The following is a 54,647-nucleotide window of genomic DNA, read 5'->3' as shown; positions in this document are numbered from 1 at the left end:
TACAAAATAATATACTCATATACAACTATTTGTGAACTAAATGGGTAACCCTATACTTTAATATTATCTATTTCTTCATCACTGTTGATACTAACAAAGTCAGTAGCAGGGTTTGGATAGATAGAAACATTGTTTTTAGTCATATCTGAAACAGATATAGAAAAATCAATAGCCACATCATCAACTAGTAAGATACCTTGGTTTGGATCACTATACCCATAGAAAGAGAAGAAATATTCGCCTGTAGTGCTTACATTAAAGCTTACTGTTGCTTTTTCCCAATCTTGGTTATCAAGATTTTCATTTTTGAAAATCTCAGTAGTCATAGCTGTACTATTATTATCATTGCCCATGAATACTTTAAGTTTCTCAATTGGTTCTGGCACCCATGCATCACCCATGGTTCTGAACCAGAATGAAAAGTCATAGTTTGTTCCAGCAGTAAGATATACAGGAGGAGTAAATAGATAATCATCCATTTGATTTAATGAGAATAACATGTGCATCGCATTTGGTGTGGTATGAGCCATACCTGGAGTTGCAACGTCAGAAATAACATCCCAAGGGAAATTGTCATTATTTGCATTCTCATGAGAATAACCTAAAGGATACATTTGCTCAGCAAAGGCGTCTAAGTCATCAAAATTCTCAGAATAAGGAACGGTAACCATCGGATCATTCATGATAGTGAAAGAATAGGTTCCACAACCAGTAGATTCTCCATAGGCATTATAAGCTATCACTTTCCAATAAATCTCTGAACCATAGGCAGGAATGCTAGGTAGTTGATAAGAAATAACATCACCTACATCTTGGGCGTCTAAGATGTTATTAGCCTCTGGATTGGTTCCGTAAGATAAGATATATCCAGTTGGATTTCCACCAGCACTTGACCATGTTAACTCTAAGCCCATCATCACATCGATATCTGATGCATCAGCCAATGGGAATGTTAGGTTAGGGCAATATGGAGGATAGGCACCTTGCTCATCCCAAGATATATCATCCATCCAAATTGCTGCAGCATACTGTCCGTTTAGAAATTTGAAAGCAATATAAGGATCTGTACTTGAGCTAGGAAGATCAAATTCAAAGAATTGATACTCATTTGTTAATTCAATAGTATGAACTGGTGTGAATGCTTCTGCATGTAGGGGATCGTTTGTGGTACCAATTTGGAGTACACAATCATATTCTGGATAGTTTTTCTTGGCATAAAAAGTTAATGAATTAGCACTATATCCTCCAACGCCTTCTGTGACAAGCATTAAAGGAGATTCAATATCATTCATCTTCATCATTCGGAAGGCATTTGGAGCAGAATATGCATCATATCCGGTTTGTTTGATCTCCACATTAGTAAACTCATCATAAGGGTCAGTTGTACGAATTACATTCCAGTTTTCTGGTAAATCAAGGGAAACATCTGCATTTTCGTAGAAGTTATAATCTATTTGATAAACAGAACCATTCACATCAACATTTGAATTTCCTGCGAAATCACCTGTGAATTCAAAACTTAGGAAGAAGTCTCCAACATTAGTGGCTTCCATATTTACATAAACAATATCAGTGGTACCTGGAGCAATGGCATCAGGAGCAGTAATACTAAATGGAGCGCTTGCTGTAGAACCCGTTATTACTAAGTCTTCAACGCCAATATTACTAACTTCTAAAGGAAGGTAGGTTTGTGCGCCTACTGCTAAATTTGGAAAATATAGGTTAGGAACATCAATTTGAATAACAGCTGAAGTTGGAGCATTTTCTATGGCTAAGTCATCCATAATAAAATAATTAGGTATAAAACCTGCATTAGTTTCGTATCTCCATCTTAAATTTACATTATTGCCTTCATATCCAGCAAGGTTTACAATGAGTTGATCAAACTCACTCATTTCTTCAGCAGGTTGGAATTCATTGAGCTGAGTCCATGTAGCACCACCGTCAGTAGTTATATCAAAATACATATTGATATTCGCTGGGTCACCAGTCATTTTCCATCTAAATTTTACTCTTTGGTTAGCTGGAAGATACATACGTGGAGAAACTAGAGAGTATTCATCTGTATAATCTCCCCAAACATTACAGGCAACAGAATAGGTTCCATTGAATGCATCATAATCTAGCATTCTCCAATTTGCAGCACCTGCTATTGGCCAAGACCAATCAATAGTATCTGCATACATTGGGTTAATGGGTTGGTCTTCAAAAGATGTAAAATAAGGGAAATCTTGTATAACACCTTGGGTGTATATGTTCCAAACTTGCGAACTAGCAGTAGCGCCACCATCTTTGGCTACCACTTGCCAATAGTATTTAGTATGAGGCTCTAATAGATTGCCTAATACTTCAGAAGGGTTAATGCTATAAGTTCCAGAACCAGAAACAGCAACATCAGCTTGTAAAATTTCGGTTGGTGGATTATTAGTCCCAAAATAAACATCATAAGAACTTGTATTATCGCCAATAAAGAACTCTAAGTCTGTATCTACTTTAGCTTTATAGCTGTTATTGGCTGGCATGGGGTTTACTGGTGTGGAAGGTCCATCTCCTTCATAAATAAGAGCAATGTTTGGACGTTGATTCATGAAAGTACCAAACTCTGTTGGGAAGTTATCGTCTGCTCCAACAGTTTTAAACAAGTCATCGCTTATAGTTGAAGCATTAAACTTTACATTAACGATAGGAGCAGTAGTACCTCTGTGATTTTCGTAATGTACTATAATTGAGCTAGTACCATCGTATACAAGAGGAGTGCTTAGCGTAATTTCAGACCATCCTAAGTTGAATTGAATGGTTCCATCAAATACTTTTGTGTATCCATTTACACTATTTTCTGGGTCTTCGTATGCTAAAGTCCCAAAGTCTTCATCAGTAGTTAGTTTAACATATACTTTCTGGTTTTCAAGGACTGCATATTCCCAATACCCTTCATAATCTGTGGTTTGATCAAAAGCGATTTTGGTAATAGTCTTTGCATCCCCAGCCTCTTCACTAGTATACATCATAGAAGACCATACGTAGTCAAATACTTGAGTATTGGGTGGGTAATTAGTTTCAATAGCTTCATCACCGATAATGTGCATGTTCTGAGCAGAAACCTGAACAGTTACAAGCATCATTAGCGAGGCTAAAATTTTGATAAAAATGTTTGTTGTTTTATTCATACCTATGTTTTTAAAGGATATTTTTAAATCTCGTTGACAAATGTATGGCATGCAACAAAGGCAAAACATCGTGTTTACAATGAAAGCTATATTTCATGGTATACCATGAGGTTTTTATGAGGAAAAAAAGGAGAGAGGAGGGTTTTTAAGAAACAAATCCTAAGCGCATAGCCCTTCTGATAAGGCCTACAGAGTTTTTTACTTCAAATTTTCTAAAAAGATTTCTTCGGTAGGTTTCCACTGTAGGAACGCTGATAAATAGTGATTCTGATATTTCTTTATTGGTTTGTTCTTCTGCTATTAGGTCCAAAACTTGCTGTTCACGCTTGGAAAGTTTAACCAATATTTCAGTATTTTGATTGTCTCCTGCATATAAATCAGCAAGTACATGCATAATGGTATTGCTATAGCATTTTTGCCCTTTACATACTTTTTCTACGGCATCTATTATTTCGTTGCTGCTACCACCTTTTAATAGAATGCCATCCACATTGTTTTTAAGGAGTTGTTTTAAAACTTGCATATCCGTAAACTGAGTTAACATGATGAGTTTAATGTCGGGATACTCCGTTTTGATGTATTCACTCAAACTAATGCCATCCATTTCGGGCATGGATACATCTGAGATAACCACATGAAAAACATTATTTTTAAGTGCCTTTTGAGCTTCTATTCCATCATGTACAGATACCACAGAATCAACGAAAGAGTGACCACTGAGCACTTGCCTTATTCCAGTAAGAATAAGTTCGTGGTCATCACAGATTAATATTTTTATTGATTTTCTCATGCTGGTTTATGTATATCGGTTGCGGCAAAGATATATGAATTTCGTAGAACTGGATTTCTTCTGACTTGGAATTTCTATTTTTTGAATTGAAGTGGGATTCTAATCATCATAAATACCCCATGTCCTTTTTGACTATTGAACTCGAATTCTCCTGTAAAAAGTTTGACCCTTTTTCGGATGGTGTTAAATTTTAATTGGCCATCTTTGGATTCTACTGAATCCAATCCAATTCCATTGTCTTCATATATCATTATTAAGTGCTGATCCTCGTTTAAAAGTTGTATATCTACTTCTGTAGCTTGGGCATGTTTTAAAGTATTAGTCAGCTGCTCTTGAATAATTCTATATAGATTTCTTTGTAAATCTTGATAACCTAGAATAGTATCCCATTTTGGGCTGAAATCATCAATAAATTGGGTTTGAAAAGGGGCGTGTGCTTTGAGTTCTGACAGGTAATTTCTGATTTTCTCTTGTAATGTAATCTCACTAAAAATAGGTTCGTTTAAGCTGTGCGATAGCCTCCTAACATCCATATAGATATTTTGTAATTGACCTATTTCTTTTTCGTCCAACTTATTGGCCGATTGAAATTGGAGGATCATTCCAATCATCTGACCTCCTATGTCGTCATGTAAATCTCGTGCTATCTTGTCTTTGGCTCGTTCTTCTGCTTCAAATCTATCTTGCAGGAATTGTTTTTCTCTTTGCTCTGTTTCTTTAAAGTGCCTCCTCCTAATATATAATAGGACGTAGATCATGATAATTAAGATGAGGATAGCTATAACTATTAGTAGATAAAGTTGAATGGATTTGCTTTTCAATTGCTCCTGACGAAGGGAATCATTAAATTTTAGTTCGTCAATCTGTTTTTCTTTTTTTTCTGTCTGATAGGCTAATTCTAGGTTCATGATGCTTTTGGAGCTTTCAATATTAAAAATACTATCAGATATTTTCACGGAGTTTTTAAGGTATTTATAGGCTTTGTCATGCTGGTTGAGAATGTCTAAAATAGATGATTTTAATAAATAGATTCTCGAGAGTAAATTGGTATCACCTATTTCTTTTGTTGTATATTCACTATTATTTAAAATATTTAATGCTTCCGTATACTTACCCTGTTTATAATATATTTCAGCTAAGAGGGTAGCTGTTTCGGGAATTAAAGAACTATAATTGTGTAAATATTGTATATAAAGAGCTGCTGAGACAAGCCTTTGAGCACTGATGAATTCATCTGCTTTTAAGTATGTGATCCCTAGTTGTTTTAAAGCTAGCGATTCTAAATGCAGTAGGTTTTGTGCGGTATCAATCACATAGGATCTATTTAAATAATGCTTTGCAACATCCCATTCTTCTTGTTCAATATAAATCTGCCCTAAATTTAGATACACCGCTGCCATATCAGCTTGGTTTTTATGTTTCTGGTATATATTTAATGCAGAGTTATAATAGCCAACTGCTTTATCATATTGCTTTTGTAAGGCCATTACCTCACCCATATTTTGATAGGTCGTGGCTATACTTTCCTCATCTTTCATTTCTTCGCTTATTTGAAGTGCTTTAAGATAATTAGAAGAAGCTTGGTAGTATTGCCCATTTCTTGCATACGTCACTCCCATGTTGGTCATCAATACAGCTACATTTATTTTGTCATCCATCTGTTTGTAAAGCAACATGGCTTTATGATAATTTACTTCAGCTTCCCTGAGGTTTCCGCAAATGGTAAATACAACACCCATGTCGGCATAATAACTTGCACTGTCTTTTGCTGTTCTGGCATAAGTAAATCCGAAAGGATAATAGTCTTTTACTTGGTCACAACCGTTGGTGCCTGAGAAAGATATGATAAGTGATTTATAGGCATTAAGGATAAGCATGGTATCTTTTAGTAAAAGCGAATTATTCAAAGCAGACTCTGCGTACTCAATGGCATCATGTGGCCTGTCTCTCATATAGGACTCTGCTATATGTAGTTGTTTGGTTGTTTTTCTATATAGGTTCTTAGTGGTGTCAATTTCGGATATTATGGAATCAACTTTAGTCTGAGAAAAGCCCAAATTACCTGTCATGATAAAGATCAATGCTAAGATAGGGATAGCTTTTTTAAGAATTACCATGGAGTTTGTTTTAGTTAGTGAGGATGTTCTAGATTTTCTTCTTAACGAAAAACCCTTGCTATGGCTGCAAATATAGGAGATTATTAAATCCACCATGTGGGGCATGGAAAATCTAATGAATTATTTTTTTTAAAAATTGCTTTCCAATTCAAATATTTGTTATAAATTTGCACCGAAACACAAAAATAGTCAAATAGTTTATATTGGCTTTTTTTTGGATCTTAATATGACTATAAAACATAATAGGTCAAAAAGATTATATTAGAAACAATTATAGTACAAAAAATAAAAAGATGAATAATTTAAAAAAACAAGCGCTAGTGATTACATTATCACTAATCGTATCCTTAGGAGCATTTGCACAAAAAGCACATTACGGTGTAAAAGCTGGAGCTAATTTTGCAGTTCAATCAGAGATTGCAGATTATGCTAATAATAATAATATCAGAACAGGTTTAACTGTGGGAGTCTTTGGAAATTATACTTTAAATGATAAGGTTTCCTTTCAAGCAGAATTGAATTATGATCAAAAGGGTGGAAAAACTGATGATGCCACGTTAAAGTATGATTACCTTTCGGTTCCTGTATTATTTAAATATTCCTTAGGTAAAAGTGATAAAACAGCCTTAAAGTTTAATGTGAACTTGGGGCCTTATGCAGCTTTTTTATTGCAGTCGGAAGTGGAGATTAGCGATCAGACCATCGATATGAAAGACCAAACAGAAGATTTTGAATTAGGTGGAATTTTAGGGTTTGGAATGAAATATCCTGTTGGAAAACAAAACTTAGTTCTAGATCTTAGAATGGGATTAGGATTTACTCAATTTGACAAAGTAGATTCAACGCCAAACAACAAATACATTGGCCTTACTTTAGGCTATGAATTTTAAGTAACACTTCTCGCTTAACATATTTTCGATTTTTTGATTTTGGAGAAAATATTAGTTTGAATCGGCCTTTTTCTTTTTGAGAAAGGTCGATTTTTTAATTCTATTTATCTCAAATAAAAATAGAGTCTGCTTCTTTATTTTTTGTGTTCCCAAACTGAAATATGAACTAATTTTGTAGGCTACAATAAAATAAAAAATGCTCATGAATTATAATATAGCCTATCTATCTAGCGATATCACTAATCAGGAATTGAAAAACCGTTCTGTAGTTATCCTCAACGATTTCTTTAAAATTAATAAACATACTTTTAAGGAAGATGAAGGTCAATTACTATTTATTGCTAGTGGAGGTTCTGAGCAAAATGCAGTGAGATTAACCAAAGATTTTCAAAATATAACATTGCTTTGCCACAGGGAGAGTAATTCTTATGCTGCAACCATTGAAATTGCAGCTTACTTAAGAAGCAAAGGCAAAAGAGCCAGTATTATTGATATGTTTGCACCTCATGCTTATCAAGAATTTGAGGAGGTTCAAAAGGTGAATGCAGCTCTCGATTCTTTGGCGAGGCAGAAAGCAGCTTTGATTGGTGAAGTTTCTGATTGGTTAATCATCTCCGATGTAGAGACCAAATTGGTAAAAGAGAAGCTAGGAGTTGAGCTTTTGAGATTGCCATGGGAAGAAATAGGGGACTATAAACAAAAGGAATCTTCTCTGGATTTCTTAAAATATTTTCCCGATTTTAATCCTGAAAAGCTTCAAGAAACAGCCAAAGTTTATACCCTATTGGAAGAAATGGTGAAGCAAAGAGGTATTTCTGCTATCAGTGTGGAGTGCTTTTCCATGGTCATGCGCGATAAGGTGACTGCTTGCTTGCCTTTAGCTGTATTGAATAATAATGATACCATTGCAGCATGTGAAGGTGATATTTGTAGTATGCTAGGAAAAATGCTCATTAAATCCGTTTCGGGAGTCATTCCTTGGCAAGCTAATGTAGCAGAAATTAAGGAAGACCAAATTCTATTGGCTCATTGTACTGCTCCACTTAACCTTCTAAAGTCTTTTGACATTACTACGCATTTTGAAACAGGAGTCGGTACCGCCGTAAGAGGAAAGTTTGAAAAGCAAGGAGTTGGTGTATTTAGAGTAAATAATCAGTTGGACAAATTTATGCTACTCCAAGGCGATATTATTAATACACCAGATCACGATTTTGCTTGTCGTACTCAAATCGAATTTAAAACAACAATGGCTCAATCTAGCCTCCTCAAGAATCAAAGTTTGGGGAATCATCACTTGATCTTTCCTGCTAAACATATTCCTTTGGTAGTGCGCTTGATGATGGTTTTGGGAATTGATAGAGTTTCCTAATTCTTTTGGATGCTAAGCTAAGGTTTAAAGAAGAAACGAGAAGATTAAATAGATAATCTTCTCGTTTTTTTTGGTTAAGCTCGGGTTTCAGTTTATCGGTTTCTAAAACCACTTTTCTTTTTGTCAGACTTAGAAAAGCGAGAATTACCCTGCTTTTTCTTATCCCTATTAGCGAAAAACTCTCTTTTCTTTCTTTGCTTTTCTTTTTCAAGCTCTTTTTTCTCTGCATTATTCATTACCTTATCGGTCTGAGGAAATGGATTATCTTCAATAACAATAAGTTTTTTATTGATGAGCTTTTCTATATCTCTAACAAATGCATTTTCTTCTGGCTCACAAATAGAAATAGCATTGCCATTCTCTCCAGCTCTTCCAGAACGACCAATTCTGTGTACATATGTTTCGGCAATATTGGGAATGTCGTAATTGATAACATATTTCAGTTTATCAATATCGATACCCCTGGCTGCAATATCTGTAGCTACTAGAACTCGAAGTTTACCATTTTTAAAATCAGCTAAAGCTCTTTGCCTTTGGTTTTGTGATTTATCCCCGTGAATAGCTGCAGCATCTACATTTTTCTTTTGTAGGTTCCTAGCAACTCTATCAGAACCATGTTTGGTTCTAGAGAAAAGTAAAACTTGTTTAATCTCTTTGTCTTTGAGAATGTGAAGCAAAAGGTTTGGTTTGCTTGCCTTGTTGGTATAGTATAGGTATTGCTTAATTAGCTTAGCAGTAGAGGAAGTTGGACTCACTTCTACTTTTTTTGGATTATGCAGAATTTTCCTTGATAATTCTACAATATTTTCTGGCATGGTGGCAGAGAAAAACAATGATTGCCTTTCAGCTGGTAGCTTAGCAATGATCTTTCTTATATCATGGATAAATCCCATGTCTAGCATTCTGTCGGCTTCATCCAGTACAAAATACTTAATGTCTTTTAAACTAATATATCCCTGATCCATGAGATCTAACAAGCGACCAGGAGTGGCCACTAATATGTCGATACCATTTCTGAGGGCATTGGTTTGGGGTTTTTGATTTACACCACCAAAAACCACCGTATTCCTTAGTCCAGTATGTTTTCCATAAGCTGTAAAACTTTCGCCAATTTGTATGGCCAGTTCACGAGTTGGGGTAATGATAAGGGCATTTATTTTTCTTGACTTATTATTGTCTCTTCTATCAATAAACAGGTGTTGCAGGATGGGGATGGCAAAAGCCGCTGTTTTCCCTGTTCCTGTTTGGGCACTTCCTAAAACATCATTTTTAGCTAAAATGAGGGGAATTGATTTTTCTTGTATAAGCGTAGGCTCTACATAATTTTCCTCATCAAGAGCCTTAAGTATAGGCGCAATGAGGTCTAGTTCTTTAAATTGCATTTAAAATTATTATTGTTATTCCCAGAAAAAGATTTGAATGATATTTATGGGAGGGTTTGTATTCTGCTGCAAAGATAAGCTTAATAATAATACCGATTACAAAAGTGACCTTCTAGAGATTATACCTGTTTTTTTATATTGAATTCAAAGTTGGAACCTTTGCCTACAACTGATCTTACTGATATTTCTCCTCCCAATCCCTCTACAATAGATTTTACTGTGGCCAAACCTATTCCTGTTCCATAACTGCCAGACTTGTCGGTATTTGAAGTGGTTTGAAAGATATCGAATACTTTTTCTATCTCATCTTCTCGTATACCTTTTCCATTGTCAATCACATTAAAATGAAAAAATCCATTTTCTTCTTTGGCTGAAATGCTTATGATAACCTCCTCATGGTCATTATACTTTATTCCATTGGAAATTAAGTTGATGAGGATCTGTTGAAAGGCTGTTTTATTACTGAAAATGCTTAGACTTTCATCAATATTTAGTTTGAATTGAGTGTATTTTTTAAATTGATGAAAACTGTTGTCAATAAGTTCATTTATGGTTTGATATACTTTCACTTCCGATTTATCAGTGGACAGTAGTTTGGTGTTTCTGCTATATTCCAATATACCATCAATAAGGCCAGTAAGTTTCGATGATGAATTACTTATGACATCCAAAACTTGTATAGCCTTGGGATCTACCGCATCTTTATACATGGCTTTAAATAAAGCCGAAAGCTGGATAATATTATTAAGAGGAGACTTAATATCGTGAGCCGCTATTCTGGCAAAATTGTCTAGGGCTTCGTTTTGAATACCAAGTTCGTAGAGTTTAATATTGAGTTCCATCGTTTTTCTACGAGCTTCAAATAATTCTATCACTTGATTACTAAGTGTGATTAAAGCTTTTTGCTGGGCCTCATCAAGTTCTTTGGGTTCGTGATCAATCACACATAGGGTTCCAACAGGATAACCTTCGGAGCTTACTAATGGAATACCCGCATAAAAGACAACGTTTGGAGCACCAGTTACTAAGGGATTGTCATGAAACCTTTTATCATCTCTTGAATCTGGAACAATCATCAACTGGTCCTTATGATTAATGGCGTGAGCACAAAAGGCAACATTTCTGGGGGTGGATTCTGCATCTAATCCATGCCTCGATTTAAACCATTGTCGGTCGTCATCAATCAAGCTAATAAGGGAAATAGGGGTTCTGCAAATATAAGAAGCAAGAGCTGTAATATCATCATATTCTTTCTCAGGCATGGTGTCCAAGATGGAATATTTCTTTAACTCCTCTAGTCTCTTAATTTCATTTTGTGGTATTTTAGGCTCTATCATGCTCTTTTAATGGTCTTTATAATTCTAAGTTGAGTCTTGGTTTTTTAATAGTATCCCGATATATATTTAATTCAAATATACTTTATTTAAAACAATGAGTCTCTATTTTTTCTTACAATAATATTATAAAGGTTTCTCATAAATTCTATACTTTTTATACACGATAGCATCTAGTCTCTCCATTAAAGCCCGCATTTTCGTATTCTCTTCCATAATTAAATGACTGTCTAAAACCTTCAGTTTTGCCTTCTTAGCAGATTCAAATAAGCTTACCGCCATTAAAGCATCTATTCCAGAATTACGGATATTGTCTTTTACGCAACCTAATAATAGATTCAGTTGATGTGCTTTTTTAAAAGAACGAAGAATATGAATAAATCCAAAAGGAAATAGGTGACCATTGGCTTTTCTGAAACCTTGGCTGATATCGGGCATGGCCACCACAAATGCGACAATCTTATCTTCTTCATCAGCTACGATTTTGATAAAATCGGCATTGAGCATAGGGAGAAAGCGCTCCGAAAACTCCTTAGCTTCTATCTCTTGAAGTGGTGCAAAACCATAGATATCCGTATAGGTTTCGTTGATGAGATCGAAAACAGGTTTTACATAAGGCCTTACATTTTTCGATTTATTGAATTCTAAAATCTTGAAACCGCGCGTTTGAACTCGTTCAGCCGCTTTAGCATAAAATTCAGGAATGACACTTGGAATATCCATACGGTATTCGAAGAGATCTAGCTTTTTGGTATAGCCATTTTTTTTAGTAAAATCTACCATATAGGGGAAACTACAATTGGTCACCATTACCGACATGGGATCTTCAAATCCCTCCACCAAATATCCTTGGGGATCCTTATCTGAAAACCCTAAAGGACCCACCATCTTTTCCATTCCTTTCTCTTTGGCCCACTTCTCTAAGGATTGTAATAATGAGGTATAAACCTCGACATCCTCAAAGGTTTCAGCGAAACAAAATCTTGCGTTTTTTTCGTTGTGCCCAGAATTATAAGAATGATTGATGATTCCCATCACTCTACCCACTGTTTTTCCATCTTTTTCTGCGAGAAGGAGAATAGTATCACATTGTTCGAAAGAATGGTTTTTCTTGGCATCGAAAACTTTCCATTCGTCTTGAATGAGAGGAGGGAGCCACTCCTTATGATTTTTATGAATGAGGAAAGGAAGGTGAATAAAAGTCTTCAAATCCTTTCTAGAAACAACTTCTTTAATTTTAATCATGGTCTAATTTGACTTGTGTATTTGATTTTTGTTGATTCCAAGGTGGGATTTGGTATGAAAAATCGGATAAATATAAGATAATTGGAGCAATCAACAATCCTCCAATAATATCTATGGCATAATGAGCTTTAATATAGACCGTTGAGAAAATAAGGATAATGACAAAAGGCCAAGCCATCTTGAAAAATGGAGGAAACCTTTTTTTAGAAAGTATTAAAATAATGATAGAAATTCCCACATGAGAACTGGGAAAAGCACCAGTGGGCTTTTCGGCCATTTTTTGTATAAAATCCATTATTTCTTTAAAAAGAAATCCATTGGGGAGGATACTCTCAGGAGGAGAAAAGTGAAATTGAGGCCCTGCTGATGGAAATAAACAAAAGATAAAATAGAAAATATAAAGTGAAGCAGTGAGTTTGAAAACAGCCTCCTTAAAATAATCTCTCTTTTTAAAATAAACATAGAGGATAAAAAACACAATTAACAAATAAAATGAGAAGTAGCCCATATACATCAATTCACTAAATAGAAGATTAGAAAAGAAGCCAGAAAATTCAATACTGGGTTGTATTCCAAAAATAGCGGATTCTGTTTTAACCAAATAGGGGTCTAAATTATCGAAGAAAAGTTTATTGTAATTTACAGTCTCAGAGTAGAAATAGCCACTAATAATTAATGGATACGTATTCCTGAGGAGTCTAAGAAATGGATTTGGATTTTTTTTAGAGAAGTAAATAAGAGCAAAAATAGCAGGAACGAGTAAGACTCGAAGGCCTATTAATAATTCTATATTTTGCACATTACCACTAGATATAAGCAGAAACAAGGTGCTTATACTGAGATATGCAAAAAACAAGATATCGATTCTTTTTGTCTTAGCCAATTTGAGATTTTTTCAACAGACAAAGATAGAATAAAGCAAGAAATGAAATACAAAAAAACGGCTTCACATTTAATGCAAAGCCGTTTTTTTTGGTTTTATTAGAAAACTTAAACCCCCAACAGCTCAGCCACAGGCTCAGCGCCATCAAACAACATCTTCTCAGGATTCTCGAGCAACTCTTTTACTTTTACCAAGAAACCAACGCTCTCTCTTCCATCAACTATTCTGTGATCGTAGCTTAAGGCCACATACATAATGGGATGAATTTCGACTTTTCCTTTCACTGCTATGGGGCGTTCCACAATATTATGCATTCCCAAAATGGCAGATTGAGGAGGGTTGATAATAGGAGTAGAAAGCATAGATCCAAAGACTCCTCCGTTGGTAATGGTAAAGGTTCCACCAGTCATTTCGTCGAGGCTGAGTTTGCCGTCACGAGCTTTTATGGCCAATCGCTTGATATCGGCTTCTATTTCGGCCAAGCTCATCATTTCTGCATTGCGAACCACAGGTACCACAAGGCCTTTTGGCGAACTTACCGCTATACTGACATCAGTATATTCAAAACTCACCACTTGGTCGCCGTCAATCATGGAATTGATTTGTGGAAATTGTTTCATGGCAATGGTACAAGCTTTGGTAAAGAAGGACATAAAGCCTAAACCCACACCATGGGTTTCTTTGAATTGCTCCTTGTATTTCTTTCTGATTTCGAAGATAGGCGTCATATTCACCTCATTAAAAGTGGTGAGCATGGCGGTTTCGTTTTTAACACTCACCAACCTTTGGGCCAATTTCTTTCGAAGCATGCTCATTTTTTGAACCTTTTGCTCTCGTCCACCTTCCCAGCTATCCTTACTGGCTTTAGTTGATGCTGCAGGGGCATTAGCTTTAGCATTTTTAAAGAACTCAATATCCTTTACTCCAACACGTAATGATTTATAGAAGGCTTCCAACTCTGATGCGTCAATATTTTCCTCCTCTATTAGTTTTCTTGCCAATGGAGATAATTTGAAATCAAAGCTATCATTAGCAGGCTTGGCTTTCTTTTCGTCTTTTGGAGCCTCCTCTGTTTTTGTTTCTGGAGCTTTTTCTTCTTTCGCTTCTAAAGGAGCAGGCGCCGAAGCTTCAGCAATTTCAACTTTTGCATCGGTGTCAATTCGTGCAATTACAGAACCCACATCTACGGTTTCGCCTTCTTCCACCAGAATTTCAATCTTTCCAGTAGCTTCAGCAGTTATGCTTAATGTTGCTTTGTCGGAGTCAACCTCTAAAATTTCCATGTTTTTGGCCACGCCTGCGCCATTTTCAACTAACCAACTGGCTATTTGAACTTCGCTTATGGATTCTCCCGGTGTAGGGACTATAATATCTATAATCATTAGACTGTTTTTTATGGCCACTGAGCAGAGTCGAAGTGTCCATGCATTATTATAATTCTTTACTCTGTATTTGGTCACTGAGTCTATCTGGCTACTTAGCTAGACTGGCCTGTTGAAGCGCCCAAGTTTTTTTTATCATTTGTAAAATGGTCATTTAGCTTGTGTAAATGGCCAAATTCTATTTTTTAATTGTTGATGACCTCCATAAACTGATTTGCAGTAATTGTCGGTATTCTCGAGTTTTTAAAATCTTTCAAATTTCTTGTTATTATAAAATCTTTTCCATTTTCTAAAGCTGTAAAATATTGAAGTGCATCTTCAAAATCAGTAAACATTTCATCATTTAGAGCCAAGCCAATTATTTTATCATCAAGTGGTAAAACTTTTACAATCAAACGAAGTTTTCGTAAAATCGATTTTGCTTTTTTACCATTCATTTGTTTCAAAAGGATATAGCTCGTATTCGCAATTGTCAGTGACGAAACAGATAATTCTATTATTTTTTTATCTGCTAATGAAAAAAGATCTGCCGCTTCCTGATAAAACGGTTGTCTTTGTGACAACAAATCTATGACGATATTAGTATCTAAAAATAGGTTTTTCATTTATATTTTTCTTCTAAATAATCACCATATTCTTTTTTGTGGTCAAAATCTGCTGGCAGGTCAATTACACCACTTAAGCTTTCAACTAATGGAGTTATAGAACTATCATCCTTTTCCTTTTTTTGAGCAGTTAAACTATCTAAATATGATTCTATCATTTTAGACAGGCTTATCTTGTGATCACGAGCATAAATTTTTGCTCTTGCAATAACATTGTCGTTTAATCTTAATGTCAGTTTTGTTTCCATAATAATTAGAAATTGAATTACGTACAAAAATAATTAAAAATACGTCAAAAAGCAAACGTTTTTATTATGAGTTAGTTGAAATATTATTTAGTATTAACTCTTTCAATTTCTGCTAGAACTTCTTTCCAGTTATTTCCTATACAAGCCATTTTGCAATCGGTTCCAACTCTTGGGCATTCTCCACATTCATCAAAAAGTTTTTCAATGATTTTACGTTGCTGCATATTGTGGAATTTGATACTTCCTGTTGCTGGACTTCCTGTTGCCGGACGTGAAATAATATGAATATCTAGATCATGCAATTCACTTCTGATAAAAGTCCAAGCACCCATATTGAATGGTTCTTCTTGTACCCATAAATAATCTTTGGCATTGCTGTATTTCTTCAGCAGCGCTTTTATCTGAACAATAGGTAAAGGATATAATTGCTCTAATCTGATAATGGCAATATGTTCCTTATTTCCAAGTTTGGTTTTTTCTTCAATGAGGTCGTAATAAATTTTGCCACTACAAAATGCAATTTTAGTCACCTTGCTAGCATCAGCTATTTGGTCATCTATCAATTCTTTAAATCCACCATTAGTGAAATCATCAACAGTAGAAGTCGCCAATGGATGTCTCAATAAGCTTTTGGGTGTAAATACAATTAAAGGCTTACGGAATTCTCGTTTTACTTGTCGGCGCAGCATATGGAACATATTTGCGGGAGTAGTAGGATTGGTCACCTGCATATTATTCTCCGCACAAAGCGTTAAAAACCTTTCAATTCTGGCACTAGAATGTTCTGGACCTTGGCCCTCATAACCATGAGGAAGTAAAACCACCAAGTCGTTCATGACCTTCCACTTGTCTTCAGCACTACTGATAAACTGGTCGAAGATAATTTGAGCACCATTTCCAAAATCACCAAACTGAGCTTCCCAAATGGTTAAATCATTAGGGGAGGCCAGAGCATAACCATATTCGAATCCTAAAACTCCGTATTCCGAGAGGAGGGAGTTAAAGATAGAAAAACGAGCTTGATCTTCGCTGATATTTTGTAATGGGGTATAAGTTTCGGCACTGTCTTCCAAAGTGAAAACAGCATGACGATGAGAGAAAGTTCCTCTTTGTACATCTTGTCCACTTATCCTTACCGGATAGCCTTCTTTTAATAAAGTACCGTAGGCCAAAAGTTCTCCCATGGCCCAATCCAACTTGTCGTCTTTAAACAACATGTTCTCGCGAGTCTTTTGAAGACGGACAATCTTTCTAAACAGATTTTTTCCTTCTGGAACTGCGGTTATTTTTTGTCCAACCTCCTCCAGATATGCTTTACTCACTGAGGTATCTGGAGAGTAATCAAAATCTTTATTCTGTGCTTTTCTTATACCAGTCCATTCTTCTTCTAGGAAATTACTGATATGTCCTTTGGTAATTTCTTTGGCTTTTTCTAAGCTTTCCTCCAGATGCTCATTAAAGCCAGCTTCCATCTGGTCTATCTTTTCTTGAGATAAAGCATTTTCGGCTAAAAGCTTTTTGGCATAAATTACTCTAGGATCAGGATGTTTTTCAATGGCTTTATATAGTATAGGCTGTGTGAAGCGAGGCTCATCACCTTCGTTATGACCATATTTTCTATAGCAAAGTAAATCGATGAACACATCTTTCTTAAATCTTTGTCGGAATTCCATGGCCAACTGCACCGTATAAGCTACTGCTTCCACATCATCTCCATTCACATGGAAAATGGGTGACTGAATGGTTTTTCCCACATCGGTACAATAGGTAGAAGTACGGGCATCTAAATAATTGGTGGTGAATCCCACCTGATTATTAATCACCAAATGGATGGTTCCTCCAGTTTTATAACCTTCTAGTTCGGCCATTTGTATCACTTCATAAACCACTCCTTGACCAGCTATACTGGCATCACCATGAATCAGAATAGGAGAGATGCTGTCTTCGCTAATATCGCTGTTTACATCATCAATTCTGGCTCTCGTCATTCCCTCGACTAAAGGATTTACGGCTTCCAAATGGGAAGGATTAGGAGATAAAGTTAAACGAACCTTATGGCCTTTTGAAGTTTCTCTTTCTGTGGTGGCTCCCAGATGATATTTTACATCGCCTAAAAGGTGAGTATCGTCATATTCATTTCCAGCAAACTCACTAAAGATGGTGTGATAAGGCTTTTTCATAATATTTGCCATCACATTTAAGCGACCTCTATGGGCCATTCCAATCATGAATTCTTTAATGCCTTTGTCGGCTCCAATTTCAATAACCGATTCCAAAGCAGGGATTAAAGCTTCGGCACCTTCCAATGAGAATCGTTTCTGACCGGGGAATTTTCTATGAATGAATTTCTCGAAACCAACAGCCTGGGTTAGTTTATAAAGAATCCTCTGTTTTCTTTCAGATACGAACTCGGGTTTGTTCTGTCGGGCTTCCATTTTCTCCTTGAGCCAAGATACCTGTTCGGTGTCTCTAATATATACATATTCCACAGCCACCGAGCCACAATAGGTTTTCTCCAGAGCTATAATAATATCTTTCAGCTTTGCAGGACCCATTCCTAGCTTATTTCCGGCTTGAAATACCTTTTCCAGATCAGCCTTAGTTAAATCATAGTTTTCTATATCTAGACTTGGCGAATACTGGCGACGGGTACGAACGGGATTGGTTTTGGTAAAAAGGTGTCCACGTTTTCTATAATCCTCAATCAGGTTGATGACCTTATATTCAGATGCAGAAACGGTATCTTCTTCACCATAATTTTTTCTACTGAACTCAAAACCCTCGAAGAATTTCTTCCAGCCCTCTTCCACAGAATCAGGGTCGTCAAGGTAGTTTTGATAAAGCTCCTCAATAAATTCAGGGTTATTATTTAAGTACGAATGCTTTTCCATTTAGGTTTTTTTATGTGTTCAAACACAAAGTTCTTTGCTTCAATCTGTATAAAAATAATCAGAATTGAGTTTAGAACGATTTTAAATAAGCAAAATTAGAAAATTCCGCCATGTAGACATCCTATTAAGAGCTTTTTCTGAGCTTTTTTTGGATTTTTTAGCAAACGATTGTAATTATTGGTGAATACTACAAGCTAAATGCTTGAGTTGATTTTAAATCAGCTCATCGAGACTGCTAAATTTTTAATATTTTCTTATGCATACAGGGATACAAAGAATATTTATTATTTTTGATACAAATCTCTCTCGTATGAAACGCCTATTAATTATCATCATCATCTCATTAGCTGTATTTTTCTCATCTTGTTCCAAGGAAAGACATCATTATCTCACTGAAATCGATAAAGAGTTTTTGGGACTAGCTGTTGAAGATACAAATATATTGCTAGAGTATAACTATAACCTTTCCGAACCAGATACCTCTTTCAATTTTATTAAAGCAGATTATCGAGAATTTGAATCCGTTAAGACGGAAGGCTTCGCTGATATTCCCTATAAAGAACATTTAGAAACAATTACGCGATACAATAGTAAGGGTTATATAAAAATTCAAAAAAAGAAAACAAATAAGTTAGATGTCACCATTAATTGTTATTCATTTACTTTTAATGATATTATTGAACAAGGTGTATCTGTTGAGATAAGAGGAAAAGTTTATCATGATGTTTATATTTTTAGTGAAAAACTCTGGTTATTATATTATTCTAAGGAATTTGGATATCTGAAATTTGAAGAAAATAGAGGCGGTGATGTTCTTTTTGAGATTTTAGAATAGCGCTTTTAAGCGCATAGAGTGGATTTACAATTCGGTCGTCACGATAGTCAGTTTTATAATCGGATTTTAAATTCGATTGAGCAAGATATGAATTACTGTTATACATGAGAAAATTAATTTATATTCGCGCTTTATAAGCATATAAATAATGAACTATAGTTTTATTCACATGAAAAATATCAAACCATTACTCCTCTTATTCTTATTTACAATTTCCTTATCTTTTTTATCATGCAATAAAAAAGATGAAGAGCCAGAAGTAAAAGACTTAGTCATTTTTGAAGATGATTTTAGCACGAGCACCTGGGATTGCTTCGATGAAGAGATTGTGGTAGCTTGTGTTCAAGATGGGTATTTATTTATTGAGCATAAGAACGAAGACCTTAATTACTTTTATTCTTTTTATTATTATTACGATTTCCAAAGTGATTATATAATAGAAACTGCTGTAGAGTCTATTGAGACTTCTGAGGATTTTCAGTATGGTATTATGTTCTTACTGAAAAACAGATACAATCATTATTACATGTATTTAAAAGGAGATCAGTTTCATATTGGTTATGTTTATAATTATAATCATCATTCTATTGCCGAACTTACCTATTCTGAGCATATTAAAACAGATGGTTCGGCTAACAATATTAAACTTAGAAAAGATGGTTATCATTGGGATTTTTATATCAATGAAGAGAAGGTCTATGAATACGAAGTTACAAATGAAATTGGTGACGAATTTGGCTATTTTTTTATTGGGAGAGGGAAAGTTGGTATTGATTATTTTAAAGTGTCTAAATTAAAATAGTCATTATCGAATAGAACTCGAAAAACAATAAGCTATGCCAAGAATCACAATTTATCTTTTTCTATTTATTCTCCTATTTACTTCCTGTAAGAAACAACCTAGTACTGTAGATTTATTGAAAGGTAATTATTCATTGAAATATGCGAGTATTGATGGCGAAGATGTTACCGGATATTTAACCAGTGATTCAGTTAATATGTACCGTTTATTTACTGCTGAGATTGAGAATACCCATCCCTTTATTTTTTATTTCCGCCCCTATCTGGAAAGCTACTACACACACGAATCTTCTTTTCAACTAATTGGAAATAATAAGATAGTCATTAAAAGGCTAAACTCGGGAGAAGATTCAAATGCTTCGCTTAATGATAATTTAGCTTTTATTCCTTTTGCTAAACAGGATGACCTGACTCTAAATATAGAAACTCTTACTGAGAATCAATTGATTTTTTATACTATTTATTCTGGAAAAACATATCGGTATGATTTTAAAGAATGAGTTTAAAATCAAGTATAGTTCTATGCCAGAGAGACTCAATTGAGATAATTCTACTAGAAAATAAACTACAATTCGAGAGAATGGCCTTACTACTGTGATTGATAAATAAGAGTAGTATAAATCCAATAAAGCAGCAATCTTTGAGCCTTCGTGCCTTTGTGGCAATAAAAATTCCTTTCCTTTATATTAAAGCTTTATTATGAAAAGAATCTCCCACCAAAACCCTATTTTTGCAAAAAAATATAAACCGATATGAACTTAGAAATAGGAATAGAACACGATGTTGAAATTATAGTAACCCCAAATGATACTGCTAAAGCTTATGGCTCTGGTTTGGTAGAAGTTTTTGCCACTCCAGCCATGGTCGCTTTGATGGAAAAATCAGCACTTCAATTGGTTGGTCCATTTTTAGAGGAGGGTAAAAATACAGTGGGAACAGAAATTAGTGTAAAGCATGTGAAAGCCACTGGCCTTGGTAAAAGAGTCCAAGCTACTGCCAAATTAATTGCCGCTGATGGTCCAAAACTCACTTTCGAAGTGGAAGCTTATGATGAAGATGGCCTAATAGGAAAAGGAACACACAAAAGATATGTGATAGATGAAGAAGCTTTCATGAAAAGCCTCGAAGCTTAGAATTTAGAAAGTATACATTGGTTTTTCTGTTTGCTCCTCTCCCTAAATGGAGCAAAAAACCAAACTTATGAAACTTCGTGCTTCGTGATTCAAACTTCGTGATTCAAACTTCGTGCTTCACACTTCAAACTTCTAACAAAACAATGATAAAATTCGAAAGATTTCAATTAGACAATGGCCTAAGAGTCATCGTTCATCAAGACCTGAGTACACCTTTGGTGGCCATGAATATATTATATCAGGTAGGAGCTCGTGATGAGGAGCCCTCCAGAACTGGATTTGCCCATTTATTTGAGCATTTGATGTTTGGTGGCTCTGCCAATATTCCATCCTACGATACTCCTTTGGAGACCGCTGGTGGTGAAAATAATGCTTTCACCAATAGTGATATCACCAATTATTACCTCACCATCCCCAAAGAAAACTTAGAAACTGCTTTTTGGTTGGAGTCTGATAGAATGCTAAACTTGGCTTTTACCGATAAGAGTTTAGAGGTGCAACGCCAGGTCGTCATTGAGGAGTTTAAACAGTCTTATCTGAATCAGCCTTATGGAGATGTTTGGATGTTATTGAAACCATTAGCTTATAAAACGAATCCTTATCAATGGAATACCATTGGTAAAGATATTTCTCATATTGAGGATGCCAGTATGGAGGAAGTTAAAGATTTCTATCGCCGCTTCTATAATCCTAATAATGCCATTATGGTGTTGGCTGGAAATATAAATGTAGAGGAGGCTAAAGAATATTGCGAGAAGTGGTTTGCTAATATTCCTGCTGGGGAGAAAGTGCAGAGAAATCTACCTAAAGAAAAAGTACAAACAGAAGCACGAGTATTAAAAGTAGAACGAGAGGTGCCTAACGATGCACTTTACATCGCTTTCCACATGTGCAATAGATTAGATAAGGCTTATCAAATCACCGATTTGTTGAGTGATATTTTGTCTAATGGGCCTTCTTCTCGCTTATTTCGTAAACTAGTAAAAGAACGTGCCTTATTTGCAGAGCTTGATGCTTATATCACAGGAGATATCGATGCCGGGCTTTTTATTTTTAGTGGTAAGCCAGCGGAAGGCATTTCTCTGGAACAAGCAGAGCAAGCCATCTGGGAAGAAATAGAAAAAGTGAAAGAAGAATTAGTAAGTGAAGAAGAGTTAGAGAAAGTCAAGAATAAAATGGAATCTTCCATGATATTTGGCGAAATCAGCTTTTTAAATAAAGCCATGAGCTTGGCTTATTATGAAACCATCACCTGTGCCGAAGATATTAATGAAGAAGTGAAAAAGTATAGAAAAATATCTGCTTTGCAATTACAAGAAATGGCCAAAAGCATATTCACTAAAGAAAACAGCAGTACTTTGTTTTACCAAGCCAAAAAGGAGCAATCATGATATTAGACAGAAAAACACAACCCGCCCTAAATACCGTTGGTGATATTTATATTCCTCCAATTCAACATGCAAGGCTGGATAACGGATTGCCTATTTCCTATATTAATATTGGAAGTCAAGAGTTGGTGAAGTTTCAGGTGGCCATTCCAGCCGGAATTGTATACCAGAATCAATCACTAACCGCATTTTTTACCAATAAAATGCTAAAAGAAGGAAGTCAAAACTATTCTGCTGCTGTAATTGCTCAGAAGATGGATTATTATGGTGCCTTTTTCGAAACCCGAATTACTCGTGATTTTGCTTATTTCAATCTCTTTTGTTTGAATAAATATCTTGCTCAGGTATTGCCTTTAGTAGCTGATATGCTGATCGCACCTCTTTTTTCAGATTCAGAGTATTCTGTATTGAGAGAACAGGAGAAACAAAATTTCCAACTTCGTATGCAGAAAGGTAAGAACAAAGCTTTAAAAGCATTCAATACAGCTTTATTTGGTGCTGATCATCCTTATGGTTCCGCTGCTACTATAGAGTCTTATGATGCGCTTCAGGTTCTGGATTTGAAATCTTTCCACCAAAAATATTATTCTGCTACTTCTTGGAGAATCTATTTATCTGGCAAAGTTTCTGAAGATATTTTAGCGATAATTAATCAATTTTTTGGTGCTTTAGAAATGGTAGGAGAATCCACTCAGAAACCTATTATTGAACTTCATGAACCTCTGAGTATGGAGCGAATGTGGGTGGAGCAAAAAGGAGCCATGCAGACCGCCATAAAAATGGGTTGTTTAACTTTGGATAAGAAACATGAGGACTATGCCGCACTTTCATTGGCACAAACTATATTTGGTGGTTTCTTTGGATCTAGATTGATGCAAAACATTAGAGAAGACAAAGGCTATACTTATGGTATTCATTCTGGAATTCAGCATTTGCATCAAGCCAGCATTTTCAATATTAGCAGTGAAGTTGGTAAAGATGTGGCTTCAAAAGCTCATGCCGAAATACTCATAGAACTCAAACGGCTAAGAACAGAACTAGTTGGCGAAGAAGAAATTAGTTTGGTGAAGAATTATATGACTGGAGGCCTCCTTCGTTCTTTAAACGGTCCTTTTGCTTTAGGAGAAATGATGCGTAATTTGGAGGAGTTTGAACTTCCAGAAAACTATTATTCACAATTAACCAAGCAAGTTCAACAGGTAAGTGCTGATGAGATACTTCATGTGGCAGAGAAATATCTGCATGAAGATAAAATGCTCACGGTGATGTCAGGAAGTGAACTGGTATAGATCGTTTCTGACATTTTTTCAGCAAAACATCATTGGCATAAAGATTGAGTAAAAGGGACTAAAACCTAGAAAATGAAACTAATCAATATTGCTTCTTTTGGAGAATTGCAGGTGCAGTTGAAAGAAACACCAACAGCTTATCTTTTGCTCTATAAATCGGGCTCCGATGCTAGTGATTGTGCATTGGCTAATGCTTCTAGAACCATAAATGAGGATGTTGTTTTTTTGGTGGCTGATGTAAATGAAGTTAGAGATATTCATGGTGAGTTTGGCGTAAAATCGGCCCCCATACTATTAAGTTTCAAAAATGGGGAAATGAGTAATTCCTATAAAGGCTGTAATGATGTCAGCTTTTATGATAAGATATTTGCTCAGGACTTTTTTGTGGCACAAGCAGAAGGAGAAGAACGAGTAGCGAAAAGAGTTACGGTATATTCTACACCTAGTTGTAGCTGGTGTGGGACTTTAAAAAAGCACCTCGATGTACATGGGATTCGTTATCAAGAAATCAATATTGCCAGCAATCATGATGCGGCGGAGGAAATGGTAAAGAAAAGTGGTAAACAAGGTGTTCCACAAACCGATATCAATGGACAAATGGTGGTAGGTTTTGATAAAGTGAAACTTAATAGCCTTCTTGGAATTAAATGAAAATAAATAAAACTATACATATGAGAGAGTTACAACCCTTAAATGACAATGTGCTTTTAGACCTCAATGAGGACAAGAAAGAGCAAAAAACAGCAAGTGGAATCATTATTCCTGATACAGCAAAAGAAAAACCACAGTATGCTAAAGTTATAGCTGTTGGTAATGTGGAGAACCCTGGAATCAAAGCCGGTGATGTAGTTTTCTACAAGAGGTTTGCAGGCAATGAAGTGGAATTTGAAGGAAATAAATACCTTTTTATTCCTTATGCTGATATCTTAGCTAAAGTTGTTGAGACTGAGGAAATATAGTCCTCTAATTCATATAATCTAAAACCCATAGCACCTGTTATGGGTTTTTTTATTTCTCACTTTTTTATTTAATAAATACGAATAAGGATCCAACCAAAGCTAATAATGCTCCTAGGCTGTTTCTCTACTTATTATGTGTTAATTTTGGTATTATTGAAATTAACGCAAGATTAAAGAATATGAGGAATATGATAGTTTTCATATGTGTGCTTATCTTATCATTTAATGGGTTTGCACAAAATGAATTTTTAGAAGCATCAATCGATAATAGCTGTAATGTAAAGCCCGCTCAAATAAATATACCTAGTGGAAAAACGGCAAGTTCTTTCCAATTGATTTCTCTTATTGCAGGAAATAACTGTTACAGTGGAGCCAAATTTACAGAAAAAGGCTTTTTAATAAAAAATGCTTCAGGTGATATGATATATAGATATCAAATAAATGAAGAGGGCCAAATTTACGAGCCCAATGGAAGTTTAAAGGATTTTAAATTAAGTTCAGGAATCTATTATTTGTATGTAGATGGAGGAACGGGAGCTTATGTGAAACTTAAATTTCATACCATTTAAGTGAATGGGAGGGACCCCAAAAAGCCCTCCGAAGATGAGTATACATTGCGACAGAAACTCGGTTCGTCCTGAACCGAGTTTTATTTTTAATAGAATGTGATTATACTTCTCTATAGTTTTTGTAAAAAATTCTGAGTTCTTCCAAGGTGTCATATAGTGCTTGTGGCTCATGGCATGTCATCAGCTTCATCTTGAATTCTTTGAAATGTGGAAAGCCTCTAAAGTAATTACTATAGTGCTTACGCATTTCATTAAGTGCTCGGGTTTCTCCCTTCCATTCAACCGAACGTTCCACATGTTCTTTACAGATATCAACTCGTTCATCTATTCCAACGATTAAAGGTTCTGTATTCCCATTCATATACTCTTTAATTTCTTTAAATATCCAGGGATTTCCTATGCTGGCTCTTCCAATCATGATGCCATCTACTCCGTATTTGTTTCTGGCTTCTAAGGCTTTAGCGCCAGAACTTATATCACCATTTCCTATGATAGGAATGTGCATACGAGGGTTTTCCTTTATTTTACCTATCAAAGTCCAATCGGCAACACCTCTATAAAGCTGGGAGCGTGTTCTCCCATGTACCGTTAAAGCCTGAATACCTAGATCTTGCAATTGCTCAGCTAATTCTACAATGATTTTGTTATTCTCGTCCCAACCCAGTCTAGTTTTTACTGTAACAGGAAGGTGAGTGGATTTTACCACCGACTCAGTAATTCTCAATAATCTTGGAATATCTTGTAAAGCTCCTGCACCAGCACACTTGGTTACCACCTTTTTTACTGGACAGCCAAAGTTAATATCGATAATATCAGGCTTGGCTTGTGTGGCTATCTCCGCAGCTTGTACCATAGATTCCTCGCTATGACCAAATATTTGAATTCCTACTGGAGATTCTCCAGGATTCATATCTAGTTTCTCTATGCTCTTTTTAGCGTCTCTAATAAGCCCTTCCGATGAAATGAACTCAGTGTACATGATGTCAGCACCCAGTCGTTTACAAAGCGCTCTAAATGGGGGATCGGTAACGTCTTCCATTGGAGCTAATGCCAAGGGGAAGCCTTCGATTTCTATATTTCCTATTTTCAATGTTGTCGTTTTTTACAAAGCGCAAAATTATTACTTTTGCTGAAAAACTGTGGATATTCAATTGTTAAAGGATACAAAAGATGGCAAACGCTTGTTTGCACTTGTCTTACTGATATTTGGACTGGGTATATTTGTTAGTCTTTTCGGTATTTTATTAGGAGTTGGCTTTATCGAAGGGCCTATTTTTGAGCGTATTTCGTCAATGGGCAACCTAAACACCCCTTCTGATATAAGTTTGATGAAGTATTTCCAAATTGTTTCTCAGTTTGCTTTTTTTATCATTCCTGCCTTAATATTCGGATTTTTAATAGAGAAAAAAACTTGGGGATTCTTCAATCTGAACAGTTGGCCTTCTATTATTATGCTAGGCCTTGGGATATTAACCCTGTTGATGTCGAATCCTCTAAGTGAATGGCTTATCTATCAGAACGGAAAAATGTCTTTGCCTTCGAGCATGGCTGCTATTGAACAATGGATGAGAGAGGCGGAGGAACGAGCCGCCTTTGCTACCAATGTATTTCTAGATATGAAAGATTGGAAAGATTATGCGCTTAATATTCTGATGATTGGAGTGTTGGCCGCTGTTGGTGAAGAATTGTTATTAAGAGGGGCTTTCCAACCATTATTTATCAGACTATTCAAAAATGAACATATTGGAATTTGGATTACTGCTTTGGTGTTTAGTTTTATTCATTTCCAGTTTTATGGTTTTTTTGCTCGTTTATTTTTAGGTGCTTTATTAGGCTATTTCTATTACTACTCTAAGAATTTATGGGTGCCCATTATCGCTCACTTCTTTAATAACTCCATGGCAGTCACCTATGTATACATCACTAAGGAGCCTTTGTTTAGTACTAAACCCGAGTTAATTGAGCAAAAAGAGCCACAAACGCTATTGGCACTTTTAAGTTTGTCTTTAGTTGTTCTTGGAGTTTTCTTGATGAGGTATTATAAAAACAAGCAAGCTGAAGAATAGAAAAGGTTTCGTATTAATCTCAATTTTGTTTAGAAAAGAAACCACTCATCTATAAAGGACGCTGTGCATTCATAAATGTTACACTTTTTAATGCAATTTTAACTTTCTTAAACATTTGATACTGAATATCATAATGGCTTGTTAATTAATTTGGGGCTGTTCATTTACGTGCATGAATATGTATCATAGTATCACAATCACTTCATTAGGTTTATTGGATGAAATATCGTAAAATGCATAATATTAGGTATATATGAACTTTGGCATGGTTGTTAATTATAGGGTAAGCACAAGACATAACAAAAACAATCACCATGAAAACAAAAACAATAATTATCATCGCTTTATTCCTTGTAGGATTTTTATTTCAACCCGTATTGGCCGAAGCTGAAACCATAGATTTTAAAAAGGCTTTAAGTAAAACTGTTAAATATCCAGCTAAAGCCAGCGAGAACGGAATGGAAGGAACCATTTGGGTAAGTTTAGATGTTGATGCCAATGGCATTATGAGTGTTAATGAAAGTAACCATAACTGTTGCGATAAATTGCATGAAAATGTAGTAGAGCAATTAGATGGAAAAAAGATTAAGAAATTCGACGAGAGTATGGTCGGTAGGCATAATATCAAACTTGTGTTTGATATACAGGAATAGCAATATCATAATTGAATAGGTAAATATTGATTTAAATTCGTTTATTGTAAAGTTCGATTCATTGTCCCCTGCGATGAATCGGCTTTTTTTTGGATCATATTATTTGATAAGTAAACATAGTTAATCGTATTAAAATGGGAGAACCATATGACTCATAAGGGCTGTTGTAGTATATTAATTTGAAGCCTGCTGCTCGAAGAATCAACATCGGTTTAATATTGGATAGCATGGGATGAGACAAAAAAAACCGCCTTTCTTTGAAAGGCGGTTTTTATTATTAAAATATATACTTGCGTATTAATCTTCTCTTTGTTCAGTTACAGAGTAGTTAATTTTAAAAGCTCCTACTTTTCTTAACTCTTGTTTCACATCGGTAACAATTCCCATTTTGGTGTCTTTGTCAACCTTTAGTGAAGTGGTTAAGAATTTTCTATCAGCTTCGTCTCTCGCTTCTTTTTCAACAGCAATAAAATCTGAGATATCATCAACAGTTCCAAAAGTATCGTTTAATTGAATACGAGTATTGGTTCCTAATTTACCTTGAACAGGCTCACCAATATATATAAAACTTACTAAACTTTTCTTTTCAAGTTTTGAAACTTCTTTAGCCGAAGTAGGATTAACCTTAACTAGTAATTCGGTTTCACGCATTACAGTAGTTACCATAAAGAAGAACAAAAGCATAAAGATAATATCGGGCAATGAAGCCGTAGATACTGCTGGGGTTTCTTTGTCCCCTTGTTTCTTAAATCTAGACATAATATTCTCCTTTATTATTTAGTTCCCACATCTTCTGGTTCAGCTTCTGACACTGGAACCGGAACGGCTTCGTTAATAGCTTTAGCTTCATCCTCATTTAAATCTGCATATTTTCTGCCAAATTTCTTGTCGGATAATTCATCTTTAAGTTGGGTAAAAGCTTGAGCAATTTTATCTTGAACTTGAATGTACATATCGTATGAAGTACCACGGTCATTTTTCAATGAAATAATACCTCTACTTTTATAAACAGTACCAATTAGATCTATAGTTTCCTCTTTAACCTCAGGAAAAGCTACATCATCTGGATAGTGAGGGGTCATAAATTTTATAACATCCTCTTTTAAATCTTCCAGCTGACCAGGTTTTCCATTTACCAAAAGTCTATCTGATTTACTCACTAAGATATTCATGATATTTCTATCTTTAATATCCGGTGGTTTGACAGTAGGATCTGGTGGTGGAGGTAACTTTCTATTGATACCAGTTGTAACATCCATAGTAGTTGTTACCAAAAAGAAGATCAAGAGCAAGAAAGCAATATCTGCCATTGAGCTTGCATTAAATTCGGGTGTTTTTCTTGCCATGATTCTATTTTTTATTATTTAAACATGTTTGAGATACTGGCATATAGAATAGACAATATGGCCAATCCAAAAACTACATATGTATAAATTAGACCTGCTCCAACCATTACAGAAGTTTCAGCTGTAATTTTTTTCGCTTCTAATTCATCAGGAGTGAAAGTGTTGGTTGCTAAGCTTTTAGCTACAAACCAAAGGGCTACAGCAGCAACAATGATGATTAGAGTTCTAATCGCTCCTTTTGGATTAGAAATGATTTGAAGGACAGGGAAGAGTAAAGCAATGACTACTGATAAGCTAAACGCAATGTAAGCTGTTAAGAAGTAACCATTAAGAACGCTTTCTGTTACTGAATCGTCTCCCTGATATAAAACCGCAATTTGATAGGCTGTTGCAATTAAAATCAGGATAATAGCGATTCCAAAAAATGCTTTTTTTAGTATATTATCCATGTTTAATTATTATTTACCTGATTTAAATTTGGTTAAGATATCAACGAAATCAATAGTGCTATCTTCCATATCGTTAACAATAGCATCAATTTTAGCTACACAGTAATTGTAAAAGATTTGAAGAATAATCGCAACGATCAAACCAAATACAGTTGTTAAAAGAGCTACTTGAATACCAGAAGCAACAACAGTAGCAGAAATGTTACCAGCAGCAGCGATATCGGCAAAAGCACCAATCATACCAATTACAGTACCCATGAAACCAAGCATAGGAGCTAGAGCGATAAATAATGCAATCCAGCTTAAGTTTTTCTCTAAGCGTCCCATTAAAACACCACCAAGAGCAACGATTGATTTTTCAACCATGTCGATTCCTTCGTCATATTTATTAAGACCTTCCCAGAAGATAGAAGCTACTGGTCCACGAGTGTTTTTGCAAACTTCTTGAGAAGCTTCAATTCCACCATTGTGAAGCGCGTTTTCAACTTTGTTTAATAATTTCTTAGTGTTAGTAGTTGAAAGATTTAAATAGATAATTCTTTCAATAGAAATAGCCAAACCAAAGATTAAGGCTAATAAAACGATACCCATAAATCCGGCACCTCCTTGAATGAATTGCTCTTTCAATACTTCATGGTATCCTGCTTCTTCTTTTACAGGTTCTTCTAAAGTAGCTGGTACTTCAGGAACAGTTTCTTCAACTACTTGTTCAGTAGCTGTTGTGTCAATAGCGGCTCCTTCTTCTTGAGCATAAGCTACATTGAACAAACCGAAGCTAAGCATTCCGGCTACAGTTAATAGTGCAATTAGTTTTTTCATAATTTACAAAAATTTATTTACAGAACTTCAATATTTATTTTTACTTCATTTATTTCACTAAGCGGAGAAAGAGGGATTCGAACCCTCGGTACACTTTTGGCGTACACACGCTTTCCAAGCGTGCACCTTAAGCCACTCGGTCATCTCTCCGTTGGCACAAATAATTATATTATTTGTCGCGGCGGCTAAATTACAAAAATTTATTTCTAAAATAAAAAATGCCTTTATTTTTATCTGGTCAATATTAGTGAGAGAATGTATTTGTAAAACCCTCTATATGGCTGATATTTAACAAGAAAAAACCGTGCCGAAAATCCTGGTTTTTAGTTTATCCAAAAGTGGCTCGAAAGTTTTTTGTTAAATTTTGGTGGATTTTCAATTTTAGATGACTTTATTTGAAGGATAATTGACTTTGTTTTTAAGAGGTTTTTAGCATATTTCTGGGAATTAATTAACATTAAAACTTTTGGGTTTGAGTATATTTGTTGCTCTTAAATAGCAAATATAATTTTATGCAAACAATTTTAGGTTCAGGTGGCATTATAGGTCAAGAAGCTTCCTATTGTTTATCAGAATTTTCTGATCAAATAAGGCAGGTAAGCAGAAAACCAAGGCAAATAAATGCCACAGATCAAATTTTTCCTGCTGATTTAAGAAACGAATCTGAAGTTAGAACTGCTGTTAAAGGTTCGGAAATAGTTTATCTTACAGCAGGTCTTCCCTATAATACCAAAATTTGGGCCGAATCATGGCCGAAAATCATGTCAAATACCATAAAGGCATGTCAAGAACATCATTCTAAATTGGTGTTTTTTGATAATGTGTATATGTATGGAAAAGTTGATGGCTTCATGACTGAAGATACTCCTTTTAACCCTTGCAGTACAAAAGGGGAAATACGAGCAATAATTGCCAGACAGTTAATGGAGGAGATGGAGAAGGGTAATATTCAAGCACTAATTGCTCGTTCTGCCGATTTTTATGGTCCAAAAGCCTCCAATACCTATATTACTCCCATGTTATTCGAGAAATTGAAAACAGGAAGTAAACCACAGTTTATGTTAACGGCGAATAAAAAACATTCCTTTACTTATACTCCAGATGCTGCAAAGGCTATGGCTTTTTTAGGAAATAAAGAGGAGGCTTATGGACAAGTTTGGCACCTGCCAACAGACCAGAATGCCCTCAGCATGAAAGAATGGTCGGATTTAACATCAAAATACTTCGGAAGTAGACCTGACTATTCTATTTTAAGTCCATGGATGATTAAAATGGCTTCTTTGTTTAGTCCTGTAGTAAGAGAATCCCAAGAAATGCTTTATCAGTTTAAGTATGATTATTTATTTGATAGTTCGAAATTTACAAATAAATACTTTGGTGCGACATCCTATGCCGAAGGAATAAAGACTATTTATAATATGCAATATAAATAGATTGGTATTTGTTTTGTTGCTTTTTAGTTTTGATTTTAATAAAGACGATCTCTGGTAGATGAATTCTCCAATTATAAGGTAATTAGCTTATTTATTTCTGCTTTATATGCTCATTTATATAGTTTTATTTAGGAAATTACTTATACACTATATTGTGTTTTTTACTATCTTTGATGAACGCTAGTTCCCAATGTCACTTTTATGAAAGAAAATAATAAATCTTCTAGGAATAAAGAAGAAACTACTCTTGACCTTATTGCCCAAAATATTGACGATATTATTTGGAAGTTGGATATCCAAACCATGAAACTTACTTATATAAGTCCTTCGGTTTACAGTATCCGTGGATTCACGCCTAAAGAGGTCATGGATGGAAGTGTAGAGGATAGTTGCCATCCCGAAGATTTGAAATTAGCTTTAGAAAAGGTTAATAGGCTGTTTTATAGTTCTAAGAATAATAGGTTTTCGCCAAATTATAAATTAGAGATGCGGCAAACCAAAAAAGACGGAACTTATGTTTGGTTAGAGGTTAAAATTTCATTGATTCTGAATAAAGATGGGAAGCCTGTTAAAGCAATTGGAGTGTCACGAGATATTTCTGATTCAAAAAATGAGACAAAAGAATTAAAGAAGAGCTTAGAAAGAGAGAAGTTTTTTGCTGATATCATCAGGCATTCTTCGCAACCCATTGGAATTGGATACCTTGATGGTAGAGGAGCATTATTAAATCAAGCTGCTTACGATTTACTCGGTTATTCTGAAGAGGAAATGACAAAGATAAATTGGAGGGATGATCTTACTCCAGCAAAATGGTATGCTGAAGAAGACGAGGTTTTAAAAGAAAGTATTCTTGAAAAGAAGGCAAAAACCTATAAGAAGGAATATATTCATAAATCAGGAAGAATAATTCCAATTGAAATTAGAGTTCATCCAAAATTTGATGATCATGGTGAATTGTCTTATTTTTTGGCCTTTATTACTGATATCACTGAAATAGAAAAAACTAGAATTAAACTGGATCAAACCAATGAACGATTCAATTTAGCCCTTAAAGGAACTAATGATGGTTTATGGGATTGGAAAGTTGGATCAAAGACTGTTTATTTGAGTCCGCGTTATTTGGAGATAATAGGGTATCACCCAGGGGAATTAGAATTCAGCCTTGATTCACTTCTTGATTTAATTCACCCAAACGATATTGACACTGTGAAATATAATCAAGAGCATTTTGCCATTTCTCAGAATATTAGGCTGGAACAGCAGTTTCGGCTCAAACATAAAAAAGGATATTATGTTCCTGTTTTATCTAGGGTTTTCAAAGTTGTTAATGAAAAAGGGCATGCCATTAGAATGATTGGTACTCATATTGATTTAACTGAAGCCCATTTGATGCAGCAAAAAATTGATGAAGGTGAGCTTCGTTACAAAACATTATTCGAGAACTCCAACATTGGAATCGCTATATCAAATGAACAAGGTGAGGTATTTGAATCTAATGCCACATTAAAAGAAACTCTTGGAATTCCTTATGATTCTGAAACTCGGTATAGTGCTGAGCAGTTTTATTATTATTCAAAGGATAGGAAATATTTCATTGAACTTTTAAATAAGGATGGAGAGGTTAAGAATTTCCATTTTAAAGGAGTTGGGTTAGATGGAGAAATTCTTTGGTTGAGCATGTCGAGTAGAAAGTTGAGAATTGATGGTGAGATTAGAATATTAAACGCTTTAACAGATATTACTCAACAGGTGATAGCTGAACAAAAACTCAAAGAAAGTGAAGAGAGATTCAAGCATCTGTCTAAGTTGACATTAGAAGGGATATTAATACATGATAATGGGCTTATATTAGATGTGAATGAATCTTTTGTTAAGATGTGTGGATATGGAAAAAAGGAGTTGCTCCATCAAGATTTTTTCCAAATATGTATGGAAAATGATGATTCTAGAAAGGAATATTTTAAAGAACTGGAATCCTCTAAGCAATCTAAAGAAATGGCTATTTTTACAAAAAGGGGCATTAGAACACCTGTATTAGTGAGTAGCCGAATTACAAGTTTTAGAGGTCAGAGCGTTCAGGTGAGCTCCTTTCATAATATTACGAATAGAATAGAAGCCGAGCAAAATATACGAAAATTGTCAGCAGCTGTAGAACAGAGTGGGCATTCCATAGTGATTACCAATACAAAGGGAATCATAGAATATTTGAATCCTCAGTTTGTGAAAATGTTTGAGTTTAGTTTATTAGAAGCCTTAGGAAAGCCTATTTCTATTATAGAATCGGGATACCATTCCGCAGAATTTCAGAAGGAGCTTTGGTGTCAAATTGAAGATGGTCAAGTTTGGAAGGGCGAATTTTTAAATAAGAGTAAAAATGATAAGCTGTATTGGGTAAGTGCCTCCATTAGCCCCATTAAAGATAGAGATGGACAAGTGACTCACTATTTGAGTATCATGGATGATATTACTCAAAAAAAGAAGTTTGAAAAGGAACTCATTGAAGCCAAAAAAAATGCAGAAAAGAGTGATCAATTAAAATCTGCATTTTTAGCAAATATGAGTCATGAAATTAGAACTCCATTAAATGGAATAATAGGTTTTACGGATTTATTAAATGACCCTGAGGAAGTTTTTTCAGGTCATGAAATCACTAGATATCTAAATATCATTAGTAATAATGGTCAACTCCTATTACATCTGGTAAATGATATCATTGATATTTCAAAAATTGAATCAGGCCAAATGCATATATCTGTACAAGAGTTTTCTTTAAGCGAGGTTCTGCAAAAATTAGAAAATAGCTTCGAAAATTCAATGAAACCAAATGTGGAATTAAGGATTCAACATATTACTGAAGAAATTAATCTTCAAACTGATTTTACTAGAGTGTTTCAGGTGTTTAATAATTTGATTTCAAACGCATTAAAATTTACCGATCGGGGTTATGTTAGTATTGATTTTGAAGAAGAAACCGAACATTTAATGGTTTGTATAGAAGATACAGGTTGTGGTATTTCGGAGGAGGCCCAGAAAATCATATTCGATCGATTTGCACAAGGCCGTCCTATTAATGATCAGTTATTGGGAGGCACGGGTCTGGGCTTGTCTATCACAAAAGGTCTGGTGAAGTTATTGGGTGGTGAGATTTGGGTAGATTCTGTAGACGGAGAGGGCTCTGTTTTCCGATTTCGCATTTTAAAATCTATGAAAAAGAGCTAAGATTATTTCTCATAGAAATGCATCTCTTTGATGTATTCCCACACTTTTCTAGGCAGGAAATATCTGATATTTTTACCATCTTTTATAGCATTTCTAATAAAACTAGCTGAAATTTCCATTTGAGGAGCATGAAAAACTTTTATATGCTCATGTAAGTGGCTTTCATGTTTGGCGCCTGGTCGTGCATAGACATATATTTTATATTCTTTTAAAAGCGTTTCATAATTTTTCCATTTATGAATACTTTCAACACTATCACCACCCATAATCACAAGAAACTCTTTGTTTGGATATTTCTCGTCCAACCTAGTTAAGGTATCAATGGTATAGCTAGGTTGAGGCATATTAAACTCAATATTGCTGGCTTTCATATCATATTCATCCTCTAAAGCTTGATGAGCCATTTCTAATCTATGATAATCAGCCAATAGACTTTTTTTCTCCTTTAATGGATTTTGCGGAGATACCACAAACCAAATTTTATCAAGGTCTGTAAATTCCAGCATATAATTAGCTATAGCCATATGCCCGATATGGATGGGGTTGAAAGAACCAAAGTAAAGGCCTATCTTTTGTTTTGGTTTATCCATTGATGAAGTTTGTTAAAGTCTGAAATGTTTCTTCGTAGGCATCCTCCAGCTTGTTATTGATAATAATCACATCAAATTGAGAAGCAAAACTCATTTCATATTCAGCTTTGTCTAACCTTTTTTGAATACTCTCCTCGCTATCAGTAGCTCTATTGATTAATCGATCTTTGAGTACATCAATATTAGATACTTGAATAAAGACGGCTAGAGCGTTTTTGCCAAGAAGTTTTTTAAGGTTTATTCCTCCAACTACATCTAGGTCGAAAATGGGGAGTTTGCCCTCCGAAAAGATCCTGTCTAATTCAGATTTTGGAGTGCCATATTTTACGCCAGCATAAACTTCTTCCCATTCAATAAACTCATTATTCTTAATCTTCTTGTTGAACTCCTCTAAGCTAAGAAAATGATAATCAACTCCATCTTTTTCATTTCCTCTAGGAGTTCTACTAGTAGCTGATACTGAGAATTCTAGAGGGAATCCTCTTTTCATCATTTCCCGAACAATAGTTGTTTTCCCTGAACCAGAAGGAGCGGAGAATATAATATATTTTCGTTTTAAAGCAGAGGTACCCATTATAAAATATTAAGCAGTTGTTCTTTTATTTTTTCTAATTCATCCTTCATTCTCACTATTAAGTGTTGAATTTGAGCTTGATTGGCTTTGCTTCCTAGGGTATTTAATTCTCTGCCTATTTCCTGACTGATGAAATTGAGTTTCTTACCCTGAGAAAGGTCTTCAGATAGCACTTCGTTAAAATAATCGAGGTGTTGAGATAGTCTTACTTTTTCTTCGGTAATATCTAGCTTCTCCATATAATATATGAGTTCTTGCTCTAATCTATTCTCATCTATGTTACTTCGATCTATTAGATCACTTAAATCTTTCTCGAATTTTGCTCTTAAATGTGTTACTCTAGCTTCTTCCAAAGCTGGTATTTCATTCTGATATTGCCTGATGTTTTCAATACGTTCAGAAAAATCTTTGTTTAAAGATAGTCCTTCTTGTTGGCGGAAATTATCTAATGCCAAACAGGCTGTTTCCACACCTTGCATAATTTGATCCCATTCTTTTTCATCTATATCTTCAATTTGTGGAACCAATACATCTGGAATTCGGAGGATGGCACTAAGCATATCTGCGTTAGGAGTAATTCCTAATTCCAATGCTGTTTCTTGCATACTTTTAAAATGCATCTTCAATGCATTATTGTTAATCTGGACTGAGGAGTTAGATTCTCCACTTACTTCATTAATACTGAGTTCTATTTTCCCTCTCACTAAAATAGTTTGAACTAGTTTTCTGATTTGAGGTTCTTTCTCCCTGTATTGAGATGGAATTCGACTGATGAAGTCAAAGTTTTTACTATTAACAGAGCGGAATTCAATATTTATGGATTTGTTTGGCAAGCTCACCACGTTTTTGCCAAAGCCAGTCATCGATTTTATCATGAACAAAATTTTGCACAAAGATAATCATATGGTCGATAATCCCTAAGGTGAAATAGGTTTGATGAAAAATTGAGAATTGGGCATTAAACAGAGTCGTAGCGGTGAACTTTGTGTAAGTCCTTATTAAGATTTTCAAGAGCTTTATCAGTAAGTTGCTTTAGGTCTTCAATAGAATAGGGTTTCTGTAAAAATGGGATATCACGGAAACGGGCCAGTTTATTTTTGTTTTCTGGGAAGCCGCTAATGACAATGACTTCAAACTTTCTAATTGGGAACCTTTCTAAAAGATTGATTCCAGAGCCTCTTGGTAGATTAATATCTAAGAACACCAAGTTTGGTTTATACTTTTTTATCTGTAGAAAAGCATCATCAATATTTATTGAAGTCCCCAAAAGCTCAATCTCCTTATAGTTTTCAACTAATATTTTTTTAACTAGGGCTTGTGCATCAGATTCGTCGTCAATTAACCAGGCTTTGATTTTCTTTTTCATATGATAAAGATAGTTAATATGTTTAATTATTTGGTTTAATTATAAATTCTTTTCTTGTTCTCCGATAAGTTTTATTCCTCTTTGATATGGAAATTTAAGGATGACTTTCGTCCCTTTGGCTTCTCTTGTTAAATGATTTTGAAGATCAATAACTTCGAATAAAATCTTTTGTTTGGAATTATGGATGTTCAAAAGTTTTATTCTTTCTTCTATTACTTTTAATCCGTGGAGTTCTCTTTTATTGGATTTTTCTGTTTTAAATTCCATTGCTTTTTTTCGACCAATTCCATTATCTAAAATAATACATTCAACCAGTTCTCCTACTTTCTTAAATTGAATCAATAATAAAGCTCCTCTAATTTTTAAATCGGAGAAACCATGGATGATGCTGTTTTCTGCAAATATTTGAATCATGATGGATGGAATTGTGAATTGTTCTAAATCAGATTCCAATTTAATTATAAAGTTAAAATAACTATTGCTTCTTCGCTGTTCTAAACTAAGGTAGGAGTTTAAAAGCTTAACCTCTTTTTCGAGGGTGATTTCTTTATGATAGGCACTATTGAAAATTTGACGGATAAGATCGCCGATTTGTTTTACAAAATAAGTGGCATCATTGGTTCTATTATTTACAATATAGGAGTTAACAGAGTTTAAAGCATTAAACATGAAATGGGGATTCATGACACGGGTGAGGGATTGTTGATGGAAGTCTGCAAGTACTTTCTCATTTTGAAGTCTTTCATTCCTCTTAGAATAGTAAAAATAGAATATGGCACCTAGCAGAGCTAGAATAGAAAATGAAACCAAAATCTTAAAAAACCAAGTATCGTAAAAAACCTTTTTAATTGAAAAACTGATGGAATCTATATTGTCACTTTCGTATCCATATGAATTAATGCCTTTAACTTCAAATGTATAATTCCCTGCTGGCATATAAGGCATCACCACGCTGGCTCGCTTTATTTTTTCCCATTCTTCATTTCCTCCATCAGTAATTCTATAATAATAGGTGATGTTTTTTTTATCATGAAAATCAATAGCATTATATCCTATTTCAATATTGTTTTCATAATGTTCCAGTTCGAAATGACCTATACTGGATTGAAATCTATTCTCACCATTTACCATGAATTCATCAATGTATATTGGGAATTTATCTTCCATAGATAAAACAATAGGGAGATTGATAAGTGATAAACCTCTATCAGTTGCTGCCAACAGATGATTGTTTTTCACTATCTTTAAATCGTGAATATCGCTACCCATAAGGCCATCATTTTTTTTAATGATTTTTGACGATTTAATAACTGGATATTTATAAATAGAGAATTCTACAATATTGATCCCTTTGTTGGTACCTAAATATATAGTAGAGTCATTTAATTGTTTTAAAACTTGAATATTATTGCTAAGAAGGCCTGAGCTTTCATTAAAAATGAAAACAGTATCTGTTTTTACCCAAAATAGGCCCCTACCTTTTGTTCCAATAATTACATCCTCACTATTTTTTGGTGTGATAAAGGTGTTAGAGGTGGTGTATTTGTCTTGATTTATAAAATGGAGTTCTGATAACTGAGCTTTCTGAGGATTGTCTTTCAAATATCGCAACCTCCTCAAATTGTTCATGTCTTGAAATAGTAAATAGGAAAATCCCTCCTCTTTGTCAGGAGGAATGTAGGATGATATTTTGTTCATTCTTAGGTTTTTGGTATTTTCTAGCCTTGTGAGCTTCTTATTTTCTATAGAGAAAAAATCTTCGCAATATAAAAGCCCAGTACTGGTGGCAAACCATAAAATCGAGTCTTGAATGACAAAATCTTTACCGTTGGTGAAGGGATATCTTTTAGCCTCTGCCATTCTACTTTTATTTTGAAATAGTGTGTTTATTGGAATTTCATAAAAAGCAGCACTAGAACTCAAGTATAAATTCCCATGGTATATCTTGGCTTTATTGACTATTTCTCTTTCTAGGGCAGGGATTTCAATCTTTTGAAGTTTGGATTTTAAACCATCTAGAATAAATATTTTATTGGTTCTTGAAACCCCTATGAATCTTTCTTCACTTACTTTTAATATCTGAGATATGTAATTGGCTATAAAGTTCCCTCCCGCAGAGTAATTAGTGATATATAAAGATTGTACATGATGCACACCACCCAATAATGTAGTAACCCATCCTCTTGTATTCTGGTCGTACCTTAAAGAGGTAACACACTGATCCTCTAAAAATGAAAGATGGGGAGGGCTTGCCAATGATTCATCCCTGTAGAACATCAACCCATGATCAACACTCCCAACCCATATTCCTCCCAAAATTCCTTTTATGGCATAAAGAGGAGTATAATCAATAGGATATGTAAGAATACGACCATCTTTATGAAAAGTAAATGCTTGTGAATCTGTGAAATATATTACTTTATCAGGGAATTCTATATATAGGTTTCTATTGGGTAGGATGTCTGCGGTATTTTTGCATCGATATTTTAATTCGATTTTTTGTCCATCAATAATAGCAGTGGTGATAACACTGTCTTTGTTTTTGTTATATTGACTGTAAAATAGATGTTGGTCATCTGGTTTTGAGATACAAACGCTATCTCCTCGATTTATATTATATAATTCAAATTTATCACCCTTGATATGAATCATCTTTCCTCTAGTTAGAGAAAATACAACTTCGTTGGTGTCGAATGGATATAGGGTTCCGGAGGCAATGATCTCCACACTATTTTTCAAGGTCTTTATAATATCATTGCCTTTGAAGTGATGGACTTTGCCATTTTCATAATAAGATAATAAGCCTGAGATACCAGCAAACCAAATTCGTCCAAAACGATCTTTTTCAATTTCTAGAATGGTATTTTCTGTTAAACCATCATTTATATCTAATGTGGTGAAAGTTTCTCCATCAAAATAACATACGCCATTATTAGTTGCAAACCATAAATACCCTTTGTCGTCGATTAAACTCTTGTATACTTCATCTGAAGGTAGTCCGTCGTGGGTATGGAAAAATTGCATTCCAGGCGTTTGTGAAAAAAGCTGGGAGCTAAATAGGACCAATAGAAATAATAAAAGTTTAATTTTCATATAGAAGTCTTTGTATCAAATTTACTAAAAATATTGTAATCCGTAAATAAGATTATGTACCTTTGAAGAGCTTTATTCAATGGAACTAACAAATGGCCGAATTTACATCTACGCATCTACCAGCTGATCTCGATTTTTATCAGAAAATCTTTGAAAAACTCAATGATATTATTTTTCTGGTAGACTCCTCCGGTCGCCTTCTAGAAACTAATTACAGGAAAGAGCAATTGTATAATGTTCAAACTATTTTTCAAGATAAGGATTGGAAAAATATTCAAAGAATTATTCATAGTGAATTAAAAGAATCAGATCCTTCTATAGAGTTGGAAATGGAACTGTTGATGGAGGATAAGCGGGTTTGGTATAGATGTAGGGTTGGTTGCATAGAAAAATGCGAGGATAATAATGCCTTGTACCTTATTGCCTTAAATAGTATTCAAAAACAAAAAACTAGAGAGGAAGAATTAATTAATGCCAAGGAAAAAGCAGAATCCCAAGAGAAACTAAAGACTAGTTTTTTAGCGAATATGAGCCATGAGATTAGAACGCCTATGAACTCAATACTTGGTTTTTCTGACCTTATTCAACGTTCCGAAGATAGAACTGAGCGGAGGCAATATTTGGACATTATTAAGAGCAGTGGTCGCTATCTTTTGAATATTATTAACGATGTGATTGATATATCAAAAATCGAATCTGGATTAATAGATATTAAAGTTCACAGGGTAGACATCAATGAGATGATTAGTGAATTGGCAGATATTTACAGAAGTGATCCTAGATTACAAACCAAGGATGTTGAGATCATTCCTATAATGCCACTGAAAAATGCAGATGCTTTAATACTCACTGATAAAACTCGTTTGCGTCAAATCTTAAGCAATTTAATTGATAATGCGGTTAAGTTCACCCATAAAGGGCATATAGAAATAGGTTATCAATTACTCGAAAAGCAAAAACAAGATAGAACTCCCCATATTCAGTTCTTTGTAAAAGATAGTGGTTTGGGGGTTCCTAAATCGGATCAAGCATTAATATTTGATCGTTTTCATCAGGTAAGGGAAGGTGATCAAGCCATTGGAAGTGGATTAGGATTAGCCATTGTTAAAGCTTTGGTGACTAAGCTTGGTGGTAAATTATCTTTAGTATCTGAGAATGGAAAAGGCTCCCAGTTTAGTTTTTTAATTCCTTACCTTCAAAGAAGCAAAGAGTCAGATAAAGAAGTGGACTCTTCTTCTAATGTTGAAGTGCCTGATTTAAAAGGGCGTCATATTCTAATAGCAGAAGATGTGGATGCTAATTATAAGTTTGTTTCTGCCGTTTTGAGGAAAACTTATGTGAAATTAACTTGGGTTAAAAATGGAAAAGATGCAGTGGAGGCTGTTATAGAGAATGATAAGTTTGATCTTATTTTAATGGATTTAAGAATGCCAATTATGGATGGCTATAAAGCCTCTGAGCATATTAAAATCATTCAGCCTAAAATACCTATTGTTGCATTAACGGCTTTTGCTGTAGAAGGGGATATGGAAAAAGCTTTAGAAGCTGGTTGTGACGATTATTTAACCAAACCTATAAATATTCCTGATTTCTTTGGGAAATTGAACTTCTATCTTACTATGTAGTATTTCTGATTGGTGATTTATGATTTATGAATGGATGATTTGTGATTTTAGGAGAGCGTATTCTAGTAAAAATTAGGCTTAGTATGGAATAGTAAAGGGGTTCAATCTACAACAATCATACTATTCTATCATGGTTCCATTCAATCATTCGCTCATTGGGATTTAGAAATAAAGTAAAGATTCGTAAAGCATAGAAAAGATTTCCAATCTACAACAGTTATACTATTCTCTCATTGTCCCATTAAATCATTCTTTCATAGCCTCATTCACTCATTCCTTCACAACTCAAACAGCTTGCCACACTTCATATTCTTTTTCAATTTGGGAAACAAACTAACGAAACTTGGTAGTCGATGGATTTTAATGGTTTTATTCCTTATTTTGGTATATATACGCTCCTCAAAGTTTTTTTGCTCTGTATTAAAGAAATATTTAAAGTGGTCTTTTCCTGCCCATGCTGTGATATAAAGCTTTAATTCCTGATTTAATTCATATTCCGGAAAATCGATTTTACTCAATTCATTCCAAAACCAGCTTTCTGTAAAGGGTGGCTTTTCTCCTCGCTGATAAGGGAACTGACTCTTGATGGTTTCAAAGAACAACAAATGATGGGCCCGTATTTTTATTTTAATGAAATCCATTTCTTTTGGCCTATCCATAAAGGTAAAAACAAACCTGGCTCCACAACTGGTTTTGTGTTTCATCTCATTTCGTTTTTCCCAATGATCGGTAAAAAAAGGAGAGGAGGGCCTGTTTGGAATTAACGCTGGCAATTCAACAATATCCTTTGGAGATAAATCCTGATTAGTTCTAACAAAAGAGTTTTTAATATCCCATTCATATTCATCCATCAGGAAGTCTCTTTTGCTAGGCAAGTAAAAAGGAGTTTGACAAGAAGAATAGTTTACGCGTAAGTTGTTTTGAATCATGAAATGTTGAAACATCAATTCAGCAATTTGGCCTTTAGTAATGTTTTCAATTTTCCTGTGGAGTGAAAGTAAATTAATTTTCTTGGTGGTAAAAGCAACCGATAAAAGCGCATAATTAATGGCTTTATTGATGACGCCATTTACAATACGTTCGGGTAAACTCTCTATGATAATAATGTCGTGGGACAACATAATATTGATTTTTAAGTGGCATTCCAAAGGTAAGAAATCCTTTCATACTATTTTGAATGAATTTTGATTCTGGAAGTTTTTCGAATAACAACTCGAAGGACTCTATATTTTCCCTACTTTAGCCCATTAAAAAATAAAAACAAACTTTAAACAATAAGAAAATGACAGAAGTAATAAACAAAAGCCTGAGAGATTCTAAAGGCGCAAGGTGGGGAGCTCTTGCCGTTGTGTCCTTTACAATGATGACAGGTTATTATATCAATTATGTGATTTCTCCATTGAAACCACTCTTAGAAGAAGCTTTTGGCTGGAATAGTGTTGATTTTGGTCTTTGGAATAGTGCTTATGGCTGGTTTAATGTATTCTTCTTGATGTTGATTTTTGGAGGAATTATTTTAGATAAAATTGGTGTTAGATTTACTGGTCTTGGAGCTGCTCTTACTATGATTGTAGGTACGCTATTGCAGTATGCTGCAATTGCAGAGATGGTTCCAATGGGTGATGTTTATTTTGCTGGAACATTTTTAGAAATGAAATCTCAAATTGCTTTTGGTGCACTTGGTTTTGGAATATTTGGAGTGGGTGTTGAAATTGCTGGAATTACAGTAAGTAAGATTATTGTAAAATGGTTTAAAGGCAAAGAATTAGCCTTAGCCATGGGTCTTGAAATGGCCACTGCTCGTATGGGTACTGCTCTTGCTTTAGCACTTCCTTATCCAATGGCTACAGCTTGGTTTGGTACTAAAGCCATGCCTGCGCTTTCTGCTCCTGTTATGTTAGGGCTAGGTCTTTTAGTAGCTGGATTTGTAGCTTTTATCTGGTATACATTCATGGATAAAAAACTAGAAAAATCAGAAGGTATTCAAGACGAAGTTAGTGAAGAAGATGAGTTCAAAGTAAGTGATATCTTAACTATTCTTACAAATAAAGGATTCTGGTTAATCGCTTTCCTTTGTGTATTATTCTACTCTGGAGTTTTTCCATTCCTTTACTATGCAACTGACTTAATGATAAATAAATATGGCGTAGATCCAGAGTTTGCGGGTTCTATTCCCGGGTTGCTTCCTTTTGGAACTATTCTATTGACACCTTTATTTGGTAGTATTTACGATAGAAAAGGTAAGGGTGCCACCATCATGTTAATCGGTTCTGTGATGTTATTAATAGCTCATACCGTTTTTGCCATTCCATTCATTACTAATTACATAGTAGCGATTGCTCTTATTTTATTCTTAGGGGTAACTTTCTCTTTAGTACCTTCAGCTATGTGGCCATCTGTTCCAAAGATAATTCCGGAAAAACAATTAGGAACAGCTTATGCACTTATTTTCTGGGTTCAGAACTGGGGGCTAATGGGTGTGCCACTATTGATTGGTTGGGCTTTAGATTATTCTAACCCAGAAGTGATGGCTGCTAAAGCTGCTAAAGCTGCTGGTGATGCTAGTGTAATAATCCCAGCTTATGATTATACACTGCCTATGCAGATTTTTGCTACTACAGGTTTTTTAGCGATTATTGTTGCTTTAATGTTAAAAGCAGAAGACAAGAAAAAAGGTTATGGTTTAGAGCTTCCTAATATTCAGAATTAACAGCTACTCTAACAAAAATATTATCCTGCTTCTCCAATATTTGGAAAGGCAGGATTTTTTTTTGCCAATTAGTTGGGATTTCTCAAGATATTAGTGATAAAATGAGGCTGTTAGGGGAGGGGTATAGTTGCGCTAAAAAAAAGAAGCATTAAAATGCCTGAATTTGGATAGATTGTTTTATATTTGCTTCAAATTTTAAGCGTTAATTCATGAGTAATAAGATAGTAGGAAAAATATCCCAGATCATTGGCCCAGTCATTGATGTTAGCTTTGAAGACGAAGGTCGTATGCCGAAAATTTATGATGCCCTTTCAATCACTACCGAAAGTGGTAATACCATTGTTTTAGAAGCACAACAAGATATAGGTGAAAACACCATGAGAACCATTGCAATGGATTCTACTGATGGTCTTTATAGAGGTATGAAGGTGACTTCAGAAGGCATGCCCATCTCTATGCCAACAGGTAAAAGTGTAAATGGCCGTTTGTTCAATGTGATTGGCGAATCTATTGATGGTTTACCAAAAGTAGAATCTGAACTTAGGTACCCTATACATAGGGATCCTCCAAAATTCGAAGACTTAACTACTTCCAAAGAGATTCTTTTTACTGGAATTAAGGTGATCGATTTGATTGAGCCTTATTCTAAAGGAGGAAAAATTGGTTTATTCGGTGGAGCTGGTGTTGGTAAAACTGTAATTATTCAGGAATTGATTAATAATATTGCAAAAGCTTACGATGGACAATCTGTTTTTGCAGGTGTTGGTGAGCGTACTCGTGAAGGTAATGACTTATTAAGAGAGATGATTGAATCGGGTATTATCAAATATGGTGATGCCTTTAAAGAAGACATGGAAAAAGGAGGATGGGACCTTTCTAAAGTGGATATGAAGGAGATGGAAAAATCGACTTTAACTTTAGTGTTTGGTCAGATGAACGAACCTCCTGGGGCACGTGCTCGTGTAGCTCTTTCTGGTTTAACCATGGCAGAGTATTTCCGTGATGGTGATGAGGAAAGTGGTGGACGTGATATCCTTTTCTTTGTGGATAATATTTTCCGTTTTACACAAGCTGGTTCTGAGGTGTCTGCACTATTAGGTCGTATGCCTTCTGCAGTAGGTTATCAGCCAACTCTAGCTACTGAAATGGGTATCATGCAAGAGCGTATTACTTCTACTAAGCGTGGTTCTATCACATCTGTGCAGGCGGTTTATGTTCCTGCGGATGATTTAACTGACCCTGCTCCAGCTACAACATTTGCTCACCTTGATGCTACTACAGTATTGAATAGAAAGATTTCAGAGCTTGGGATTTATCCAGCTGTGGATCCTCTAGATTCTACATCTAGAATTCTTTCTCCAGATATCGTTGGCGATGAGCATTATAATACGGCTCAAAAAGTAAAAGAAATTCTTCAACGATATAAAGAGCTTCAAGATATTATTGCCATTCTAGGTATGGATGAATTGTCTGAAGAGGATAAATTGGTAGTACACCGTGCACGTCGTGTGCAGCGTTTCTTATCTCAACCATTCTTCGTTGCAACTCAGTTTACTGGATTAGAAGGTAAATTCGTTAGTATTGAAGATACTATCAAAGGATTTAATATGATTCTTGATGGTGAGGTTGACCAATATCCTGAAGCTGCTTTCAACTTGGTAGGTACCATTGAAGAAGCTATAGAAAAAGGTAAAAAACTAATTGCACAAAACTAAGCGATTATGAATTTAGAAATCGTAACACCAGATAAAATTGTTTTTGAAGGAGAAGCCGAATTGGTTCAATTACCAGGTTTGGATGGTTCTTTTGAGGTGCTTGATCATCACATGCCTATGATAGCTGGTTTAGCTAAAGGTAAAGTGAAGGTGATAGATGCCAATAAAAACGAAAACTTTTATGATATCAAAGGCGGTGTTTTAGAAGTGGTAGATAATAAAGTGATGGTTTTGGCACAATAGTTAAAATATAATCTCATAAAAAATCCGATTTGCATTTTGTGAATCGGATTTTTTTTTGTCAATGGGATGATGAAAAAAGGGGTAACCCAAAATACTAAAGAAACAATAGCTTCCTATGTGGATTTTGTGAACCCTACTAGAGCTTCGTGCAATAATAATATTACTTCTGTAATAAATTTGATTTCTTGAGGATGATTCTAAAGGTAGTCCCTTTACCAATAGATGATCTCTTCACGAAAATTTTACCTTTATGGTAATTGGTGATGATTCTATCAGCCAAAGATAGTCCCAGCCCCCAGCCACGTTTTTTGGTGGTAAATCCAGGTTTGAAAATACTTTTCTGCTTGTTTGTTGGAATACCTTTTCCAGTATCAGTGATGTCGATATAAACCGATTGATCATCTTCAAATAGTATAATATCAATATCTCCCTTGCCTTCCATGGCATCAACGGCATTCTTGCACAGATTCTCTATCACCCAGCCAAAAAGAGGAATATTCAATGGGGCCACAATATTATGGCCATTGACGGCGTCGATCTCTACGCTATAATTAACTTTCTTAGAAGTTCTCTTTTTGAAGTAATCCACAAACTCTAGTACTACGGCACCCACATCGCCAAGAAGAAGTTTTGGTATGGATCCAATTTTACTAAACCTATCTGTAATCACTTCTAGTCTATGCACATCTTTCTCCAACTCACTCAATGAGTCCTCGTCTACTTCTTGCATACGAAGGAGGTCTATCCATGCAATCATAGAGGACAAAGGAGTTCCCAATTGATGAGCGGTTTCTTTTGCCAAACCAGCCCATACTTGATTTTGCTCCGATTTTCTCGAAGTACTAAATATTAAATAACCTAATATAATGAATAAAGCCATAGCGGCTAAAATGGCTAATGGAAAATACCTTAAGCGTGTTTGCAAAAGGCTATCTTTATAATAGATATATCTTTTTCCAGAGTAGGGGAGGTCAATGGTAATAGGGGTGTTTTGAGTTTGCATTTCGTGAATCAATTCCTGCACGAAAGCAGTGTCTGATATTTTAGCTTCCTCAATATTTCCATAATCCATAATATGAGTTCTACTGCTATCAGTTACTATTACAGGAACCGAAGCCGAGTTTAGTACAATTTCCTCTATAAAGGACTCATTGAGGTCGCGCACTATTTGCTGAATCCTAGAATATATAAGGGAGTTTTTATAGTAAAGATAAAACTTATCCGACTCAATGTATTCCAACACTATGGGTTGGTATTCAGTAAATTCTTTTAGTAAAGCTCCTTTTAAATATCTAGTAGAATCAGTGTTGATATCAATATTCACACTGCTAAGTATTTCTCTTTTTTTATTGGTTTGAATAACCGGAATAGTAGTGTTTTCTCTCAGTAAATCTAAATAAAAGGTAAGATCTTCATTGGAATCGTTGGTGGAGATCTTTTGGTAAGCCTTGGCCAGAAGGGCTACCCTTTTGCGCTCTTCTATTTTCAGTTTCTGGAAAAGAGAGTCTGTAGAAGCTACCAAATGAGACTTACTCACAATGGTATTTGCCCAAAGCTCCATATTCTGTCTTTCGTTTTGCCTGATTTGGTTCACCAAGGAATTGGTATACCATAGAGAAACACTGACGATAAAAATTCCGACAACAGATAGTAGAAGTTTGAGTTTGTTCTGGTGATTATAGATGTTCATATTAGCTAGCCTTAACACAAAGATATTAAAAGATCAATAGTGTATAACGCTAAAAGAAGCTATATATTGAATGAAGATTGTTTTTTTAAAATTAATGTTTGTCTCCCGATTTGGTATTGCAATGGCCATAGAAAGTTAAAGAGTGACTGGTTACGGTCACATTTAAAAGCTTTTCTATGCTGTCTTTAATCTCTTGTAATCTTGGGTCGCAAAATTCAAGAACACTACCATCATCTAAGCAAATAAAGTGATCGTGTTGTCTAAATTTAAATGATCTTTCAAACTGTGCGCAATTATTACTAAATTGATGTTTGGTGACTAAACCACATTCTAATAATAGTTCCATGGTATTATAAAGTGTAGCGCGACTCACTCTATACTTATTGTTTTTCATTTTGATATAAAGAGTTTCTATATCAAAATGGCCTTCAGTATTGTAAATTTCTTGTAGGATAGTATAGCGCTCTGGTGTTTTTCTCTGTCCGTTTTTTTGTAAAAATTCAGTGAAAATCTTTTTTACCGCCTCGAAAGTTTCTTTGTTGCTGTCGTTCTTCATCAATTCCCTATTGTGAACTCGTTTAAGATTATCTTTAAACCAGTTCTATGTATAATCTGTATCTAAAATCTCATTAGGGTACAAAAGTAATAAATTTCTTTTATTTAGAATTAATAAAAATAAAAAACAGAGAAATACTTAATATTTATTTGTGTAATTCTGTGAGAATATTTAGGTTTTAGTGTGTATATAATTCTTTGATAGTTTTAAGATTGAAGAAGGAAGGTCAAAAAAGTAAAATTTTAATTATCTTGCGATTATTCGTAATTTTGCCGAGCAAACACGATCAAAATATTTAAAAAAAATTTTATAATGAAAACAATTGATGACATTTCTTTTGCCGGAAAAAGGGCTTTAATTAGAGTGGATTTTAATGTTCCACTTAATGATAAATTTGAAATTACTGATGAAACTAGAATAAATGCTGCTATTCCAACCATCAAGAAGATATTGGCCGATGGTGGTTCAGTGGTTTTGATGTCGCATTTAGGTCGCCCTAAAATGGGTCCTGAGCATAAATTCTCTCTTCAACATTTGGTGCCTACTTTATCTAAGAAATTAGAAACAGGAGTAATTTTTGCTGATGATTGTATCGGAGAAGATGCCGAAGCCTTGAGTGGAGCGCTAGTAGCTGGAGATGTTTTATTATTAGAGAATCTTCGTTTCTATAAAGAAGAAACAAAAGGTGATAAAGGTTTTGCTGAAAAACTAAGTAAGCATGGAGATATTTATGTGAACGATGCCTTTGGAACTGCTCACAGAGCTCATGCCAGTACTGCAATTATCGCTGAATTTTTTCCTAATGATAAAATGTTCGGTTATGTTATGGCTGGAGAAATTCGAAGCATCAATAAAGTATTACATGAATCACAAAAACCATTCACAGCTATTTTAGGTGGTGCTAAAGTATCTGATAAAATTGGTATCATTGAGAATTTGATGGAAAGAGCCGACCACTTAATTATTGGTGGTGGCATGATGTTTACTTTCATTAAAGCCATGGGTGGCGAAATTGGAAATTCATTGGTAGAAGAAGATTTGTTAGACACAGCTGTAGAATTATTCAAAAAAGCGGAGGAGCGTGGAGTTAAAATTCATATCCCTGAAGATGCGATAGTTGCTGATGATTTTAATAATGATGCCAATAGAAAAGAAATCAGAGCCGACGAGATTGAGTCAGGTTGGATGGGCTTAGATGTGGGGACAGAAACACGCAAAGCTTTTAATGATGTTTTACTTCAGAGTAAAACTATTCTTTGGAATGGTCCTATGGGCGTTTTTGAAATGGAGAATTTCTCTCACGGTACTAAAGCCATTGCACTTTCTGTTGCGGCATCTACCAAAGAAGGAGCTTTTAGCTTAATCGGAGGTGGCGACTCTGTAGCTGCCATTAATAAATATAAACTTGCAAACCAAGTGAGCTATGTTTCCACTGGTGGTGGGGCCATGTTAGAATATATGGAAGGTAAAGTGCTTCCTGGTATTAAAGCGATAATGGACTAAGAGTTCAAAGTTTAAAGTTCGAGGTTCAAGGTTTGTGCTTCGTAAAATAAATAGAGCAGCTGAAATTAGTTTTGGCTGCTTTTATTATTGCAGTATCTAATAATAAAAAATAGATAGTCAGAGGTTTGTATCTATAATCTAGAAATTGTTATCTTTTAACTGTCATTTAAGTTCCCCAATTATCCCGATCCAAACTTCGATAATTAATAGCTTCTGCCAGATGATCATTTTGTATGCTTACTGAGGATTCTAAATCTGCAATAGTTCTGGCCACTTTTAAAATCCTATCGTAGGCACGCGCAGAAAGACTAAGTCGTTCCATGGCATTTTTGAGTAATTCTCTGCCGCCCTCATCAAGCTTACAATATATTTGCAGTTGCTTGCTCGACATTTGTGCATTTGCATGAACTTTAGTGTCTTCGCTAAACCTCACTTGTTGAACCTCTCTGGCTTTTATCACTCGTTCACGAACAAATTGACTTTTCTCACCTTGTTCCACACTATTCATTTCTCTAAACGGAACTGGCACTACTTCCACATGAATGTCTATTCTGTCAAGGAGAGGACCAGATATTTTATTCAGGTATTTCTGTACAATTCCTGGGGCACAAACGCAATCTTTATCAGGGTGGTTATAATAGCCACAGGGACATGGGTTCATGGCGGCAATCAGCATGAAATTGGCAGGGTATTCAACGCTAAGTTTGGCTCGAGAGATAGTGACGACTCTATCTTCCATAGGTTGGCGCATGACTTCGAGTACGGTTCTTTTAAATTCAGGCAATTCATCTAAAAATAATACCCCATTCTGTGCTAATGAAATCTCCCCAGGCTGCGGATAAGTTCCCCCACCTACGAGGCCTGCGTCAGAAATGGTATGGTGTGGAGATCTAAAAGGTCTAACTGAAACTAGGGCATCTGTTCTTCTCAGTTTTCCTGTAACCGAATGGATTTTGGTTGTTTCTAAAGCTTCATGTAAACTAAGGGGCGGTAAAATACTGGGCATACGCTTTGCCAGCATGGTTTTTCCTGCACCAGGAGGGCCAATGAAAATCACATTATGACCGCCAGCAGCTGCAATTTCTAAGGCTCTTTTAATGTTTTCTTGGCCTTTCACATCTTCAAAGTCGAACTCGTAATCATTAAGGCTGGAATAAAACTCTTTTCTTGTATCGAGAACTTCCTTTTCCATACTTGGTTTTCCATCGAAGAAGTCAATCACATCTTTTATGTTTTCTGCTCCATAAACCTCTAGATTATTTACAATAGCGGCCTCTTTTGCATTTTGTTTAGGCAGAATAAATCCTTTGAAACCCTCCTCTCGGGCTTGTATGGCTATCGATAAGGCTCCCTTAATAGGTTGTAAGCTGCCATCTAAAGAAAGCTCACCCATGATGATATACTTATCGATGTCCTTGGATTGCATTTGCTCGGAAGCTGCTAAAATACCAGCTGCTAGTGTGAGGTCGTAAGCTGAGCCTTCTTTACGGATATCGGCAGGTGCCATATTAATAACTATCTTCTTTCCAGGTAATCGATAACCAATGTGTTTCAATGCCGACTCAATGCGTTGATGACTTTCTTTAACTGCGCTATCGGGTAGTCCAACTAAATAAAAATTGACACCTTGATCTACATTTACTTCTACTGTGATGGTTATGGCATTGACCCCAATAAGAGTACTACCAAAGGTTTTAATGAGCATAATAGGGAGAATTTGGGATGCTAAGTGGCTAAGGTACAAATTTTCATGAAATAATATGGTTGAAATGATCTGAAGTAAAGTAAGCCTCTGCTAAAATTTAGGGATAAACTAAATATTTAGGGCAGTCTAAATGCGTTTCTTTTCATCATATATATCCGTTTTTAACAATGACATCCTTCTTGATAATATAAGAACATATAATATTAAAAAAAAAACTTGTAGATCGAATTCGATTATTAAATCTAGAGCTCAGGTTTGAAAAACTTCAATGCAAATATTTGGAGAAATGAAGCCATTAAGTATGTTAATTTTAATCAAAATATGAATTAAAAATTTATTTTATGGCTTCATTTTGGCTCCACTGTCTTATTTTAAAAGTTAATAATTTATTAATAAATTCATTAATTATGAAAATTATTTTGCTTGTCCTTATTAACTATTATCAATTAAAAAAATGCTAAAACTCTTTCATTGCTTGGGTTTGGGAATAGGATCTTAAGTCAAGATCAGTTTTATATTTAAATAATCATGAAATATTCGAAATGCTAATAAAGTGCTTGATGATTTCCAAATCCGTCCTCGTATTCCAGAATTTGGACGTTTTGCGATACTTGATCATTCGGTATAACCTTTGGAAAACAGTTCTTTATAATGTTGGCATAATTATTATTGTAGTTACTTATAAGCCTATGTAAATTTGAAAATGAGATCTTTATGTGATATTCCGATTGTTTGATTAATAACTAATAATCAATACCTTTGATGACCTTTTGCTAAGATGTCTGATTCATTTGATACGCTTTTACCCTAATTATTGAACCCTAATCGTAAAATTAAAATTTGTATTATGAATATAAAGTCTTTACTCTTTACAGTCGCCTTATTTGCGTTTCTTGCAACAAATGGCTACTCAGATATTGAAAAATCCTTAGATGACCCGCCTATCCTGAACCATTATAGTCATATTATAGATGATTCAAATGGTTCTAGTGATAATGATGGAAAAGCCGAAGGTGGCGAATCAATAAACATGCCTGTAAATATTAGTAATTCTGGGGAATCTGTTGCTACAGATGTTTCAGCTATTTTAAGCTGTACCCATCCATCAATTACGATTACAGATGCCAACGAAAGTTATCCTGATATTCCAATTGGTGCTAATAGACAAACAGATTATGACTATGATTTCATAGTTGCAACTGGTATATTAGTTCAGTTTAATGTCACTTTCACCTTAGACATTACTTCTAATGAAGGCACTTGGACTGATACTTTTATCGTAACCATTTATCCTGATAATGCTAGCCCAATGCCAGTCTTAGAATACCAAGCTCATAACTTCTTTGAGGCCGGTGCTGATGACGATGATTTAGCCGAAGGTGGAGAGTCTATTAGAATGCCTATTGAGTTATTAAACTCTGGAGAAGCAAGAGCCACTGTGGTTTCTGCAGTTATCTCTACTAATGACCCTGCTATTACGCTTACTGATGCTAGTGAAAACTATCCTCACATTGAAGCAGGATACGATGAGTGGTCAAATTATAACTATAACTTCGATATTGCTCCTGGTATTACTCAAACTAGAACGGTAGAGTTCAACATTGAGATGACTTCTAACCAAGGTACTTGGACTGATGTTTTCACCATTGAAATACATCCTGACAATATAGTATATATGCCAGAGCTGGCTTATGCTGCTCACAACTTCGACCCTGCTGGCGAAGATGATGACAACCTTCCTGAAGGTGGAGAAACCATCAGAATGCCAGTAAGTCTTTTCAATTCTGGAAACCAAATGGCTACTGGTACTGAAGCTATCCTTTCTACTCAAGATCCTGATATCACTATCACCGATAATTCTGAAAATTATGGGGAAGTGAATATCAATGGTGAAGAATGGTGTGATTACGATTATAATTTTGATATTGCAACAGGAATCACTCAAGAAAGAGATGTGGAATTCACCTTAGACATTACTTCTAATGAAGGCACTTGGACTGATACTTTTATCGTAA

At 35.0% G+C, this 54,647-nt stretch carries 46 protein-coding genes and 1 tRNA gene; 21 read left to right on the top strand and 26 right to left on the bottom strand.

The window, feature by feature from the left end; translation table 11 throughout:
* Window positions 1–50: 50 nt before the first annotated feature.
* The 3 genes from HNS38_RS09040 to HNS38_RS09030 all read right to left on the bottom strand — a co-directional run bounded on the left by HNS38_RS09040 (window position 51) and on the right by HNS38_RS09030 (window position 6,074).
* On the bottom strand, window positions 51–3,167 hold the full coding sequence (locus HNS38_RS09040; RefSeq protein WP_172346331.1) for a choice-of-anchor J domain-containing protein: 3,117 nt from the start codon (window positions 3,165–3,167) through the stop codon (window positions 51–53).
* Window positions 3,168–3,312: 145 nt separating this feature from the next.
* Complete coding sequence (locus HNS38_RS09035) at window positions 3,313–3,957, bottom strand: response regulator transcription factor (protein WP_172279270.1); 645 nt, start codon at window positions 3,955–3,957, stop codon at window positions 3,313–3,315.
* Window positions 3,958–4,031: 74 nt separating this feature from the next.
* On the bottom strand, window positions 4,032–6,074 hold the full coding sequence (locus HNS38_RS09030; protein ID WP_172279272.1) for a tetratricopeptide repeat protein: 2,043 nt from the start codon (window positions 6,072–6,074) through the stop codon (window positions 4,032–4,034).
* Between the two features lie 293 nt (window positions 6,075–6,367).
* Between HNS38_RS09030 and HNS38_RS09025 the strand changes: the two genes are divergently transcribed.
* Complete coding sequence (locus HNS38_RS09025; protein ID WP_172279274.1) at window positions 6,368–6,964, top strand: porin family protein; 597 nt, start codon at window positions 6,368–6,370, stop codon at window positions 6,962–6,964.
* 202 nt (window positions 6,965–7,166) lie between these two features.
* Window positions 7,167–8,333 carry a hypothetical protein gene (locus tag HNS38_RS09020; protein ID WP_172279276.1) on the top strand — a complete coding sequence of 389 codons (1,167 nt, stop codon included), beginning with the start codon at window positions 7,167–7,169 and terminating at the stop codon, window positions 8,331–8,333.
* Between the two features lie 92 nt (window positions 8,334–8,425).
* Here the strand turns inward: HNS38_RS09020 and HNS38_RS09015 are convergent, their stop codons facing one another.
* From HNS38_RS09015 to HNS38_RS08980, 8 genes are all read right to left on the bottom strand, one after another.
* Window positions 8,426–9,715 (bottom strand): DEAD/DEAH box helicase, encoded by a 1,290-nt coding sequence (locus HNS38_RS09015; RefSeq protein ID WP_172279278.1) that lies wholly within the window; start codon window positions 9,713–9,715, stop codon window positions 8,426–8,428.
* Between the two features lie 119 nt (window positions 9,716–9,834).
* Window positions 9,835–11,052, bottom strand: coding sequence for an ATP-binding protein (locus tag HNS38_RS20710; protein WP_172279280.1), 1,218 nt, complete (start codon window positions 11,050–11,052; stop codon window positions 9,835–9,837).
* Between the two features lie 123 nt (window positions 11,053–11,175).
* Window positions 11,176–12,294 (bottom strand): hypothetical protein, encoded by a 1,119-nt coding sequence (locus HNS38_RS09005; RefSeq protein ID WP_172279282.1) that lies wholly within the window; start codon window positions 12,292–12,294, stop codon window positions 11,176–11,178.
* Window positions 12,287–13,177 (bottom strand): phosphatase PAP2 family protein, encoded by an 891-nt coding sequence (locus HNS38_RS09000; protein ID WP_172279284.1) that lies wholly within the window; start codon window positions 13,175–13,177, stop codon window positions 12,287–12,289. Before HNS38_RS09000 ends, HNS38_RS09005 begins: the two co-directional genes overlap by 8 nt.
* Window positions 13,178–13,284: 107 nt before the next feature.
* A complete protein-coding gene (odhB, locus tag HNS38_RS08995) occupies window positions 13,285–14,559 on the bottom strand; it encodes a 2-oxoglutarate dehydrogenase complex dihydrolipoyllysine-residue succinyltransferase (protein WP_172279286.1) in 1,275 nt (424 codons plus the stop codon).
* A 185-nt stretch (window positions 14,560–14,744) separates the two neighbouring features.
* A complete protein-coding gene (locus HNS38_RS08990; RefSeq protein ID WP_172279288.1) occupies window positions 14,745–15,164 on the bottom strand; it encodes a PIN domain-containing protein in 420 nt (139 codons plus the stop codon).
* On the bottom strand, window positions 15,161–15,412 hold the full coding sequence (locus HNS38_RS08985) for a DUF6364 family protein (protein ID WP_172279290.1): 252 nt from the start codon (window positions 15,410–15,412) through the stop codon (window positions 15,161–15,163). Before HNS38_RS08985 ends, HNS38_RS08990 begins: the two co-directional genes overlap by 4 nt.
* An 83-nt stretch (window positions 15,413–15,495) precedes the next feature.
* Window positions 15,496–18,303, bottom strand: coding sequence for a 2-oxoglutarate dehydrogenase E1 component (locus tag HNS38_RS08980; protein ID WP_172279292.1), 2,808 nt, complete (start codon window positions 18,301–18,303; stop codon window positions 15,496–15,498).
* A 310-nt stretch (window positions 18,304–18,613) separates the two neighbouring features.
* Here HNS38_RS08980 and HNS38_RS08975 point away from each other — a divergent pair, with 310 nt between their 5' ends.
* The 9 genes from HNS38_RS08975 to HNS38_RS08935 all read left to right on the top strand — a co-directional run bounded on the left by HNS38_RS08975 (window position 18,614) and on the right by HNS38_RS08935 (window position 25,277).
* A complete protein-coding gene (locus HNS38_RS08975; protein ID WP_172346330.1) occupies window positions 18,614–19,138 on the top strand; it encodes a hypothetical protein in 525 nt (174 codons plus the stop codon).
* 169 nt (window positions 19,139–19,307) lie between these two features.
* Complete coding sequence (locus tag HNS38_RS08970) at window positions 19,308–19,940, top strand: hypothetical protein (RefSeq protein ID WP_172346329.1); 633 nt, start codon at window positions 19,308–19,310, stop codon at window positions 19,938–19,940.
* A 34-nt stretch (window positions 19,941–19,974) separates the two neighbouring features.
* Window positions 19,975–20,439: a hypothetical protein gene (locus tag HNS38_RS08965; RefSeq protein WP_172346328.1), complete on the top strand. Its 465-nt coding sequence runs from the start codon at window positions 19,975–19,977 to the stop codon at window positions 20,437–20,439.
* Window positions 20,440–20,691: 252 nt separating this feature from the next.
* The gene (locus HNS38_RS08960; protein WP_172282890.1) at window positions 20,692–21,072 is read left to right on the top strand and encodes a thioesterase family protein; all 381 of its coding nucleotides are present in this window, start codon (window positions 20,692–20,694) and stop codon (window positions 21,070–21,072) included.
* Between the two features lie 143 nt (window positions 21,073–21,215).
* Window positions 21,216–22,463 carry a pitrilysin family protein gene (locus tag HNS38_RS08955; RefSeq protein ID WP_172346327.1) on the top strand — a complete coding sequence of 416 codons (1,248 nt, stop codon included), beginning with the start codon at window positions 21,216–21,218 and terminating at the stop codon, window positions 22,461–22,463.
* Window positions 22,460–23,749 (top strand): pitrilysin family protein, encoded by a 1,290-nt coding sequence (locus HNS38_RS08950; protein ID WP_172282894.1) that lies wholly within the window; start codon window positions 22,460–22,462, stop codon window positions 23,747–23,749. The genes HNS38_RS08955 and HNS38_RS08950 overlap by 4 nt, the downstream gene beginning before the upstream one ends.
* A 72-nt stretch (window positions 23,750–23,821) precedes the next feature.
* A complete protein-coding gene (locus HNS38_RS20200; RefSeq protein WP_216663678.1) occupies window positions 23,822–24,400 on the top strand; it encodes a glutaredoxin domain-containing protein in 579 nt (192 codons plus the stop codon).
* A gap of 20 nt (window positions 24,401–24,420) precedes the next feature.
* A complete protein-coding gene (locus HNS38_RS08940) occupies window positions 24,421–24,708 on the top strand; it encodes a co-chaperone GroES (protein WP_172282895.1) in 288 nt (95 codons plus the stop codon).
* A gap of 188 nt (window positions 24,709–24,896) precedes the next feature.
* Window positions 24,897–25,277: a hypothetical protein gene (locus HNS38_RS08935; RefSeq protein ID WP_172346326.1), complete on the top strand. Its 381-nt coding sequence runs from the start codon at window positions 24,897–24,899 to the stop codon at window positions 25,275–25,277.
* A 100-nt stretch (window positions 25,278–25,377) separates the two neighbouring features.
* Here HNS38_RS08935 and dusB read toward each other — a convergent pair whose 3' ends face one another.
* Window positions 25,378–26,367, bottom strand: coding sequence for a tRNA dihydrouridine synthase DusB (gene dusB, locus HNS38_RS08930; RefSeq protein WP_216663677.1), 990 nt, complete (start codon window positions 26,365–26,367; stop codon window positions 25,378–25,380).
* A 49-nt stretch (window positions 26,368–26,416) separates the two neighbouring features.
* Here dusB and HNS38_RS21085 point away from each other — a divergent pair, with 49 nt between their 5' ends.
* Both HNS38_RS21085 and HNS38_RS08920 read left to right on the top strand, forming a co-directional pair.
* Window positions 26,417–27,343 carry a CPBP family intramembrane glutamic endopeptidase gene (locus HNS38_RS21085; RefSeq protein ID WP_172282897.1) on the top strand — a complete coding sequence of 309 codons (927 nt, stop codon included), beginning with the start codon at window positions 26,417–26,419 and terminating at the stop codon, window positions 27,341–27,343.
* Between the two features lie 314 nt (window positions 27,344–27,657).
* Window positions 27,658–27,996 (top strand): hypothetical protein, encoded by a 339-nt coding sequence (locus tag HNS38_RS08920; protein WP_172282898.1) that lies wholly within the window; start codon window positions 27,658–27,660, stop codon window positions 27,994–27,996.
* A gap of 297 nt (window positions 27,997–28,293) precedes the next feature.
* Here the strand turns inward: HNS38_RS08920 and HNS38_RS08915 are convergent, their stop codons facing one another.
* The 5 genes from HNS38_RS08915 to HNS38_RS08895 form a co-directional block, all read right to left on the bottom strand.
* Window positions 28,294–28,755, bottom strand: a complete 462-nt coding sequence (locus HNS38_RS08915) for a biopolymer transporter ExbD (protein ID WP_172282899.1) — start codon at window positions 28,753–28,755, stop codon at window positions 28,294–28,296.
* A 14-nt stretch (window positions 28,756–28,769) separates the two neighbouring features.
* On the bottom strand, window positions 28,770–29,342 hold the full coding sequence (locus tag HNS38_RS08910) for a biopolymer transporter ExbD (protein ID WP_172282900.1): 573 nt from the start codon (window positions 29,340–29,342) through the stop codon (window positions 28,770–28,772).
* Between the two features lie 14 nt (window positions 29,343–29,356).
* Entirely contained in the window at window positions 29,357–29,791 is a 435-nt protein-coding gene (locus HNS38_RS08905) for a hypothetical protein (RefSeq protein WP_172282901.1), read from the bottom strand.
* Between the two features lie 9 nt (window positions 29,792–29,800).
* Window positions 29,801–30,610, bottom strand: coding sequence for a MotA/TolQ/ExbB proton channel family protein (locus HNS38_RS08900; RefSeq protein WP_172282902.1), 810 nt, complete (start codon window positions 30,608–30,610; stop codon window positions 29,801–29,803).
* Window positions 30,611–30,672: 62 nt separating this feature from the next.
* Window positions 30,673–30,760, bottom strand: a tRNA-Ser gene (locus HNS38_RS08895).
* A gap of 362 nt (window positions 30,761–31,122) precedes the next feature.
* Between HNS38_RS08895 and HNS38_RS08890 the strand changes: the two genes are divergently transcribed.
* Both HNS38_RS08890 and HNS38_RS08885 read left to right on the top strand, forming a co-directional pair.
* Entirely contained in the window at window positions 31,123–32,043 is a 921-nt protein-coding gene (locus tag HNS38_RS08890; RefSeq protein ID WP_172282903.1) for an NAD-dependent epimerase/dehydratase family protein, read from the top strand.
* 201 nt (window positions 32,044–32,244) lie between these two features.
* Complete coding sequence (locus HNS38_RS08885) at window positions 32,245–35,262, top strand: PAS domain S-box protein (RefSeq protein WP_172346325.1); 3,018 nt, start codon at window positions 32,245–32,247, stop codon at window positions 35,260–35,262.
* Between the two features lie 2 nt (window positions 35,263–35,264).
* Here HNS38_RS08885 and nadD read toward each other — a convergent pair whose 3' ends face one another.
* From nadD to HNS38_RS08860, 5 genes are all read right to left on the bottom strand, one after another.
* A complete protein-coding gene (gene nadD, locus HNS38_RS08880; RefSeq protein ID WP_172346324.1) occupies window positions 35,265–35,852 on the bottom strand; it encodes a nicotinate (nicotinamide) nucleotide adenylyltransferase in 588 nt (195 codons plus the stop codon).
* Window positions 35,845–36,426, bottom strand: coding sequence for a guanylate kinase (gmk, locus tag HNS38_RS08875; protein ID WP_172346323.1), 582 nt, complete (start codon window positions 36,424–36,426; stop codon window positions 35,845–35,847). Before gmk ends, nadD begins: the two co-directional genes overlap by 8 nt.
* Complete coding sequence (locus HNS38_RS08870) at window positions 36,426–37,301, bottom strand: YicC/YloC family endoribonuclease (RefSeq protein ID WP_172346322.1); 876 nt, start codon at window positions 37,299–37,301, stop codon at window positions 36,426–36,428. The genes gmk and HNS38_RS08870 overlap by 1 nt, the downstream gene beginning before the upstream one ends.
* An 83-nt stretch (window positions 37,302–37,384) precedes the next feature.
* A complete protein-coding gene (locus HNS38_RS08865; protein ID WP_172346321.1) occupies window positions 37,385–37,792 on the bottom strand; it encodes a LytTR family DNA-binding domain-containing protein in 408 nt (135 codons plus the stop codon).
* 39 nt (window positions 37,793–37,831) lie between these two features.
* Window positions 37,832–40,885 carry a sensor histidine kinase gene (locus HNS38_RS08860; RefSeq protein WP_172282916.1) on the bottom strand — a complete coding sequence of 1,018 codons (3,054 nt, stop codon included), beginning with the start codon at window positions 40,883–40,885 and terminating at the stop codon, window positions 37,832–37,834.
* Between the two features lie 92 nt (window positions 40,886–40,977).
* Between HNS38_RS08860 and HNS38_RS08855 the strand changes: the two genes are divergently transcribed.
* Window positions 40,978–42,510 carry a hybrid sensor histidine kinase/response regulator gene (locus HNS38_RS08855; RefSeq protein ID WP_172282918.1) on the top strand — a complete coding sequence of 511 codons (1,533 nt, stop codon included), beginning with the start codon at window positions 40,978–40,980 and terminating at the stop codon, window positions 42,508–42,510.
* Window positions 42,511–42,788: 278 nt separating this feature from the next.
* Here the strand turns inward: HNS38_RS08855 and HNS38_RS08850 are convergent, their stop codons facing one another.
* On the bottom strand, window positions 42,789–43,631 hold the full coding sequence (locus tag HNS38_RS08850; RefSeq protein ID WP_172282920.1) for a hypothetical protein: 843 nt from the start codon (window positions 43,629–43,631) through the stop codon (window positions 42,789–42,791).
* Between the two features lie 161 nt (window positions 43,632–43,792).
* Between HNS38_RS08850 and HNS38_RS08845 the strand changes: the two genes are divergently transcribed.
* The 3 genes from HNS38_RS08845 (at window position 43,793) to atpC (ending at window position 47,178) form a co-directional block, all read left to right on the top strand.
* Window positions 43,793–45,220, top strand: coding sequence for an MFS transporter (locus HNS38_RS08845; RefSeq protein ID WP_172282922.1), 1,428 nt, complete (start codon window positions 43,793–43,795; stop codon window positions 45,218–45,220).
* Between the two features lie 209 nt (window positions 45,221–45,429).
* Window positions 45,430–46,935 carry a F0F1 ATP synthase subunit beta gene (gene atpD, locus HNS38_RS08840; protein ID WP_172282923.1) on the top strand — a complete coding sequence of 502 codons (1,506 nt, stop codon included), beginning with the start codon at window positions 45,430–45,432 and terminating at the stop codon, window positions 46,933–46,935.
* A 6-nt stretch (window positions 46,936–46,941) separates the two neighbouring features.
* A complete protein-coding gene (atpC, locus tag HNS38_RS08835; protein WP_172282925.1) occupies window positions 46,942–47,178 on the top strand; it encodes an ATP synthase F1 subunit epsilon in 237 nt (78 codons plus the stop codon).
* Between the two features lie 160 nt (window positions 47,179–47,338).
* Here atpC and HNS38_RS08830 read toward each other — a convergent pair whose 3' ends face one another.
* Both HNS38_RS08830 and HNS38_RS08825 read right to left on the bottom strand, forming a co-directional pair.
* Window positions 47,339–48,868 carry a PAS domain-containing sensor histidine kinase gene (locus tag HNS38_RS08830; protein ID WP_172282927.1) on the bottom strand — a complete coding sequence of 510 codons (1,530 nt, stop codon included), beginning with the start codon at window positions 48,866–48,868 and terminating at the stop codon, window positions 47,339–47,341.
* A 91-nt stretch (window positions 48,869–48,959) separates the two neighbouring features.
* Entirely contained in the window at window positions 48,960–49,424 is a 465-nt protein-coding gene (locus HNS38_RS08825) for a Fur family transcriptional regulator (protein WP_172282929.1), read from the bottom strand.
* Between the two features lie 312 nt (window positions 49,425–49,736).
* Between HNS38_RS08825 and pgk the strand changes: the two genes are divergently transcribed.
* Window positions 49,737–50,927 carry a phosphoglycerate kinase gene (pgk, locus tag HNS38_RS08820; RefSeq protein ID WP_172282931.1) on the top strand — a complete coding sequence of 397 codons (1,191 nt, stop codon included), beginning with the start codon at window positions 49,737–49,739 and terminating at the stop codon, window positions 50,925–50,927.
* 166 nt (window positions 50,928–51,093) lie between these two features.
* On the opposite strand, the gene HNS38_RS08815 is transcribed toward pgk, so the two are convergent.
* Window positions 51,094–52,632 (bottom strand): YifB family Mg chelatase-like AAA ATPase, encoded by a 1,539-nt coding sequence (locus HNS38_RS08815; protein ID WP_172282933.1) that lies wholly within the window; start codon window positions 52,630–52,632, stop codon window positions 51,094–51,096.
* An 847-nt stretch (window positions 52,633–53,479) separates the two neighbouring features.
* On the opposite strand from HNS38_RS08815, the gene HNS38_RS08810 reads away from it, so the two are divergent.
* On the top strand, window positions 53,480–54,647 hold a 1,168-nt coding region (locus HNS38_RS08810), incomplete at its 3' end, for a hypothetical protein (RefSeq protein ID WP_216663676.1).

This window comes from Lentimicrobium sp. L6, assembly GCF_013166655.1.
GTDB lineage: Bacteria > Bacteroidota > Bacteroidia > Bacteroidales > UBA12170 > UBA12170.
Note: the sequence above shows the minus strand (reverse complement) of the source record. Positions and strands in the feature narration are given on the sequence as shown.

Bases quoted from the DNA above. Each gene is read 5' to 3' on its own strand.
- HNS38_RS08960 (WP_172282890.1), top strand. From the start codon at position 20,692: ATGAACTTAGAAATAGGAATAGAACACGATGTTGAAATTATAGTAACC.
- HNS38_RS08915 (WP_172282899.1), bottom strand. From the start codon at position 28,755: ATGTCTAGATTTAAGAAACAAGGGGACAAAGAAACCCCAGCAGTATCT.
- HNS38_RS09030 (WP_172279272.1), bottom strand. From the start codon at position 6,074: ATGGTAATTCTTAAAAAAGCTATCCCTATCTTAGCATTGATCTTTATC.
- HNS38_RS08905 (WP_172282901.1), bottom strand. From the start codon at position 29,791: ATGGATAATATACTAAAAAAAGCATTTTTTGGAATCGCTATTATCCTG.
- HNS38_RS08975 (WP_172346330.1), top strand. From the start codon at position 18,614: ATGAAACGCCTATTAATTATCATCATCATCTCATTAGCTGTATTTTTC.
- HNS38_RS08955 (WP_172346327.1), top strand. From the start codon at position 21,216: ATGATAAAATTCGAAAGATTTCAATTAGACAATGGCCTAAGAGTCATC.
- gmk (WP_172346323.1), bottom strand. From the start codon at position 36,426: ATGGGTACCTCTGCTTTAAAACGAAAATATATTATATTCTCCGCTCCT.
- HNS38_RS08920 (WP_172282898.1), top strand. From the start codon at position 27,658: ATGAAAACAAAAACAATAATTATCATCGCTTTATTCCTTGTAGGATTT.
- HNS38_RS08885 (WP_172346325.1), top strand. From the start codon at position 32,245: ATGAAAGAAAATAATAAATCTTCTAGGAATAAAGAAGAAACTACTCTT.
- HNS38_RS09040 (WP_172346331.1), bottom strand. From the start codon at position 3,167: ATGAATAAAACAACAAACATTTTTATCAAAATTTTAGCCTCGCTAATG.
- HNS38_RS08865 (WP_172346321.1), bottom strand. From the start codon at position 37,792: ATGAAAAAGAAAATCAAAGCCTGGTTAATTGACGACGAATCTGATGCA.
- HNS38_RS08845 (WP_172282922.1), top strand. From the start codon at position 43,793: ATGACAGAAGTAATAAACAAAAGCCTGAGAGATTCTAAAGGCGCAAGG.
- HNS38_RS09025 (WP_172279274.1), top strand. From the start codon at position 6,368: ATGAATAATTTAAAAAAACAAGCGCTAGTGATTACATTATCACTAATC.
- HNS38_RS08950 (WP_172282894.1), top strand. From the start codon at position 22,460: ATGATATTAGACAGAAAAACACAACCCGCCCTAAATACCGTTGGTGAT.
- HNS38_RS08855 (WP_172282918.1), top strand. From the start codon at position 40,978: ATGGCCGAATTTACATCTACGCATCTACCAGCTGATCTCGATTTTTAT.
- odhB (WP_172279286.1), bottom strand. From the start codon at position 14,559: ATGATTATAGATATTATAGTCCCTACACCGGGAGAATCCATAAGCGAA.
- HNS38_RS08815 (WP_172282933.1), bottom strand. From the start codon at position 52,632: ATGCTCATTAAAACCTTTGGTAGTACTCTTATTGGGGTCAATGCCATA.
- HNS38_RS08990 (WP_172279288.1), bottom strand. From the start codon at position 15,164: ATGAAAAACCTATTTTTAGATACTAATATCGTCATAGATTTGTTGTCA.
- HNS38_RS08965 (WP_172346328.1), top strand. From the start codon at position 19,975: ATGCCAAGAATCACAATTTATCTTTTTCTATTTATTCTCCTATTTACT.
- HNS38_RS08980 (WP_172279292.1), bottom strand. From the start codon at position 18,303: ATGGAAAAGCATTCGTACTTAAATAATAACCCTGAATTTATTGAGGAG.
- HNS38_RS08870 (WP_172346322.1), bottom strand. From the start codon at position 37,301: ATGATAAAATCGATGACTGGCTTTGGCAAAAACGTGGTGAGCTTGCCA.
- HNS38_RS08985 (WP_172279290.1), bottom strand. From the start codon at position 15,412: ATGGAAACAAAACTGACATTAAGATTAAACGACAATGTTATTGCAAGA.
- HNS38_RS09035 (WP_172279270.1), bottom strand. From the start codon at position 3,957: ATGAGAAAATCAATAAAAATATTAATCTGTGATGACCACGAACTTATT.
- HNS38_RS08970 (WP_172346329.1), top strand. From the start codon at position 19,308: ATGAAAAATATCAAACCATTACTCCTCTTATTCTTATTTACAATTTCC.
- HNS38_RS08900 (WP_172282902.1), bottom strand. From the start codon at position 30,610: ATGAAAAAACTAATTGCACTATTAACTGTAGCCGGAATGCTTAGCTTC.
- HNS38_RS09005 (WP_172279282.1), bottom strand. From the start codon at position 12,294: ATGATTAAAATTAAAGAAGTTGTTTCTAGAAAGGATTTGAAGACTTTT.
- HNS38_RS08850 (WP_172282920.1), bottom strand. From the start codon at position 43,631: ATGTTGTCCCACGACATTATTATCATAGAGAGTTTACCCGAACGTATT.
- atpD (WP_172282923.1), top strand. From the start codon at position 45,430: ATGAGTAATAAGATAGTAGGAAAAATATCCCAGATCATTGGCCCAGTC.
- nadD (WP_172346324.1), bottom strand. From the start codon at position 35,852: ATGGATAAACCAAAACAAAAGATAGGCCTTTACTTTGGTTCTTTCAAC.
- atpC (WP_172282925.1), top strand. From the start codon at position 46,942: ATGAATTTAGAAATCGTAACACCAGATAAAATTGTTTTTGAAGGAGAA.
- HNS38_RS08890 (WP_172282903.1), top strand. From the start codon at position 31,123: ATGCAAACAATTTTAGGTTCAGGTGGCATTATAGGTCAAGAAGCTTCC.
- HNS38_RS08825 (WP_172282929.1), bottom strand. From the start codon at position 49,424: ATGAAGAACGACAGCAACAAAGAAACTTTCGAGGCGGTAAAAAAGATT.
- pgk (WP_172282931.1), top strand. From the start codon at position 49,737: ATGAAAACAATTGATGACATTTCTTTTGCCGGAAAAAGGGCTTTAATT.
- HNS38_RS20710 (WP_172279280.1), bottom strand. From the start codon at position 11,052: ATGATAGAGCCTAAAATACCACAAAATGAAATTAAGAGACTAGAGGAG.
- HNS38_RS08860 (WP_172282916.1), bottom strand. From the start codon at position 40,885: ATGAAAATTAAACTTTTATTATTTCTATTGGTCCTATTTAGCTCCCAG.
- HNS38_RS20200 (WP_216663678.1), top strand. From the start codon at position 23,822: ATGAAACTAATCAATATTGCTTCTTTTGGAGAATTGCAGGTGCAGTTG.
- HNS38_RS08910 (WP_172282900.1), bottom strand. From the start codon at position 29,342: ATGGCAAGAAAAACACCCGAATTTAATGCAAGCTCAATGGCAGATATT.
- HNS38_RS08830 (WP_172282927.1), bottom strand. From the start codon at position 48,868: ATGAACATCTATAATCACCAGAACAAACTCAAACTTCTACTATCTGTT.
- HNS38_RS09020 (WP_172279276.1), top strand. From the start codon at position 7,167: ATGAATTATAATATAGCCTATCTATCTAGCGATATCACTAATCAGGAA.
- HNS38_RS09015 (WP_172279278.1), bottom strand. From the start codon at position 9,715: ATGCAATTTAAAGAACTAGACCTCATTGCGCCTATACTTAAGGCTCTT.
- HNS38_RS08935 (WP_172346326.1), top strand. From the start codon at position 24,897: ATGATAGTTTTCATATGTGTGCTTATCTTATCATTTAATGGGTTTGCA.
- HNS38_RS08940 (WP_172282895.1), top strand. From the start codon at position 24,421: ATGAGAGAGTTACAACCCTTAAATGACAATGTGCTTTTAGACCTCAAT.